The following is a 55,816-nucleotide window of genomic DNA, read 5'->3' as shown; positions in this document are numbered from 1 at the left end:
CGGCGCGCGCCGTCCATGCCGCCCTTGACGAAGATGCTGACCATGCCGCCGAAGCCGTGCATCTGGCGTTTGGCCAGTTCGTGCTGCGGGTGCGAAGTCAGGCCGGGGTAGATCACTTTCTCCACCGAGGGATGCGTCTGCAGCCACTCGGCCAGTGCCTGCGCGTTCTCGCAGTGTGCCTTCATGCGCAGGTGCAGGGTCTTGAGGCCCCGCAGCGCAAGGAAACTGTCGAACGGGCCCTGCACGCCGCCGACGGCGTTCTGCAGGAAGGTCATCTGCTCGGCGATGCCGGCGTCGTCGCCGACCACGACCATGCCGCCGACGATGTCGGAGTGGCCGTTGAGGTACTTGGTCGCCGAATGCATGACCAGGTGCGCGCCCAGTTCGAGCGGGCGCTGCAGGATCGGCGAGCTGAAGGTGTTGTCGACGACCACGATCAGGCCGCGCTTGCGCGCGATCTCGGCGATACGGGCGATGTCGACCAGCTTCAGCAGCGGGTTGGTCGGGGTTTCGATCCAGACCAGTTTGGTCTCGGGACGGATCGCGGCTTCGAACGCGGCCAGGTCGCTGAGGTCGACCCAGCTGAAGTCCAGGCCGGCCGAGCGGCGGCGCACGCGCTCGAACAGGCGATAGGTACCGCCGTAGACGTCGTCCATGGCGATCACGTGGCTGCCCGAGTCGAGCATTTCCAGGATCGTCGAGGTCGCGGCCAGGCCGGAAGCGAAGGCGTAGCCGTGGCTGCCGCCCTCCAGGCCGGCGACGCAGCGCTCGTAGGCGAAGCGAGTCGGATTATGGCTGCGCGAGTACTCGAAACCCTGGTGCATACCCGGGCTGCTCTGGGCGTAGGTCGAGGTGGCGTAGATTGGGGTCATCACCGCACCCGTGGTCGGGTCGGGCGACTGTCCCGCATGGATCGCGAGCGTACCCAGTCCGGGCTTGTGCGCCCCGCCATCCGGCTGTTGTTCAGTCATTGCGTCCTTCCGCTTCGGCTAGCATGCGCAAACGCGAATTCTAACATCGCCCATGAGTCCGACCCGGCGCTTGCCGCCCGACTTCAGTCACAGTGCAGCCTTTCCGTTGTTCGCTTTCGATGCGGCGACGGGACGCGGCTGGGTGCTGCATTTCGAGCCCCAGGATTACCGCCGCGCGAGCTTCCTGGATCAGCGCGCCCTGGACCACCGGAAGGTCAGCGGCTGGGAGCTTTCGATCGCCGAGATCGAGGCCGCGCTGGCGCCGCCGGAGCCGGGGCTGCCCCTGCACTGGATTTTCCATATCGGACACTGCGGCTCCAGTTTGGTCAGCAAATTTCTGGATATGCTAACCGGCGTGCTCGGCTTGCGCGAGCCCCTGCCCTTGCTGAGCCTCGCCCATGGCGTCGCCGATCCCGCCACGCAACGTTGGCAAGGCCCGGTGCTGCGCTTGCTGAACAGGGGGTTCGGCGACACCCAGGCCGTGGTGGTCAAGCCGACCAGCGCGGTGACCACCATCGCCGGACGGCTGCTGGCGCAGGCGCCGGGCCGGGCCTGCCTGCTCTGGATCGACCTGCGCAGCTGGTTGGCGACGATGCTGCGCGACGAGGGCCTACGCGACGACACCCTGGCCGGCGAGCCCCTGCGCCTGGCCGAATTCGGGCCCGAAGGCCTGCCGCCGGCCTCCGGCGACGGCGCCCGTCTGGCCCGGCTGTGGCTGGCCGAGCAGTTGCGCTGGCGCCGGCTGGTCGCCGATCCGGCCCTGGCCGGGCGCCTGATCGACCTGGATTTCGCCGCAGTGCTGGCCGACCCGGCCGGCCAGACCGCGCGCCTGGCCGTGCACTACGGCCTGACGGTGCCCGAAGACTGGGCGGCCCGGATCGCCGACTCGGGGCTGCTGCAGCGCTACGCCAAGGACCCGCGCCAGGCCTTCGACGCCGATGCGCGCGAGCGCGAACTGGCCGCGGCGGCGCAGGCGCATGCGGCGCAGATCGCGCAAGGATTGGACTGGGCTGGGGCGGCGCTGGAAACACTGGATGCGCAAGCGCTGCGGCCGCGACTGGGATTGCGTGGTTGAGTCCGTACGGTTGAGTCCGCGTCGGGCGAGGCGACGCGCAGGCGCTGCATCGCGGTAAGCCGCGTGTTCGCGGCGACTCGCGCTCAGGCAAGAAAGGTCGTCATCGCATAGCGCGTGCCGCGTCGCACCGGCAGCACTTCGTGCAGCAGCGAGCACGAGAACACCAGCGCCGATCCGGTCGCCGGCGAAAACAGATGCGGGCCGAACTCGGGATAGCGGAATTCGCCGCCCTCGTAACCGCCGGTATTGAGGTTCACCGACAGCGCGAAGCGGCGATAGGCGACGTCGGGAGTTTCGTTGTCGCGATGGGCGCGGAAATACCCCGCGTCCTCGGGATAGGCGAGCAGCTTGAAGGGATCGCGCCGGCCGACCTGGAACTGATAGACACGCGCGATCTCGGGCAGCGCGCGACGCAGCAGGCGTTCGTGCATGCGCGCCTCCAGCGCGGGATCGCGCGGGAAACTCTCGCGCCGCTGTTTCACGTTGGGGTCGAGCTGGAAGCGCTGTTCGCCGTCCTCCAGCACCAGGACGCCGGAGGCGTCGCCGCCGCCGCAATCGCTGTCCAAATGCCGGATCAGGTCCGCGCACAGCTCGGCTTCGAACACGTCGGGGATCTGCAGTACCGGTGCGATGCGCGCGGTCTGTGCGGGCATTAGCGCGGCTTCGCCGGTCGTGGGCGGCGGCGCCATGGCCGCCGGCAGGCGCGTCGCGGCCTGCAGGCGCAGATTGGCGTCGGCCAGCCACAGCGCATCCGCGCCCAGCCCGGCCAACCAGCGCGGCTCGGTCGCGTAGGCGCGCCAGCCCGTGGGCGGGCGGGCGTACGCGATGGGTCCCAGGCACAAGGCGACCGTGCCGGCCGGCGGCGCCGGCAGAGCGGCGGTCGCGGCTTCATCGGACGGCGTCGCCAGCCACAGCGGCGCGCCGGCGAACTCGGCGTGCAGGGTCTGGGCGACGCCGGCGGCATCGCGCAGGCGTACGTCGGGCAGGCGGTCGCCCGGCAGCCAGCGTTCGGCCGCCGCCGCGCTCACTGCACGCGCCGCCGCAGGAAGTTGAGCAGGTCGATGCGGGTGATCAGGCCGAGGAAGCGCTCGCCATCCATGACGATGGCGACATGGCCGCGATCGAACACCGGCAGCAGCGACTCGATCGGGTCGGCCACCGGGATCTTGTCGAGCTTGCTGACCATCGCGGTCGAGACCGGATCGCGGAATCGCGATTCGTCGCCGTAGACGTGCAGCAGCACGTCGCTCTCGTCGACGATGCCGACGATGTGCTCGCCGTCCATCACCGGCAGCTGCGACACGTCGTACAGCTTCATGCGCTGATACGCCGTGACCAGCAGGTCGTTGGGGCCGACCACCACGGTGTCGCGCTGCGAGTACGGGCGCAGGATCAGGTCGCGCAGATCGTTGTGGCTTTCGCGCTGGATGAAGCCGTTGTCGAGCATCCAGTAGTCGTTGTACATCTTCGACAGGTACTTGTTGCCGGTGTCGCAGACGAACACCAGCACGCGCTTGGGTTCGGTCTGTTCGCGGCAGTACTTCAGCGCCGCGGCCAGCAGGGTGCCGGTCGAGGAGCCGCCGAGGATGCCCTCCTTCTCCAGCAACTCGCGCGCGGTCAGGAAGCTTTCCTTGTCGCTGATCGCGTAGGCCTTCTTGACCCGGGTGAAGTCCGAGATCGGCGGCAGGAAGTCCTCGCCGATACCCTCGACCATCCAGCTCGCCGACTTGTCCGAGAGCGTGCCGCGGTTGATGTATTCCTCGAGGATCGAACCGACCGGGTCGGCCAGCACCAGTTCGGTGTCCGGCGACAGCTTGGCGAACGCGCGCGACAGGCCGGTCATGGTGCCGGAGCTGCCGCAACCGAACACGATCGCGTCGAGCTTGCCGTCCATCTGGGCCAGGATTTCCGGGCCGGTACCGAGCTCGTGCGCGGCCGGGTTGTCGGGGTTGCCGAACTGATTGATGAAGTAGGCGCCCGGGGTTTCGCGGGCGATGCGCTCGGCCAGGTCCTGGTAGTAGTCGGGATGGCCCTTGGCCACGTCCGAACGGGTCAGCACCACCTGCGCGCCCATCGCCTTGAGATTGAAGATCTTCTCGCGGCTCATCTTGTCCGGCACCACCAGCAGCAGCTTGTAGCCCTTCTGCTGGGCGACCAGGGCCAGGCCGATGCCGGTGTTGCCGGCGGTGCCTTCGACCAGGGTGTCGCCGGGCTTGATCCTGCCGGCCTTCTCGGCCGCTTCGATCATCGACAGGCCGATGCGGTCCTTGATCGAACCGCCGGGGTTCTGCGATTCGAGCTTGAGGTAGAGCTCGCACACGCCGGTGTCCAGGCGCTGGGCTTTGACGATCGGCGTCTGGCCGATCAGTTCGAGTACGGATTGGTGGATGGCCATGCGGTTACGCGGCTTCTGCGGGGCCGCATACGGCGCGGCGGGACCCGGCCATTCTAGCGGCGGTCCGCGCGCCGCGAAGCGCCCAAGCCGGCACGCGCTTATGCCGCCGTCGCAGCTCGGGCCTGCGTCGGCCGCGGGCGGACCGGTCGGGTTCGTCGGATTCGCTGGAAACTGAGGATCGGCGGGCCGGCGATGCTCACGGCCTGTCCGGTAGCCGCGGGCGGTGGCGGCCGACGAGGATGGCCGCCACCGCCCGCGCTGAAGAAGATTCAGTGGGTTTGCGTGTCGTACAACTGGGTCAATCGATCCTTCGCAGCCAGCTTCTCGCGCTTCATCTTCGCCAGGGTGACATCGTCGATCGGCAATACGCCGAGTTCCGCGTCCATCACCTTCTTATCGAGGTCCTTGTGGCGCTGGTAGAGCTGCTTGAACTCGGGGTTGCTCTTGATCAGCGCGTCGATTTCGGGCTGCGGTCGTTCTTCGAACATGAAAGCCTCCTTCAGCAGAAAAGCAAACGCCCCGGTCGATGACCAGGGCGTCGCGGGGGGTCCGTGAGGGGCGCCAGGCGGGGCGTACGGCCGGCCTCATACAGGCCGGCCACCGACTTGCTTGCGGTGGCGGGGTCCTGCAGAAGGTGGGCTTGCGTCATCGGCCTGGCTCTTCGCCAAGCGGAAATCCGGCCGCTTGGGTATTCGACCCTACTCCTCCTTTTCGGGACCGGCAAGGCCGAACGTCGCATTCGGCAGCTTCGGCATACAATCCGCGCCGGGGCGGTGCTCCCGGCGCGGACTTAAGCCACAAATAACTGATTTTTAAGATTATTTGTCGGAAACCACGACGTCGATGCGGTCGCCCTTGCCGCTGCGGCCGCTGCTCTGGATCTTGCTCTTGGCGACGCCGCCGGCGACCAGGGCATCGCGCACCGCGTCGGCGCGGCGCTGGGCGAGTTTGGCGTCGCCGGCCTGGGCTTCGACTTTGACCGTGCCCGAGGGGCCGGCCTGGACGTAGGCCGCCAGGGTCTTGACCTGACCGGCCGCAGCGCCGCCCAGGGCGGCCTTGCCGGCCGCGAAGGCGTCGCGGTTGAGGGCGAACACTTCGCCGCGCGCGTCGCGCTTGGACGCGGGCAGCTTGCCGCCGGCCATCAGTTCGGCTTCCTGGCGCGCCAGCGCCGCTTCGCGTTCGCGCGCGGCGTTGAGCTTGGCGGTCTGGGCGTCGCCGACGGTCGCCAGCGCGGCATCGGCGTCCTGGATGGTCAGGGCGTCGGCGGCGGCCTGGGCGCGCAGACGCTCGGCCTCCTCGGCCTGCATCTGCGCCTGCAGGCGCAGGCGTTCGGCTTCGGCGCGGGCGCGGTCGGCGTCGCGGCGGCTGGCTTCGACCAGCAGATCGCTGCGTTCGCGGTCGAGGCGGTCGACCTCGCGCTGCGCGGCCTGGCTGTGCGCGGCGATCTCGGCGATCTGGACCCGGCGCTCGGCGATGTAGAAGGCGCCGTCGCGGTCGCGGCGGTTGGCCTCGGCCAGGGCCTGCACGGCCTGGCGCGCCTGCAGGCGCTCGTAGGCGCCGAAGCTGTTGAGCGCGGGGTCCGCTTCGACGGCGGACAGGCGCCGCGACAGCCGCGCCACGTCGGGGTCCTCGGCCGCCCGCGCGGACGGCAGCGCCGCGCTCAGGGCCGCGGCCAGCAGGGTGCAGCAGATCGTGTGGCGCAGGCTCATCGGTCGTCTCCGGTCTGCAGGCGGCGGCGCAAATCGGCGATCTCGGCGCGGCGCTGGGTGAGTTCGGCGTTGATCACCGCGTCGCGGCTCTTGGCCGTAGCGAGGTCGGCGTCGACCGCGGCGGATGCGGCCAGGCGGCGCGCATCGTCCTCCCGGCCGCGCGACATCGCCCCCTGGGCCTGGCCCAGGGCGTTGCGCGCCGCGGCCAGTTCCTGCGGGGCGTACTGGTCGGCGTCGGCGCCGTCGGCGCGCGAGACCGCCTGCTGGGCGGCGGACAGCTCCGCGGTCGGCGGCGGCAGCGAGGCGCATGCGCTCAACGCCGAAGCGAGAACTAGTGCCAGCAGCGCGGAGCGCATCTGTGAGAAGCTGATTCGTGCGAAGCTTGCGGTCATAGGGGATGCCGTTGCGTAAGGAGTGCGCTCGGCCATTGTCGGAAGCCGGCGGCGTGCTTGCAACGGTACGTAGTCGTTAACAAGGGGTGTGTGCATGGACATCGGCTATTTCCTGAAGCTGATGACGGAAAAAAACGCGTCTGACATGTTCCTGACCACCGGGGCGCCGGTTTACATCAAGGTCGAGGGCAGACTGTACCCGCTTGGCAACACCGGTCTACCGCCGGGCATGGTCAAGAAGATCGCCTATTCGCTGATGGACGAGGGCCAGGTGCCCCAGTTCGAACGCGACCTGGAGCTGAACATGGCTCTGGCGCTGCCCGATGCCGGCCGCTTCCGCATCAACGTGTTCAAGCAACGCGGCGAAGTCGGCATGGTGATCCGCGCCATCCGCAGCATCATCCCCAGCATCGAAGAACTGCAGCTGCCGCAGGTGCTCAAGGAGATCATCATGGCCCCGCGCGGCCTGGTGCTGATCGTGGGCAGTACCGGCTCGGGCAAGTCGACGACGCTGGCGTCAATGATCGACCACCGCAACAGCAGCACCTCGGGCCACATCCTCACCATCGAGGATCCGATCGAGTACCTGCACAAGCACAAGAAGTCGATCGTCAACCAGCGCGAGGTCGGCCTGGACACGCACGCCTTCCACAACGCGCTCAAGAACGCGATGCGCGAAGCGCCGGACGTGATCCTGATCGGCGAAATCCTGGACGCGACCACGATGGAGGCGGCGATCGCCTTCGCCGAGACCGGTCACCTGTGCCTGGCGACGCTGCACTCCAACAACGCCGACCAGACCCTGGAACGCATCCTCAACTTCTTCAACGAGTCGGCGCACAAGAACGTGCTGATGAACCTGGCCTTGAACCTCAAGGCGGTGGTGTCGCAACGCCTGGTGGTCGGCACCGACGGCCGCCGCCTGCCCGCGGCCGAGATCCTGATCAACACCCCGCACGTGCGCGATCTGATGCGGCGCGGCCAGGTGCACGAGATCAAGCAGGCGATGGAAGAGTCGCTGGAAGAAGGCATGGAGTCGTTCGACCAGTGCCTGTTCCGGCTCTACAAGGAAGGCCGGATCGAGATGGAGGAGGCGCTCAAGGCCGCCGACTCGCGCGACGGCCTGGCGCTGAAGTTCCGCCTCTCCGAGGGCGGCGCCGAGCACGATCCTTACGCGGACATGTACGACGCCAACGCCGCGCATTGAGCGCGCCGCGGGTCTCGCGACAATGAAAAGCCGGGCGTCGCGAGACGTCCGGCTTTTTTGTCGGTCAACCAGCGGCTACGCACTCACTCCGGAGGCCGGTCCGGCTGGTTCTCCGGCCGCGCCGCGTCGAACGCGGGCAGCTCCAGGCAGGCCTGCTCGATCCGCACGATGGTCGGGAACTCGTCCAGCGGCACGCCGAAACGGCGCGCGTTGTAGACCTGCGGCACCAGGCAGCAGTCGGCCAGGGTCGGAGTGTCGCCCTCGCAATAGCGCCCGGTGGCCGGGTGGTCGATCAGGGTCGCCTCGACCGCTCTGAAGCCCTCGCGCACCCAGTGCTTGATCCAGTCCTCGCGCTCCGGGTGCGGCACGCTCCAGGTATGGTCGAAGTACTGCAGCACGCGCAGGTTGTTGAGCGGATGGATGTCGCAGGCGATGGTCTGGGCCAGCGCGCGCACGCGCTGGCGGTCGCGCGCGGTGGCCGGCAGCAGGGCCGGCTGCGGCCAGGTTTCGTCCAGGTATTCGAGGATCGCGATCGACTGCCGCATCTTGCGATTGCCGTGCTCCAGCACCGGCACCAGGCCGAGCGGATTGATCTCGCGATAGGCCTCGCTGTGCTGCTCGCCGCCGTTGCGGACCAGATGCACCGGCACGGTCTCGTACGCCAGGCCCTTGAGATTGAGGCCGATGCGCACCCGATAGGACGCGCTCGACCGCCAGTACGAATACAGCCTGAGTTGCTCGCCCACTGCCTGTCCCTGGATCTGCCGTCGTGCCGGATCGACCGTCACCTTAGCCGTTGGCCGGCGCGCCGGGGATACCTCTCGTCCGGTGCGCCGCTGCCGTCAGGCGGACGGCTGTTGTTCGATGCGCTGTTCGATCGCGCCGAAAATGCTGCGGCCGTCGGCGTCGAGCATCTCGATGCGCACGGTATCGCCGAACTTCATGAACGGGGTCAGCGGCTTGCCGTGCTCCAGGGTTTCGACCGTGCGGCGCTCGGCGAAGCAGGACGCGCCCAGCGAGGTGTCCTGGTTGGCGACCGTGCCCGAACCGACGATGGTGCCGGCCGACAGCGGACGGGTCTTGGCCGCATGCGCGACCAGCTGGGCGAAGTTGAACTGCATGTCGACGCCGGCCTCGGGCGCGCCGAACCATTCGCCGTTGACGTGGGTCAGCAGCGGGCGGTGGACCTTGCTGTCCTGCCAGGCGTCGCCGAGCTCGTCCGGGGTCACGAACACCGGGCTCAACGCCGAGCGCGGCTTGGACTGCAGGAAACCGAAGCCCTTGCCCAGCTCGTTCGGGATCAGGTTGCGCAGCGACACGTCGTTGACCAGGCCGACCAGTTGGATATGGGCGGCGGCCTGCTCGGGCGTGGCTGCCATCGGCACGTCGTCGGTCACGATCACGACTTCGGCTTCCAGGTCGATGCCGTAGTCCTCGCTGACCACGCGCACCGGATCGCGCGGGCCGTAGAAGCCGGCGCTGACCGCCTGGTACATCAGCGGATCGACGTAGAAGCTCTCCGGCACCTCGGCGCCGCGTGCGCGACGCACGCGCTCCACGTGCGGCAGGTAGGCGCTGCCGTCGACGAACTCGTAGGCGCGCGGCAGCGGCGAGGCCAGCGCGGCGCAGTCCAGATCGAACGCGCCTTCGGCGGTGCCGGCGTTGAGCGCGTCGGACAGCGCGTTAAGGCGCGGCGCGGCGTTGCTCCAGTCTTCCAGCGCGCGCTGCAGGGTCTCGGCAACCCCGGTAGCGCGCACGGCGCGGGTCAGATCGCGGGAGACGACGATCAGCGTGCCGTCGCGGCCGCCTTCCTTCAGGGAACCGAGCTTCATCCAGACCTCAAATCGCAGGGCGCCGCAGCGCAATGGTTTCAATTGTAACCGAATCGCCGCGGACCCAGACCCGCGAACCGGCCTACACCCTACGGGAAGCGGCGGTGACGGACGAGTCGTGCTGCGGTGCGCCGATGCGATTCGCCCCAGGCCCGACGCCTACTGCCGACGAGCACGACAGCGAACCCGCAGCCGCCGATCCGCGAGCATCCGGAGGCGGAACATACGGACGCGGAACATCCGGACGCGGAGCCCCAAAACAAAAAACCCGCCGGATGGCGGGTTTTTCGTTGCCGATCCGCGCCGTTGCCGGCGTGGATCGTCCTGGTTTGGCAGCCCCGGATGGATTCGAACCACCGAATGCCTGAGTCAGAGTCAGGTGCCTTACCGCTTGGCGACGGGGCTATAAAACAAATCTTAGCAAAAAACGCAGAATTGCTGCTGCGATTAACGCTTCGAGAACTGCGTGGCGCGACGTGCCTTGTGCAGGCCGACCTTCTTACGCTCGACTTCACGGGCGTCGCGGGTCATGAAGCCGGCCTTGCGCAGCTCGGACTTCAGCGTCTCGTCGTATTCGACCAGCGCGCGGGCGATGCCGAGGCGGATCGCACCGGCCTGGCCGGTGATGCCGCCGCCGGCGACCGTGACGTTGACGTCGAACTTGTCGCTGGACTGGGTCAGCTCGAGCGGCTGGCGCACGATCATGCGCGCCGTCTCGCGACCGAAGAACTCTTCGATCGAACGCTGGTTGATGGTGATCTTGCCGTCGCCCTTGCGCAGGTACACGCGAGCGGTGGAAGACTTGCGGCGGCCGGTGCCGTAGTTCTGCTGGATAGCCATGTGCGTGTCTTTACCTTAGATGTCCAACGGCTGCGGCTGCTGGGCAGCATGCGGATGCTCGGAGCCCTTGTAGACCTTGAGCTTGCGGTACATGGCACGACCGAGCGGATTCTTCGGCAGCATGCCCTTGACGGCGATCTCGATGACGCGCTCCGGGTGGCGCTCCAGCGCCTGGCCCAGGGTTTCGCTCTTCAGATTGCCGACGTAGCCGGTGAACCGGTAGTAGATCTTGTCCTGGAGCTTGTTGCCCGTGACAGCGATCTTTTCGGCGTTGATCACCACGAGGTAATCGCCGGTATCCACGTGAGGGGTGTAGACGGGCTTGTGCTTGCCGCGCAGACGACGCGCGATTTCGGAGCTCAAGCGGCCGAGCGTTTTGCCCGACGCGTCAACGACGTACCAGTCGCGCTGGACGGTCTCGTTTTTGGCGGTAAAAGTCTTCATGAAAGATCTGCTATGGGTACCTGGTCGGGCTGATTCCGCTTGCGTCCAGAATGGCCGCGGCGTCGGAATTTCGCCTCGCGTTGTGAATGTGGAACGAAAGAGGCGGAATGATAGCGGGGTCGGCCAGCCCCTGCAAGTCGGCCGGACCTGCGTGCTAGCATCGTCCTTTATGTCCGCCGCCCGCCTGCCCTCCGCCGACCCGCTGGTGGCGCTGGCCGACCGCTGCGTCCAGTGCGGGCTGTGCCTGCCGGCCTGTCCGACCTATGGCCACGACCGATCGGAAGCCGAATCCCCGCGTGGGCGCATCGCCGTGGCGCGGGCCTGGGCCCTGGACGCCATCGAGCCGACCACGGTCGCCGACACCCATCTCGACCACTGCCTGGGCTGCCGCAGCTGCGAAGCCGTGTGCCCGGCGGGCGTGCAGTATGGGGAATTGCTTACCCTGGCGCGCAACCGTCAGCGCGAGCGCCGTCCGCCCGCACGCCGGCAGCGCTGGATCGAAGCCTTGGCGGCCCGGCCGCGCGCCTTGGCGACCCTGCTGGGGCTGTATCGCCTCGCCTACCCGGTCCTGCCCACGGCCTGGCGGCCCCTGCCGCGCCCTCCAGGCCGGCGCGCTGGCCCCACCGTCCCCACCGAGCCCACCGATGACGGCCGGCGCGGCGAGCTGGCCCTGTTCGTCGGCTGTGTCGCCGGGCCTTATGAGACCGGATTGCGCGACGCGCTGACCCGGCTCTGCCGCAGCCTCGGCTACCGGGTCCGCGCGGTCCAGGACCAGACCTGCTGCGGCAGCCTGCACGCGCACGCCGGCGATCAGGCCCGTGCACAGGCCCTGGGCGCCCGCAACCGCGCCGCATTCGCCGGCGTCGACACCGTGCTGACCCTGACCAGCGGCTGCCACGAAGCGCTCGCCCAGGCCCTGCACGGCGGCCCGTGCACGCTCGATGCGATCGCCTTCCTCGACCGCCACGCCGACGCCCTGCGCCTGCGTCCGCAGCGCGAACGCGTCGCCCTGCACCTGCCCTGCACCCAGCGCAACGTGGTCGGTTCGGCGCCGGCCCTGCGGCGTCTGCTGGCGCGGGTGCCGGGGCTGGAGGTGATCGAACTGAACGCCGGTTACGGCTGTTGCGGCGCCGCCGGCACTCAGATGCTGACCGAGCCCGAGCGCGCCGCCGACTACCGCGCGCCGCTGCTGCGCCAATTCGCCGACAGCGGCGCTACCCGCCTGCTCAGCGCCAACATCGGCTGCCGCCTGCACCTGAGCGCGGCGCTCGCCGCACCGGTCGCGCATCCGCTGGAGTTCCTGGCCGGGCTGGCCGAGGCCGGCGCGGAAGGCACGCCCGATTCACTGCCGGCGAACCCCGCCGCAACGTAAACTCGCCGCATGAACACGATCCGCGAGCTGACTCCCCTGGACCGCCTGCTCAGCGATGCGCAGCGCGCCCTCGACACCGTCTTCGGCGCACCCCGCGCCGAGCGGCCCAACCCGGCCGCCGACACCGCACAGATCGAACTCGACGACGCCGAGCGCCGCCACGCCGCCGGCCTGATGCGCATCAATCACGTCGGCGAGGTCTGCGCGCAGGCGCTGTACTGCGGCCAGGCCGCGGTCGCGCGCGACGCGGCCACGCGCGAGCACCTGCTCGAAGCCGCGCAGGAAGAAACCGACCATCTGGCATGGTGCGCGCAGCGTCTGGACGAACTCGACAGCCGCCCCAGCCTGCTCAACCCGCTGTGGTACGCCGGCAGCTACGCGATCGGCGCGCTGGCCGGGCTGCGCGGCGACGGCTGGAACCTGGGTTTCGTGGTCGAAACCGAGCACCAGGTCGAAGCCCACATCGACGAACACCTGGAATCGCTGCCGCAAGCCGATGCGCGCAGCCGCGCGATCCTGCGCACCATGAAGGAAGACGAGGCCCGCCACGCCGCCAACGCCGAAGCCGCGGGCGCGCGCCTGCTGCCGCCGCCAATGCCCAGCCTGATGGCGGCCGCGTCGAAGCTGATGAAGACGGTGGCGTACCGGCTGTGAGCGCGCCCAGCGCCGCCCTGGGGTAGGAGCGGCGTAAGCCGCGACCGCGAAACTTCGGTGGCCGGCGTGGTCGCGGCTTACGCCGCTCCTACCCCGAAGCCCCTAGAAACGAAAAAGGCCGGCTTTCGCCGGCCTTTCGCTGCGCGCGGTTCCGATCAGTCGACCAGATTACGGCCGTGGAACAGCTCTTCGATCTCGCGCTTGAGCCGCGCTTCGATCTTCATGCGCTCCTTGAACGACAGATTCTTGGCCTTCTCCTCGAACAGGTAATTGTCGAGGTCGAATTCCTTCAGGTGCATCTTCGTGTGGAAGATGTTTTCCTGATAAACGTTGACGTCGAGCATCTCGTAGCGCGACTTCACGTTCTTGGCCAGGTAGTCCTGGATCGAGTTGATCTTGTGGTCGATGTAGTGCTTGCGGCCCTTCACGTCGCGGGTGAAGCCGCGCACGCGGTAGTCCATCACCACGATGTCGGACTCGAGGCTCTCGATCAGGTAGTTCAGGGCCTTCAGCGGCGAAATCACGCCGCAGGTCGCCACGTCGATGTCGGCGCGGAAGGTCGCTATGCCGTTGTCCGGGTGGGTCTCCGGATAGGTGTGCACGGTGATGTGCGACTTGTCCATGTGCGCGACCACGGCGTCGGAGATCACGCCCTTGGCAGCCGACTTGTCGATCACCGGCTCTTCCGAGATCAGGATCGTCACCGACGCGCCCTGCGGATCGTAGTCCTGGCGCGCGATGTTGAGGATGTTGGCGCCGATGATGTCCGCCACATCCGTGAGGATCTGGGTCAGGCGGTCGGCGTTGTAGGCCTCGTCGATGTACTCGATGTACCGCTGGCGCTGCTCTTCGGAGACCGCGTAGCAGACGTCGTAAATGTTGAACGAGAGGGCCTTGGTGAGGTTGTTGAAACCCTGCAACCTCAGGCGCGGCAACGGCTTGACCACGGTAGGGGGATTCCCGGTCGGACGGCGAAGACGCGGATTATGCGGCAAACGGCGGCGGGGGGAAACGCGCCCTGTCACCCCGCAGTCATACGCCGGGTGGCGACTGTCTGCTCGGGGGACTGCACATATCGGGCTGGGGTGACGTAGAGTGCCTTAGGTTGACGCTATTTGCCCAATCCCCCGGTTCGCCCTAAGCTCACTCGATAACCTAAGCCCAATCCCATGTCAGCCAACCCGGTAGCCCCCTTGACTGCCCTGCGTCGAACCAATAGCCCGTTGCTGCCCGACGGCGCAACGATCGAACGCTTCCTGGCGCACTGCCACCGCCGACGCTATCCGTCGCGGACCGACGTGTTCCGCCCGGGGGACCCCGCCAGCACCCTGTACTACGTCGTTTCCGGCTCGGTGAGCATCATCACCGAGGAAGAAGACGGCCGCGAACTGGTGCTCGGCTACTTCGGCCCCGGCGAATTCGTCGGCGAGCTCGGCCTGTTCATCGAAAGCGACCATCGCGAGGTGATCCTGCGCACGCGCAGCACCTGCGAGCTCGCCGAGATCGGCCACGAGCGCCTCTACGACCTGCTGCTGACCCGGCTGTCGCTGGACGCGCCCAAGCTGCTGTACGCGATCGGCGCGCAGATTTCGCGGCGCCTGCTCGATACCAGCCGCAAGGCCGGCCGTCTGGCCTTCCTCGACGTCACCGACCGCATCGTGCGCGCCCTGCACGACCTGGCCAAGGAACCCCCGAGGCCATGAGCCACCCGCAGGGCACCCAGTTGCGGGTGTCGCGCCAGGAGCTGTCGCGCCTGGTCGGCTGCTCGCGCGAAATGGCCGGCCGCGTGCTCAAGAAGCTGCAGGCCGACAACAAGCTCCACGCCCGCGGCAAGACCGTCGTCCTGTACGGGACGCGCTGAGCCGCCGACGATGGGCCGCGCCGCCACCTCCGCCGAGACCGCACCCCGGGTGCGTCCGGCGGAATTGGGCGATGCCCACGATGTCGCCCGCCTGCTCGGCGACCTCGGCTATCCCTGCAACCGCGACGAGGCCGCCGAACGCATCGCGGTGGTCCGTCACGATCCGCGCCAGCACCTGCTGCTGGCCGAGATCGACGGCGAAGCCTGCGGCCTGGTCTCGCTCTACACCCTCTATTCGGTCGTCCACGGCAACGAATTGGCGCGGATCACCGCGCTGGTGGTATCGCCGACCTGCCAGCGCCAGGGCATCGGCCGGCGCCTGCTGCGCGAGGTCGAGCTGATTTCGCGCCGCACCGGCGTGTCGCGGATCGAGGTCACCAGCAACCTGCGCCGCAGCGAGGCGCATGCGTTCTACCGCGATTGCGGCTACAGCGATGGTTCGCTGCGGTTTGTTAAGGCGCTGGGCGACTGAGGGCCTGAGTGTTCCGCCGACGGCGGAATGCTGCTATCCGATGGGGAATGAACGGCTGCGCCGGAAGGACTGCGGGCCTTGGGGGTGCGTGGTCGCGGCTTACGCCGCTCCTACCCCAGAGCGATGGTGAGTGCGGCGAGCGCCGCAGCCTTCTTCGGCACTGCGCCGGCGCGCGAATTCACGCGAATCGCGGCTTACGCCGCTCCCACAGCGGGTCGTACTTGCCTTCTGTGGGAGCGGCGTAAGCCGCGATCGCGACACCCCGCAAGCCGACGCAGGCCCAATCCCAATCCCAATCCCAATTCCGATCCCTAGCCCGCCGCCGAGGCCACCGCGTCGCCGCCGCGCCCGGGGCAACCCCAATTGAGGATCGGCGTGCCCGGGGGCAGCACCTGCCGGAACATCTCGATCCGGCGCGGTTTCGGGTTGACCACGACCGGCCGGCGCGCGGCCTTGAGCAGCGGCAGGTCGGCGCTGCTGTCGGAATAGGCGACCTCGACCGGCGCGGTATAGCCCGCCTCGCGCAGCATGGTCATCTTCATTTCGGAGTGGCAGTGGCGCAGCGCGCCGACCGCGCCCAGGCGCGGACCGACCAGGGTGCCGACCACCGGCACGTCCTCGTGGGCGACGAAGGCCAGGATCGCGCGCGCCAGCTCCGGCGGCGCGCCGGTGGCGATCACCACCCGGTCGCCGCGCTCGCGGTGGTGATGCAGCACGTCCAGCGCCACCGGCAGCAGCCGGCGCCGGATCTCGTCGGTGTGCGCGGCGACGTAGCGGTCGATGGCGGCGTCGAACTCGCGGCGTCCGCCCATGCCGACCGAACCGACCCAGACGAATCCGGAAATACCGACCCGCCGGGTCGGCAGGAACGCGATCATCGGCCCGAACACCGGCGCGATCAGCAGCGCCAGCAGCTGCCGCCACCATGAGCGCCGGATCAGCCAGGCGAACAGGTGACTGCCGGAATCGCCGTCGTAGAGGGTGTGGTCGAAGTCGAACACCACCAGCGGCGCGTCCTCGCGCGCGGGCGGGAAGCGCCCCTCCGCGCTCATGCCGCGAACAGCCGCTGCAGGGCCGCGCCCGGGTCGCGTTCGCGCATGAAGCTTTCGCCGATCAGGAAGGTCTCGATGCCGGCCGCGCGCATCTTGGCCACGTCGGCGCCGGTGGCGATGCCGCTCTCGGTGACCAGGGTGCGGTCGCGCGGCACGGCGTCGCGCAGGGCGATGCTGGTGTCCAGCGAGACCTCGAAGGTGCGCAGGTTGCGGTTGTTGACGCCGATCAGCTCGCAATCGGTCTGCAGCGCGCGCTCGAGCTCGTCGATGTCGTGGACCTCGACCAGCACGTCCATGCCCAGCTCCATCGCCAGCCCGGCCATCTCGATCATCGGCCCGTCCTCGAGCGCGGCCACGATCAGCAGGATCGCGTCGGCGCCGATCACCCGGGCCTCATAGACCTGGTAGGGGTCGATGGTGAAGTCCTTGCGCAGCACCGGCAGCGAGCAGGCCGCGCGCGCCTCGCCCAGGTACAGGTTGCTGCCCTGGAAGAAATCGACGTCGGTCAGCACCGACAGGCAGGCCGCGCCGCCGGCCTCGTAGCTGCGCGCGATCTGCGCGGGCTGAAAATCGGCGCGGATCAGGCCCTTGGACGGACTGGCCTTCTTGACCTCGGCGATCACCGCGGCCTCGCCGGCGGCGTGCTTGCGCTTGATCGCGTCGACGAAGCCGCGCGTGGGCGCCTGCTGCGCCGCGCGCACGCGCAGGTCGTCCAGCGAGCGCACCCGGCTGCGCTGTTCGATCTCCTCGGCCTTGCGGGCCAGGATCGTGCGCAGGACATCGGTCATTCCATCATCTCCACTTCGCCCGTCAGGGGCCGGCCGGGGCGCCATTGTCCCAGTTGCAGCCGATCGAGCAAGACGACGACCGCCTCGCGGGCCTGGCTGTTGTGGATCGGCAGCACCAGCACGTCGCCCGGCCCGGCCCAGCGAAGCAGCCGCGTGGCGGCCTCGACCTCCTGCAGGCACACCTCCAGCGCGTCCTCGGGCAGGCCGTGGCGCAGCAGTTCGTCGCGCAGGATCCCCGCGACTTCGCCCTCGGCGCGGCCGCGCAGGTAGCCTTCCATGTCCTTGAGCACGACCCGATCGGGGCGGAAACCCGCCGCGACCGCGGCGAGTTCGCGGATGTCGCGGTCCTCGCGGTTGCCGGCCTGCCCCAGCAGCAGGCCGAGCCGGTGCCCGGGCCGGGCCGCGACTTCGAGCAGCTTGCCCAGGCCGTCGGGGTTGTGGGCGTAGTCCAGGTAGACCTCGCTGTCGCCGTAGGACCAGCGCTGCAGGCGCCCGGGGTTGTCGCCGGGTGCGGCGCCGAAACGCGCCAGCACCTGGGCGATGCGCTCCGGTGCGACGCCCAGCGCGGCCGCGGCCAGCGCCGCGCCGGCCAGGTTGGCGAGGTTGTAGGCGACGCGGCCGCCGAGGGTCAGCGGCATCGCGGCGACTTCGCCCAGGTCGTGATCGCGGCCGTCGTAATGCAGGCGCAGCCGGCCGTCGCGCACGCCGCAAGTCGCGCCGCCCTGCTCCCGGTGCGCACGCAGGCGCGGATGCGATTCGTCGAGCGCGAACCAGCCGATCCGCTGCGGCAACGCCGCGCTGTGCCGGACCAGCAGCTCGTCGTCGGCGTTGAGCACCAGCAGGCCGTCCTCGGCCAGGCTGCGCGCGACGGTGAGCTTCACTTGCGCCAGGTCGTCGAGGTTGTGGATGCCGTACTCGCCGAAATGATCGGGGCTGATATTGGTGACCAGGGCCACGCGCGCGCCCTGCGGGGTGAGGCCACGGCGCAGCAGGCCGCCGCGCGCGGTTTCCAGGATCGCCGCTTCGACATCGGTCCGGCGCAGCAGGGTGCGCGCGCCGACCGGGCCGGAATAGTCGCCGCCGTCGATGCATTCGCCGCCGACGTAGAGGCCATCGGTACTGCTGTGCGCGGTGTTCCAACCCTGCGCGCGCGCCATCGCCGCGAGCAGGCGCACGCTGGTGGTCTTGCCGTTGGAGCCGGTAACGACAGCCTTGGGGATCGTGCGCAGGTCCTGCCAGGGCACTTCGTCGCCCGACGGAAGATCGTCGAGGCTCCAGGTCCGACTGGTCGCGCCCTCGCCCAGGGACAGCGCCTCGTCGTCGCTGTAGGCGAGCACGCCCTGCGCCCGCGCCTGCTCGATCAAGACGAGCAAATCGGAACGCGCTTCGGCACGCGCCAGCGCATGCAGCGTGCGCAAGGCGTCGTCGCGATCCCAGTACGCGGCATGCCCGGGCGCATGCGGCGGCAACGCGTCCTGCGGAACCAGCCCGACGACTTCGGCCCAGGCCCATTCGTTGATTTCGGTGGCGGCGTACAGGCGGTCGAGCGGTGCGACGAAGGCCAAGGAAGCGCCGCTGGCGTGCTCACGCACGACGATATCGTCCTGCTGCGACCACTGCAGCAGCTCGCGCGCGCCGGCGATGTTGGTCCGCCAACGCGCGAGCGCCTGCGCCGGCGGCCGCGCGCCGCGTGTTTCCAGCACGACGCCAGGCCGGTCGAAATACAGATTCGCACCGGTCAGCCGGCGCGAATCCTCGAACGGAAACTCGAACTCCGGTGCCGCGACGTCGCCTTGGGAATCCGCCGTCACTCAATCGCTCTCTTCGCGTTCGAAACGCAGCCCGCGCTCGTCGCGGACCACGCCTTCCATGGCCGCGACCACGGCCTCGTCCAGGGTCTGTTCCAGCGGCGGCAATTCGATCCGTGCCGTCGCCGCGGCCACCGCGCCCTCGGGCTGGAAGTGGATGATCTGCTTCCACGACCGCGCCAGGGCATCGGCGAACACCAGCAGCAGATCGCCGAATTGGGCCATGCGCAGGGCGCCGTCGATCGCGGCTTGTTCGTCGGGGATGATCGTGATCGCTTCGGCGCTCACGCCACGCGCCTGCAGGGCCTTGGCGATGATGCGCGGCACCTCGTCGCCGTCGCGCCCGCGCAGGCCGTCGTCGCGGCGGCAGACGTAGTGGTCGAACTTGCCGGCCACGGCCTCGGCGATCGCGTGCAGGTCTTCGTCGCGACGGTCGCCGGGACCGGCGACCACGACCAGGCGGCGCCCGGCCACGTCCAGGCGCTGGGCCAGGTCGGCCATGACCCCGACCGCGTGCGCGTTGTGGCCGTAGTCCATGAGCACCTTGAATGGATGCTCGTTGTAGACGTTCATGCGCCCCGGCGCCTGGAAGAACGTGGTGTCGAAGGTGCGCAGGCCGTGGCGGATCGCATCGAGCTTGATCCCCATCGAGAACGCCATGGCCGCGGCGACCATCGCGTTCTGCACGTTGTGCAGGGCGCGGCCTTCCATCGTCGCCGGGATCAGGTGGGTCCACAGCAGCGGAATATGGCTGCCCTTGTCGTACAGGGTGATCATGTGGCCGTTGACGCCGGCCTCGAGCGCGCAGGCGCGGCCGCCGGCGCGTATGTGCTCGCGCACCAGCGCGTGGGCCGGGTTCATGGTGACGTAACAGATCACCTTGGCGTCGGTGTAGGCCGACATCTTCAGCACGTTGGGGTCGTCGGCGTTGAGCACCGCGCAGTCCTTGGCGACCTCGACCACCACGCGCTTGACCTCGGCCAGCTGCTCCAGGGTGTCGATGCCCTTCAGGCCGAGATGGTCGGACTGGATGTTGATGACCGCGCCGACGTTGACCTCGGACACGCCCATGCCGGCGCGCAGCAGGCCGCCGCGGGCGGTTTCGAGCACCGCCAAGTCGATCTGCGGATCCGACAGCACCATGCGCGCCGACACCGGCCCGGTCATGTCGCCTTCGACCGTGCGCTGGCCGTCGATGTAGACGCCGTCGGTGGTGGTCAGGCCGGGGGTGTAGCCGCCCATCTTGGCGATGTGGGCGAGCATGCGCGCGGTGGTGGTCTTGCCGTTGGTGCCGGTGACCGCGGCGATCGGCACCCGCGACGGCGCGCCGGGCGGGAACAGCATGTCGATCACCGGACCGGCCGCATCGCGCGGCGTGCCTTCGCTGGGCGCGACGTGCATGCGGAAGCCGGGGGCGGCGTTGATCTCGCAGATGCCGCCGCCGGCGTTCTTGTAGCTCTCGGCGATATTGGGCGAGATGAAGTCGACGCCGCCCACGTCCAGGCCGATCGCGCGCACCGCGCGCACCGCCATGTCGCGGTTGTCGGGATGGATGATGTCGGTGACGTCGGTGGCGGTGCCGCCGGTGGACAGGTTGGCGGTGGAGCGCAGGTAGACGACCTCGTCGTCGGCCGGCACCGATTCGGCGGTGTAGCCCACGCGCTCCATCATCAGCGCGGCCTGGGCGTCGAGCTCCAGCCGGGTCAGCACTTTCTCGTGGCCGACGCCGCGGCGCGGGTCCTGGTTCACCGCTTCGACCAGTTCGGCGATCGTGCGCTTGCCGTCGCCGACCACATGGCCGGGAGTACGCCGGGTCGCGGCGATGAGTTCGCCGTTGACCACCAGCAGGCGATGGTCGTCGCCGCCGACGTAGGTCTCGACGATCACCGAGCGCGAATGCTCGCGCGCGGCTTCGAAGCCGGCGCGGATCTCGTCCTCGGCGGAAATGTTGATGGTGATGCCGCGGCCGTGGTTGCCGTTGTAGGGCTTGGTCACCACCGCGCCGCCGAGCTTGCGCGCCGCGCGCACCGCGCCGCTGGCGTCGGTGACCAGTTCCTGGCGCGGCACCGGCAGGCCCAGCGAGGCCAGGATCTTGTTGGTTTCTTCCTTGTCGCTGGCCAGTTCGACCGCGATATGCGGGGTGCGGCCGGTGATCGTGGCCTGGATGCGCTGCTGGTACTTGCCGTGGCCGAACTGGATCAGCGACTGGGTGTTCAGGCGCAGCCACGGAATCCCGCGCTCCTCGGCCGCCCGCACCAGCGAGGCGGTCGACGGGCCCAGCGCGCGGCGCTGGGCGTAGCGGATGAAGTCGTCGCGCGCCGATTCCCAATCCCAATCCTCGGGCACGCTGCCGGCCGGACGCAGTTCGGCCGGCAGCAGCGAGCACAGCAGCTTCAGGCCGAGTTCGCCGGCGGCGATGCCCTCCTCGCGCTGCGCGTACTCGTAGACCACCGAGTACACGCCGGGACGCTCGTCGCCGACGCTGCGGGTCTTGCCGAAGGTGACGTTCTCGCCGGCGACGTTCTGCAGCTCGATCGCGACGTGTTCGAGCACGTGGCCCAGCCAGGTGCCCTCGTCCTCGCGCAGGCGCCGCACGAAGCCGCCGGCCTCGCGATAGGAACAGCCGTGTTCGCCCAGCCCGGGCAGCGCGGCGAGCAGACCGTCGACGAAGGCCGGCCCCAGGCGCGCGGTCGGCCAGGCTTCCAGCGCCTGCAGGTCCAGCTCCAGCCGTATGACCGGAAAATGCGCATACAGCGAAGGGCCGACGTAGACGGTGCGTTCGAGTATGCGCATGTGAACCTCACTTCATGTCTTGGGTGGCGCCAGCGAACCGGCGGATGCTTTGCGGGTGTTGAGATTGAACGTGGCGCCCTTGGTGAGTATGTGCACGCCCAGGCCGAGCAGGCACACCGGCTCGTTCTCGCCGACCAGGTGCATGGACGAGAACTGCAGACCGTCGGCGTCGACCACGGTGACCGAACCGCTGCCCTCGACCTCGATCGTATTGTCGGGACCGATGAACGCCGCCGTGTCCTCGTCCAGACCGATGCCGACCGCGAACGGGTTGTAGGCCAGCGACGCCACCAGACGGCCGAGACGGTCGCGCTGGCGGAAGTGCTGGTCGATCACCACGCGGTTGGTCAGACCCAGGCCCGGCGCGAGCCGGACGCTGTTGGCGCGCGGCGACGCCCCTTCGACACCGTAAGCGATCATGTGCTCGCTGAGAATACTGGCGCCGGCGCTGGTCCCGCCGACGGTCACGCCCTGAGCATTGCGCGCACGGATCGCTTGCGCAACCGGCGTGCCGCCCAGCATGGTCGAAATCCGGATCTGATTGCCGCCGGTAAAGAAAATGCCGCTGGCGCGCTCGATCCGCCGCACCCGGCCCGGTTCGTGGCAGTCGCGGCGCGTGTCGAAGTCCATCACCTCGACTTGCGCCGCGCCGAGCTCGGTGAACAGCTTCTCGTAGCGATCGCCGGTGTCGGCCAGACGGCTGGCGGTCGGGATCACCACGATGTCGGCGGCGCTGCCGCCGCTGACCTTGAGAAAACGCCGCAGGATGGCGGTGTCGTTCTCCTTGTCTTCCGCTCCGCCGATCGGAACGATCCAACCCCGCTGTTCGCCATCGGGGATTTTGCTGGGTGCCATCCTACGTACTCGCTTCTACTAACTATTCGGAATGCTGCGACGGGGTTTCGAACTGACCATGGCGCAGCACCGCGCCATCGCGCAGGTGCGGCCGTCCGCCGATGAAGACATCATGCGCCGCGCCGCGGCCGTCCAGGGACACCAGATCGGCATCGCAGCCGACCTCGATCCGGCCCTTGCCGTCCAGGCGCAGCAACTGCGCGGGGTTGCGGGTGAAGGCCGGCAGCGCGCGCTCCAGGGCGACGCCGCGCGCCAGTACCGCGTTCAGGCACTGCAGCAGCGCGCCCGACTCGCCCACGTCCATGCCGCAGACGCGGCCATGGGCGTCGAAACAGGGCAGACAGCCGCCCGCGTCGGAACTGACCGTCACCCGCTCCGGCGGCGCGCCGCTGTCGAGATAGCGGATCAGGGCCTCGTCGGCGCTCCAGGCGTCCTCGCCGTCCTCGACCGGAAACGCGGTCAGGTCGATCCAGCAACCGCGCCGCGCCAGCTCCAGCGCTTCCTCGAACAAGGCCTTGCGCCGATTGACGTGGGTCGGGTTGAACACGCGCGCCGGCAGTTCGCTGCGCTCCAGCGCCTGACGCACGAACTCCAGCCCGCGCGGACCGTCGCCCAGATGCAGATGGACGATGCCGGCCTTGCCGGTCATCAGCCCGGCGACGTGCGCATCCGAGGCCAACCGCAGCAATTCGTCCAGGGTCGGCTGGCTGGAACGGTGGTCGCTGATCGCGACCTCGCCCACGCCGATCAGCGGTTCGACGAAAACCACGTCGCCGCGCACGCTGCCGGTCAGCGTGGTCGGCGGCAGGTGGTAGCCGCCGCAATAGCCCCAGGCGTTCAGGCCTTCTTCGCGCAAGGCGTAAATCGCCGCGACCAGCTCGCGCGTGCTGCGCGCGAGGTCGTCGGTGCCGAGCAGCCCGACCACGCTGGTCACGCCGGCGCGGGTGTAGCGCGACAGCATCGGCGCCGGCACGCGGGTGCGGAAGCCGGCTTCGCCGCCGCCGCCGGTGACGTGGACGTGGCCGTCGATCAGGCCCGGGATCAGGCGCCGGCCTTCCAGGTCGATGCTCTCGACCGACAGTTCGGCCGGCAGGGACGGCGCATCGGCGCCCATCCACAGGATCTTGCCGCCGCCCAGCAGCAGATGCTGCCGGCCCAGCGGTTGCGGCGCATAGACTTCGGCGTTGCGCAGCAAGCGCAATCCGGCCTGCGGCGCGGCGTCATTCATCCTGTGGCCCCTTGGTCCAGCCGTAAGCGCGCTCGACCTTGGCCACGCGCAATTCGTAGCGACCATACCAGTGTTTGCGGCCGCGCTCGCGGGTCGCGGCGTGTTCGAGATTGCGTTTCCAGGCCACGATCGAGGCCTCGTCCGTCCAGTAACTGACGGTGATGCCGAAGCCGTCGGCGCCGCGCGTGGACTCGACCCCGAGGTAGCCGGGCTGCTGCGCGGCCAGTTCGACCATGCGGTCGGCGGCCTCGCCGTAGCCGGCATCGTCCTGGTCGCTGCGTTGCGAGCTGAAGATCACCGCGTAGTACGGCGGCGCGGGCAATTTGGCGAAAGGATCGCTCATGGACGGACTCGCTGGCTAAGGCTGGCGAAAGGAATCAGGACGCGAGCCGACGGGTCGCGGCGACGAACTCGTCCAGCTTGGCCCGCGCGGCGCCCGAAGCGAGCGCGGCGCGGGCGCGGACGATGCCGTCGGCGATGCTCTCGGCGGCGTTGGCCACGTACAGCGCGGCGCCGGCGTTGAGCGCGACGATCTCGCGCGGCAGGCCGTCGCGGTTCTCCAGCGCCTGCAGCACCATCGCCTTGGACTCGCCCGCATCGGCCACGCGCAGATTGCGGCTGGCGGCCATGGCGATGCCGAAATCCTCCGGGTGCACTTCGTACTCGCGCACCACGCCGTCGCGCAGCTCGCCGACCAGCGAACCGGCGCCCAGCGACAACTCGTCCATGCCGTCGCGGCCCCAGACCACCAGCGCGCGCTGCGCGCCGAGTTCCTGCAGCACGCGCACCTGGATGCCGACCAGGTCGGGGTGGAACACGCCCATCAGGATGCTGGGCGCGCCGGCCGGATTGGTCAGCGGCCCGAGGATGTTGAACAAGGTGCGCACGCCCATCTCGCGGCGCACCGGCGCGACCACCTTCATCGCCGGGTGGTGCACCGGCGCGAACATGAAGCCGATGCCGGTGTCGTCGATGCATTGCGCGACCTGCTCGGGCTGCAGCTCGATCGCCGCGCCCAGCGCTTCCAGCACGTCGGCGCTGCCCGACTTCGAGGACACGCTGCGGTTGCCGTGCTTGGCGACCTTGGCACCCGCCGCGGCCACCACGAACATGCTGGCGGTGGAAATGTTGAACGTATGGGCGCCGTCGCCGCCGGTACCGACGATGTCGACCAGGCCGCTGCGGTTGGCGACCTCGACCGGGCGCGCGAATTCGCGCAGCACCGTGGCCGCGCCGGCGATCTCGCCGATGGTTTCCTTCTTCACCCGCAGGCCGGTAAGAATGGCCGCGGTCATGGTCGGCGAGACTTCCCCGCGCATGATCATGCGCATCAGATCGACCATCTCGTCGTGGAAGATCTCGCGGTGCTCGATCGTGCGCTGCAGGGCTTCTTGCGGAGTCAGGGGCATGATGCGGTCCGGGTCAGAGCGAGGCGTGCTCGAGGATTTCCTGGCCCATCAGGACGCAGTCGTTGCCGAGGCGGTAGTACTCCAGGCGCATCCGGTACTGGCCCTTGTAGACGTAGCCCCAGACTTCGAGCACGTCGAAGCGCTGCTTGGCGTTGGCCGGATTGACGATGGACGGCAACGGCTTGGCCGGCCCGGACACCCGGGCGCGCTCGTCGTCGTCGGTGTGGAAGGCCAGCAGCTTCTGGGCCTGGATCAGGGCGTCGGCGGCGCAGGCATGGCTGGACGGCTTGGTGGCCGCGGACGCGTGGCCAGCCAGTCCGGCCAGCAGGACGGCGGCGGCGAGGGCTCGGTGGGTACGGGTCATTCAACGCTCCAGGAAGTTCTTGAGCAGGGCGTGGCCGTGCTCGGTCAGGATCGACTCGGGGTGGAACTGCACGCCTTCGACCGGATGCTCGCGGTGGCGCAGGCCCATGATCTCCTCGAAGCTGCCGTCCTCGTTCTCGGTCCAGGCGGTGATCTCCAGGCACTCGGGCAGCGTCTCGCGCGACACCACCAGCGAGTGGTAGCGCGTGGCCTCGTAGCGATCGGGCAATCCGGCGAACACGCCCTGCCCTTCGTGGCGGATGCGCGAGGTCTTGCCGTGCATGATGGTCTTGGCCCGCACCACGTCGCCGCCGTAGGCCTGGCCCAGGCTCTGGTGGCCGAGGCAGACGCCCAGGATCGGCACGCGCGCGCCGAGCTCGCGGATCAGTTCCAGCGACACGCCTGCCTCGTTGGGCGTGCACGGACCGGGCGAGATCACGATCCGCTCCGGCTGCAGCGCCTCGATCTGCGCCACCGACAGGTCGTCGTTGCGGATCACCTTCACCTCCGCCCCCAACGCCTGCAGGTACTGCACGAGGTTGTAGGTGAAGCTGTCGTAGTTGTCGATCATCAGAACGGACATGACGCGTCTCGGATTCGGGGGAGGCCGGGTGGGCAACGGCGGATGCGGGTGCCGGACCACGACCCGTCGCGCGCGCACGCGCCCTGCGGCCATGGGGCCGGGGTCGCCGGCCCGCGATTATCCGGCCGCGGACGGTCCGCGGGAAATAACGATCGGAGAGGTGGGGCGGCGGTCGGCGCGGGGACGCGCGCGCGGCGTTCAGCGGTCGCTGCGCAGCGGACGGCGTGGTGCTGGATCGAAGGCGGATAGATCACGCAGGGTTTCCCGGAAGGACGGCGGAACGCAGACGGAGGCAGCACGCCACCATCGCCAGCCCGGAGCGGCCTTGGACGGGAATTGCGGGTTCGCGCGAACGGTCATGGCCCTACTGTAGCCGCTCCGCCGCCGCGACGCGACGGCGCCCTGCCCTCGCGGCCGGCCGCGTCGAGGCCGAAGCGCGGCCGGGCGGATCAGGCAGGGCGGATCAGGCCGGGCAAGATCAGGCCGGGCCGGGTTCGGCCGGCGTCAGTGCGATCCGCACCTCCAGCCCGGGCGCGTTGTCGCCCAGGCTGACGTGGCCGCCGTGGCGGTGCGCGATCGCGCGCACCAGGCTCATGCCCAAACCGGTGCCGGGCGAGCCGCGGTGCGCCTCCAGGCGCTGGAAACGGTCGAACACCCGCTCGCGGTCGGCGACCGGGATGCCCGGGCCGCGATCGCCGATGCGCAGCACCACCGCGCCGCGCTCGCGGCGCAGGCCCACGCCGACCTCGGTGCCGGCCGGCGCGTACTTGACCGCGTTGTCGAGCAGGTTGACCAGCATCTGGAACAACTGGTCGGCGTCGCCGCGCACCGTCGCCGGCGCTTCGTCGGCGCGCGGCAGTTCGGTGCGCAGGACGATGCCGCGCTCGGCCGCGCTCGGCGTGTACAGCTCGACCGCGTCGCGCGCGAGTTCGGCCAGGTCCAGCACCGGCTCGTCGTGCACCGGCGGCTGCGCCTCGATCCGCGCCAGCCGCAGCAAGGCGCCGAAGGAATGCAGCAGCTGGTCGGTTTCGGCGATCGCCGCGTCCAGTTCGGCGTCGCGACCGGCATCGTCCGGGCGATCGCGCAGTTCTTCGAGACGGTTGCGCAGGCGGGTCAACGGCGTACGCAGGTCGTGGGCGATGTGATCGGTGGCGTGGCGCACGCCGCCCAGCAGTTCGCCGATGCGGTCGAGCATGCCGTTGAAGCGCCGCGCGAGCCGGTCGAAGGCGTCGTCGCTGCCGTCCAGGGCCACGCGCAAGGCCAGCTCGCCGGCGCCGACCCGTTCGGCGGTGTCGTCCAGGTTGCGCAGGCGCCGCGACACCCAGCGCGAGGTCAACCAGCCGACCAGCGCGCCCAGGGTCGTCGCGACCAGCAGCGCCGCCAGGGCGGTGCGCAGCATCAGTGCCAGAAAGCGACCCTGCGAGCGCAGGCGCACGCCGGTCAGCAAAGTGTCGCCGCCGGACAGGCGCTGCAACTGCGCGACCACGCGCAGGCGTTCGTCGCCGTCGCGCTCGACGAATTCGGTCCAGCGCAGCTTGCTCGCGTGCGCGAGCGGACGCCCGCCGTAGCGGCCGGCAAGTACGCGCCCATCGGCCGTCATCAGGGCATAGACCGCGTCGGCGTCGTCCTGCGCGGCGATGCGCTCGCGCAGTTCGGACTGCAGCGCGTCGCGGCCGCCTTCGCGGTACAGCTCGACCAGGCCGGCGGCGTCGGCGCGCACGACCTCGCGCGCGTCCTCGACCAGCAGCGCCGATACCGCGTAATGCACGCCCGCGCCGAGCAGCACGAACGCGAGCAGGAACGAGGCCGTGACGGCCAGCGCCAGGCGCGCGCTGGTCGAGCGCAGGGTCGGGCTCATCCGCCTAACCGGTAGCCCGCGCCGCGCACCGTGTGCAACAGCGGCTTCGGATGGCCCAGGTCGATCTTCTGCCGCAGGCGGCTGATGTGGACGTCGATGACGTTGGTCTGCGGATCGAAGTGATAGTCCCAGACCGCCTCCAGCAGCATGGTCCGGGTGACCACGCGTTCGGCCTGGCGCATCAGGTATTCGAGCAGGCGGAACTCGCGCGGCTGCAGTTCGATGCGCTTGCCGCCGCGGTGCGCCTCGCGGCTGAGCAGGTCGAGTTCGAGATCGGCCACGCGCAGCCGGGTCGGCTCGCTGCCGCCGGCGCTGCCGCGGCGCAGGATGCTGTCCAGGCGCGCGCTGAGTTCGGCGTAGGCGAAGGGCTTGACCAGATAATCGTCGGCGCCGGCACGCAGGCCTTCGACCCGGTGATCGACCTCGCCCAGCGCGGTCAGCAGCAGCACCGGCGTGCGATTGCCGGCGCCGCGCAGGGTCTGCAGCAGGATCAGGCCGTCCAGTGCGGGCAGCATGCGGTCGAGCACGATCGCGTCGTAGCTCTCGGTGGTGGCCAGGAACAGGCCGTCCTTGCCGTTGTCGGCATGATCGACGGCGTGCCCGTCCTCGCGCAGGCCCTTGGCGATGAAACCCGCTGTGTGGGGATCGTCTTCGATCAACAGGACGCGCATGCCGACTCCCGGTCTCGCAAAAAGAATACCCCGCCGGGAGGAAGCCGGCGGGGCAGCCACCTGGGGTCGAGGTGGGCTTCGGGGACGTAATGGAGAACGGTGGAACGTAGGAGGGAACCGCAGACGCAGGCTTACGCGGTGGATCAGCTCTTCTTGGCTTCCGGCGCGCCGGCCTTGGTGTCGGCCTTGGCCTTGTGGACCTTGTGCTTGACCGTGGCGGTCTTGGCCGGGGCGGCGGCGCCCGGGGCGGGGGCCGGGGCGGCGGCGAAAGCCGAACCGGCGACGGCGGTCAGGGCGAGCGCGAACAGGGCATTGCGGACGTTCATGATGGGGCTCCTGGACACTGTATGGATGGGTTCATTGCCGGTGGGGTCGGGCCCCATCGCAGGTACAGATTGCGCGCCGCGGGCTGGCGGCGAGCTTTCCGGCACATGAACTATCCGTAATGTTCGGCGCGGGCCGTCGCGGCCCGCGCATGCAGGGTTCGGAGCCGCGCCGGCGTCAGTCGGCGAGCAGGAAGACGGTGTAGATCTTGTCCTGGAAGTCGATGTAGCCGGCCTGGAAGGACGGGGCCGCGCCGGCGCGCAGACGGCTGCCGCTGACCACGACGCGCTCCAGGTTGCCGCTGCCGGCGGCATAGCCGTAGGTGTTCCAGTCGTAAGCCGTCGGCCACGAGCCTTCCTGCACGCCGTACTGAAACTGCGGCGCAACATCGGACACGCTGTAGACGCCGCCGAGCTTCGCGCCGTACGCGCGGGCGATGACCTCGGCTTTTTCGCGCGAGGACTCGATACTCTTCTGACGCAGCTGACGGCGCAGTTCGGCTTCGCTGGCCAGTTCGGCGGTGACGCCGGAGATCGACAACTCCTTGGACGTCCGTACCGTCGCCAGGAACCGCTCCAGCGCTTGCTTCTGACCGAAGCGCGCGGTGAGCGTGCGGCGCACGCCGGTGCCGAGAAACACCTGTTCGCGCGATTCGCTGTCGTAACGCTGGCGGGCATCGATCTGCAGCGAAGTGGCGACGATCTCATGCTCGGCCACGCCGACGGCCTTGAGCTTGCCGATGACGTCCTGCACCTGGGTTTCGACACGTTCGCGCGCCGCCGCCGGATCGGCATCGACCGCGTCGAACTGCATCGCGATCTTGTACCGGTCCGGCACCGCCCGCGCCTGCGCGTCGCCGTAGACCAGGATGTGCCGTGTCGGCGGCAGGGCGTTGACCTGCGCCTGCGCGACGTTGGATAGCAAAGCCAGCCCGAGCAGGCCGAGGGTACGGAACAGCATGTCGCCTCCTTGATGACGATCGTCGTGTCGATGCGAGTTCGCGGGCCCGTCGCGGGCCGCGCCTACTCATCGCAACGGGCGTGGCGGCGGCATGGGGTTATCGAACATCGCCCGAGGCAGGCGCAAGCCGCTTTGGGGTAGGAGCGACGTGAGTCGCGACCACGACAGTCGACGTACCGCGCCAGCCCGGAATCGCATCGCAAACGCATGCTGCGGTCGCGGCTCACGCCGCTCCTACCCCACGGCGAACCGCCGGCGCCGCGGCATGTGTAGGAGCGACGTAAGTCGCGACCACGGCAATCGGCGTACCGCGCCGGCCCGGAATCGCATCGCGAACACATGCTGCGGGGTCGCGGCTTACGCCGCTCCTACCCCACGGCGAACAGCCGGCGCCGCGGCACGGCGGCGCCGGAGCGACGCGATTACAAGCCGCGCGCCGCCTGGGCCACGGCGCGGAACAACGCGCGGCCCTTGTTCATCGTCTCTTCCCATTCCTTCTGCGGATCGGAGTCGTAGACGATGCCGGCACCGGCCTGGATGGTCAGGCGGCCGTCCTGGATCACCGCGGTACGGATCGCGATGGCGGTATCGGCGTCGCCGTGCCAGCCGATGTAGCCGACCGCGCCGGAGTAGACGTTGCGCTTGATCGGTTCGAGCTCGCGGATGACTTCCAGCGCGCGGATCTTGGGCGCGCCGCTGACCGTGCCGGCCGGGAAGGTCGCGCGCAGCACTTCGGCGTAGCTCAAGCCCGGCTTGAGACGGCCGGTCACCTCGCTGACGATGTGCATCACGTGGCTATAGCGTTCGATCACGAACTGCTCGCCGACCTGCACCGTGCCCGGCTCGGCGACCCGGCCGACATCGTTGCGGCCCAGGTCGATCAGCATCAGGTGCTCGGCGCGCTCCTTGGGATCGGCCAGCAGTTCGGCCTCGAGCGCGTTGTCCTCTTCGACGGTCTTGCCGCGCGGGCGGGTGCCGGCGATCGGGCGCACCGTGATCTCGCCGTCCTGCAGGCGCACCAGGATTTCCGGCGACGAACCCACGACCTGGGTCTCGCCGACGTCGAGGAAGTACATGTACGGCGACGGATTGAGCGCGCGCAGGGCGCGGTACACGTCGACCGGGCGCGCCTTGAACGGCACGCTCAGGCGCTGCGACAGCACCACCTGGAAGATGTCGCCGGCGCGGATCAGCTCCTTGGATTTCTCGACCGCGGCGATGAAGCCCTCGCGGGTGAAACCCGAGACGAAGTCATCTTCTTCCAGCCCGACCGAGTCCAGGGTTTCCGGATAGCCGGCGCCGGCGTGACGCAGGCGGTGGGTGAGCTGATCGAGGCGGCGGTTGGCGCGCGCGTAGGCCTGCGGCTCGCTGGGATCGGCGTGCACGATCAGGTACAGCCGGCCCTTGAGGTTGTCGAACACCGCGACTTCCTCGCTCTGCATCAGCAGGATGTCGGGCGTGCCGAGTTCGTCGGGCTTGGAGCTGCCGTCGGCCTGCGGACCGGCCAGGCGCGGCTCGATGTACTGGATGCATTCGAAACCGAACCAGCCGACCAGGCCGCCGGTGTAGCCCGGCAGGCCTTCGATGCGCGGCACCGAATGCGCGGCGCGCAGGCGTTCGACTTCGGCGAACGGATCCTCGACGGTGCGGGTTTCGATCAGCTCGCCCAGTTCGGTCACGAACAGGGTGTGGCCGGCGAAGGCGTACACGCGCTTGGCCGGCAGGCCGATGATCGAATAGCGGCCGAAGCGTTCGCCGCCCTCGACCGATTCGAACAGGTAGGTGTGCGGGCCGTCGGCGAGCTTGAGGTAGACCGACAGCGGCGTGTCGAGGTCGGACAGGACCTCGCGCACGACGGGGATGCGGGTGTAGCCGTTAGCGGCCTGTTGCTGGAAGAGTTCGGGCGAAATCACGCGGCGGTTCCTTCATGGGCGAGTGGGCAGGAGCGACGATGGCCGACGGCCACCATCGCCAACCCACGTCGGCGCAAAAGGAATGCGGGTTCGCCCAGGCTTTCATGGCCGACACTCTAACGGCTTCGCCGGGCCGGCGCGACGGGGCCCGGCCGCTCAGGCGGACCGGAGCTGCGCCGCGACCGAGGCCGCGAGCAGCGGACAGCCCTCGGGCAGGTGCATGCGCACGCGCGCGGGCACGCAATCGATGCGGAAATGGCGCGAACTCACCGGCTCGCCGTCCAGGTTGAGGGTGAGTTCCGACTCGGCATCGATCTCGACGCTGCGCAGCCGCGCGCGCACCGCGACCCGCTCCAGCGCGGCGTGCTGGCCCTGGGTCAGCAAGGTCCTGACGGTGGCGCCGACCTCGCCGGAGAGCTCGGGCACCACGCTCAGATCGAGCAGGCCGTCGTCGATCAGCGCGTCCGGACACAGGGCCTGGCCGCCGCCGGCCTGGCGGCCGTTGCCTATGCCCAGGGCGATGAAGTCGCCTCGCCAATCGAAGCCTTCGCCGCTCAGATGCGCGCGGATCGGGTCGATGCGGCCGAGCTTGGAGATGCCGGTGATCAGATAGGCCAGGCCGCCGAGCATCTTCTTGAGGCCTTCGTCGGTTTCCACCGTGACCTGGGTGCCGAAGCCGCCGCTGGCGAGGTTGGCGGCCCAGTGCAGGCCGTCGGCGGCCTGCAGGCGCAGCAGATCGATCGGCTGTGCCCGGCGCGAGCGGATCAGCCGCAAGGCCTCGCAAGCGTTGTCGGGCAGGCCGGCGGCGGTGGCGAAGTCGTTGGCGGTGCCCAGCGGCACCAGCCCCAGCGAGGGCAGCGCGTCGGCGTTTTCGTCGCGGTGCGCCAGCGTCGTGGCGACCTCGCTGAGGGTGCCGTCGCCGCCGGCCGCGACGATGGTATCGGCGCCGTCGGCGATCGCCTCGGCGACGTAGCGTTCGGCGTCGCCGCTTTCCCAGGTCACGCGCACGTCGAGGGCGACGCCATCGGCACGGATCGCGGCGACGGCCTCGCGCAGGGCATCGTCGCCGGCGGATTTGCCGTTGAGGATCAGACGCCAATGCGGCATCGGCATCAGGCGGGTTCTCGCGCGGAAGGATCGGCGAGGCTAGCAGCGCGGCGCTAAGTCTCAGTGAACGCTGCAGGCCACGGTCGCACTGCTGTCATCGTCGCGTCATCGCCGGCCCGGAGTATCGAAGGCCATATCAGGGACGACGGGCGGAGGCTGGATTGCCTCCAATATTTCGGACGGGTGCCGCGGCGCCCGTCCAGGACGCCGGGCAGGACGCCTGGCGTGGCTAAAAAGCGGGAATCAGCGGAGGACGGCGTCGGACAGGACGACGCCGTCCTCGTCGGCGCACAGCCAGTCGCCCGGCCGCACCACCACACCGCCGATTTCCACCGCCACGTCGCGCACGCCGCGGTCGTGCTTGTCGGTCTTGCGCGGGCAGGTGCCCAGCGCCTTCACACCCAGCTCCAGGGTGCCGATCGCGGCGCTGTCGCGGATCGCGCCGATCACGACCACCCCGGCCCAGCCGTTCTCCACCGCCTTGGCCGCGAGCAGGTCGCCGAGCATCGCCCGCCGCATCGAGCCGCCGCCGTCGATCACCAGCACCCGGCCCTGGCCGGGCTCGGCCACCGCCTCGCGCACGCGCGAGTTGTCCTCGTGCGCCTGCACCGTGCTGACCAGGCCGTCGAACGCGAGGCGTCCGCCGTAGTCGCGCAGCGGCAGGTCGATCACGCGCACGCGATCGCCGTGCAGGTCGCACAGGTCGCAGGTGTTCATCCGCGCGCGCCCTGCACCGCGGCTTTCATGCGCTCGACCACGTCCGCGTAGGCCTGCTGGTTCGCGCCCGGAGCGTTGAAGATCGCCGAGCCGGCGACGAAGGTGTCGGCGCCGGCCGCGGCGATCTCGGCGATGTTGTCGGCCTTGACCCCACCGTCGATCTCCAGCCGGATCGGCTTGCCGCTGCGGTCGATGCGCTCGCGCACGCGGCGCAGTTTGTCCAGCGCCGAGGGAATGAAGCTCTGGCCGCCGAAACCGGGGTTGACCGACATCAGCAGCACCAGGTCGAGGTCTTCGAGCACCCAGTCCAGCACCTCGATCGGGGTGGCCGGGTTCAGCACCAGGCCGGCCTGGCAGCCGTGCGACTTGATCAGCTGGACCGTGCGGTGCACGTGCGCGCTGGCTTCGGGATGGAAGCTGATGATGCTGGCGCCGGCCTTGGCGAAGTCGGGGACGATGCGGTCGACCGGCTCGACCATCAGGTGCACGTCGATCGGCGCGGTCACGCCGTGCTTGCGCAGCGCCTCGCAGACCAGCGGGCCGATGGTCAGGTTGGGCACGTAATGGTTGTCCATCACGTCGAAGTGGACCCAGTCGGCGCCGGCCGCGAGCACGGCGTCGACCTCCTCGCCGAGCTTGGCGAAGTTCGCCGAGAGGATGGACGGGGCGATCACGGTGGGCTGCATGGGCGGGGCTCGGGCGGACAGGCGGCCATTGTCGCCCCGCTGCCCCCCCGGGCCAAGGAGCAGGAACCCGTGGCCGGGAATTTGGAACCAGTAACAGCGGAACCCGCCTCCAGTCCCTAATTCCTGGCCACTATTTCCTAGCTCTAAGGGTCTTGATGCGGTCGTAGGCGCCGTTGATGTCGCGCGCCTTGCCCTCGGCCTGCTGGCGCAGCTCCGGCGCAGCGCCGTTGAGGCGGTCGGGGTGGTACTGCGAGATCAGCCGGCGGTAGGCCTGGTCGACCTCGGCGTCGCTGGCGTCGGCGGTCAGGCCGAGCACCGCGTAGGGGTTGTCGCGGCTCAGCCGGAACCAGTCGCTATCGAAGGCGTGGCCGATCAGCAGCCCGATCAGCGCCCCCAGGAACGGGTTGGCGCGCATCAGCGCCGCACCGGCGAAAAAGCCCAGCAACTTGCCGTACCAGCGTTTCGTCGCCATCGCCGCCGCAACCGCCTGCCCAGAACCGGCCGCCAGTCTACCTGCACGCGACGCCCGGCCGGCGTACACTGCCCGGCCCCGTCGCGACCGCGCGCGCGGCACGGCGACGGGGATTCCGCCCGCCGCCATGGGGACTACACGTTGTCGAACACTCTGCGATCCGCCCTTTCCGAATCCAACCTGCCCGGCCTGCCGTTGCGTCATCGCGGCAAGGTCCGCGACGTATTCGACCTGCCGCTCGAGCGCCTGCCGCCGGGCACGCCGGCCGGCGACTATCTGCTGATCGTCGCCACCGACCGCCTCAGCGCCTTCGATGTGGTCCTGCCCGACCCGATTCCGGGCAAGGGCGAGATGCTGTGCCAGATCAGCAACTTCTGGTTCGGCAAGACCTCCCACATCGTCGCCAACCACCTCACCGGCATCGACGTCGCCGCGGTCCTGCCCGGGGGCACCGACCCGGCGCCGTACGCCAAGCGCGCGGTGGTGACCAAACGCCTGAAACCGGTGGCGATCGAGTGCATCGCGCGCGGCTACGTGATCGGCAGCGGCTGGAAGGACTACCAGCGCACCGGCCGGATCAGCGGCATCGCCCTGCCCGACGGCCTGCGCCAGGCGGAAAAACTCGCCGAGCCGATCTTCACGCCTTCGACCAAGGCCGCGGTCGGCGACCACGACGAGAACATCGATTTCGACACCGCGGTGCGCACCGTCGGCGCCGAACTGGCCGAAGCCGTGCGCGACGCCACCCTGCGCCTGTACCGCTACGCCGCCGACTATGCGGCGCAGCGCGGCATCCTGCTGGCCGACACCAAATTCGAGTTCGGCACCGACGCCGACGGCCGCCTGTACGTGATGGACGAGATGCTCACGCCCGACTCCTCGCGCTATTGGCCCGCCGACGAGTACCAGGTCGGCACCAGCCCGCCCAGCTACGACAAGCAGTACGTGCGCGACTATCTGGAAGCGCTGGGCTGGGACAAGACCCCGCCGGGCCCGCCGCTGCCCGGCGACGTGATCGAACGCACCCGCGCCAAGTACGCCGAGGCGCTGCAGAAGCTGGCGGGGATTTCGGTCGACTGAGGTCGGCCGGGTGACGCTGACCGCGATGCTGGCCGCGATGCGGCGCAGGATGCGGCGAGCCCTGGGCGAACCGCATCGCCTCGAACGCAGATGCGGCGATGCGGTTGTCAACGCACACAGCAACGTCCGCGGGATGCGGTGAGCCGAACCGCATCGAACCCGACGCCGGTGCGGTTATCACCGCACCCTACGACTGCCCCCGTAGGATGCGGTGAGCCGCAGGCGACGCATCGTCGCGTACGGCCGCACCCGACGCCGGTGCGGTCGTCACCGCACCCTACTCCGCGCACCGCACTGCCATCGGAGCCACCGTCATGCCCATGGGCCTGCTCTACCTCGCCGTCGCGATCCTGGCCGAAGTGGTGGCGACCAGCGCGCTCAAGGCCTCCGAGGGCTTCACCCGGCTCGGCCCTTCGCTGATCGTCGCGACCGGTTATGCGATCGCGTTCTACTTCCTGTCGCTGGTGCTCAAGACCGTCCCGGTGGGCGTGGCCTATGCGATCTGGTCCGGGGTCGGCGTGGTCCTGATCGCCCTGATCGGCTGGCTGGTGCTGAAACAGCCGCTGGATCTGGCCGGAATGATCGGAATCGCCCTGATCGTGGCCGGGGTGACGGTAATCCAGCTATTCTCCCGTACTGGGGCGCATTGAACCGCCCCGTCCGCCGCCGCGCGCACGCCTGACCAGCCGGGAGCCCGTCATGAGCACTGTCGCCGAGTCTTCGCAACACCCGACGCAACGTCCGATCGACCGCTATTTCGCCAACTATTCCGGCGATCACCAGAACCACGCCAATCAGCTGATCCATGTGATCTGCGTGCCGGCGATCGCCTGGAGCGTGATCGCCCTGCTGTGGTGCATCCCCTCGCCGGGCACCTGGTTCCGCGCCGGCTTCTGGGCCGGCCTGGCGATGTTCGCGGCCTGGATGTTCTATTACCGCGCCTCGCGCCGGCTCGGCCTGGGCATGCTGGTCCTGTTCGTGCTGTCCGGCTGGCTGACCCAATGGCTGTACCTGCGCCTGGGGCCGACGCAGTTGCTCTACCTGGGCATCGGCGTGTTCGTGATCGCCTGGATCGGCCAGTTCGTCGGCCACAGCAAGCTGTTCGAAGGCAAGCGCCCGAGCTTCTTCACCGACCTGCGCTACCTGCTGATCGGTCCGGCCTGGGTGCTGGCCAAGCTCTACCGCAAGCTCGGCTGGTCGTACTGAGGCGAGCGCGTCTCAGGCGTCCAGCGCGGCGCCGCCGTCCACGCGCAGCTCGTGCACCGTGATGCGGCGTGCGCGGCCGGACGGCAGGGGCGCGAGTTGCGGCTTTCGCTCGGCAACCTGTTCCGACCCGCCCGTCACCGGCTAACGGAAATCCTCGTTCCACGATTGCGGACCGCGGCCGGCGCAGGATCGGCGACACTGGGCCGATGCTGCCCGTCCGCGACATCGTCCTGCTCCTGCTGATCGTCCTGGCCTGGGCCGGCAACTTCCTGACCTCGGCCTTCGCGCTGCGCGAAATTCCGCCGTTCCTGTTCACCGGCCTGCGCTTCGCGGCCCTGGCGCTGCCGCTGATGTTCTTCGTCAAGCGGCCCGCGCCCGGGCAATGGCCGCGTCTGATCGCGGTCTGCCTGTGCATCGGCGTGCTGCATTTCGGCCTGAGCTTTACCGCGCTCAAGCTCGCCGGCGACCTGTCCTCGCCGGCCATCGTGATGCAGAGCTATGTGCCGATGACCGCGCTGCTGGCCTGGCTGATCCTGGGCGAGCGCTTCGCCTGGCGCACCGGCGTCGCGATCGCGGTGAGTTTCGCCGGCGTGCTGGTGCTGGGCTTCGATCCGCTGGTGCTGGACAAGCCGATGTCGCTGGTGCTGATGCTGATCTCGGCCGCATTCCTCGCCGCAGGCACGGTGCTGATGAAAGGCCTGCGCGGGCTCGACGCCTACAGCCAGCAAGGTTGGACCGCGCTGTTCAGCGTGCTGCCGCTGCTGGCGATCAGCGCGACGCTCGAACCCGGCGGGATCGCCGCACTGGGTTCGGTCAGCTGGGTCGGCTGGTTCGGCGTGGTCTACGCCGCGTTCGTGTCCTCGCTGCTCGGCCACGGCCTGTACTACGTGCTGGTGCAGCGCCATCCGGTCGCGCAGGTCACGCCGTGGCTGCTGCTGGTGCCGGTGTTCGCGATCGGCCTGGGCGTCGCGTTCTGGGGCGACCGGCCCGGCCCGCGCCTGTTGCTGGGCGGCGCTATGGTCCTGGGGGGCGTGCTGATCATCGCCTTGCGCGCGCTGGCCAAGTCGCGCCCGATTCCGGCTTCCGAAACGCCCTGAATGCGGTATCCGCGCACGGCCGCGGCGCGGTTGTGTCCGTTCGCGCGCCGTTGTGCCGTTGATCGTCCTTGTCAGCCGCACCTCCACGCCCACCGACAAGGACGCCCTGCCATGACGATACGGACTTCCACCGCGGCCCTGTCGCTGCTGCTCCTGTCCGCTGCGCTGATCGGCGGCTGCCGCCTCGAGCGCAGCGCGCTGAACGGCATGGGCCAGGTGACGCCGATGCAGTACTGCCCGGGCGATACCGCCACCGCCTCCTACGATCTGCTGCGCGAGGAGACCTGCCCCGCGGACGTCGACTGCGCGATGCATTTCCCGACCATGAACATCACCAGCGCGCCCGAGGTCTTTCCGCCGCGCACGGTGCGCGCCTTCGCCGACAGCTTCACCTTCTCGCCCACCGGCGACAGCGTCGCGGTGACCTTCGACATCGACCGCGACGCGGTGACCATTCCGACTGCGCGCTTCGACGGCAGCACGCGCATCTTCGTCCAGCGCACCAACCTGCGCGACCACACCCACACCATGACCCGCTACACCGGCTCGGACCACGAACTGCTGCACGACGGCATGTGCGCGGGCTCCACGCCGGTCAATGCGCCTGCCGAGATCCCGGGCCCGCCGCAGCTTTCGCCGAGCGTGCGCCTGGTCGAGCTGTGCAACATCAACGGCGTGCCGGTGTCGGTGGAAATGTCGAGCACGTCCGGCAGCTTCAGCGCGACCCTCACGCCCGGCCAATGCCTGGCGCCGGGCGCGGGCGGCGTTCCTGCCGGCATCGACAGCGCGCGCGTGGTCAACGTGCGCTCCCTGATTCCGGACCCGGCCGCGCACTGCAGCGCCCTCGACGGCGCGATACCGCCGGCGGCCCTGCGCACGCGCGTGCGGCTGGCCTGCCGCTGATCCGGCCGCCCGACCCCGCATCCCTCTCCTGCCCCGGACCCATCGCCATGAAACTGCACCTGCGCCTCGCCGCCAGCGTCGGCCTCGCCTGTCTGTTGCCGATCGGCCTGCACGCCGCCACTTCGCCCAGCGCCCTGCTGCAGTCGCTCGACAAGAGTTCCTACAGCGGCCAGGCCACGATCCTGCTCACCCGCTACGCCGCGCCGGAGAAAGGCAAGACCAGCTATCCCGCGCCCGTCTTGGACAGCGCCGAATTGTTGTTCGAACGTCCGGACCGCTTCCGTCTGACTCTGCGCCCGGGCCGCAAGGACGAACTCACGTTCGTCGCCCAGGCCGGGATCGCGCGTTGGCGCGACAAGGCCACCGGCGCGACCGGCAAGGCCCCGACCGCGGACGTCGCCGATTCGCTGTCGCTGATCGCCCTGGGCACCGTCGGCGAACTCAAGCGCTACGCCGACCTGAGCGATCTGCCGGAAGCCAAGCAGTCGCCGCTGCGCGCTGCGCGCCTGGACCCGCGCAGCTTCGGCACCGATGTGGCCCGCGCCACCGCCTATTACAGCAACGACCAGCTCAGCGGCTGCGGCTTCGACATGAGCGACGGCAGCCGCGTGTTCGTGGCGATTCTGACGTACAAGCCCAACGTGCAGACCAAACCCGGCGATTTCGAACTCTGAGCGCGGCGCTTCAGCGCGGGTCGAACATCGCGCGCTCGGGCACGAAGCGGCGCGGCGCGTAACCGAAGTCGCGCTGCGCGGGCGCCAGGTCGAACACGAGATCGCTGCGCATGCGCCGCACCGCCGCTTCGCCCAGGCCGGTGGCATGGCCGCTGGCCTGGGCGGCCAACAGCGCCAGGTTGAACACCGGCGACGGCAGCTCGATCAGCCGCGGCGGCGGCTCCAGCACGGCCAGCACGCGCGCGATCATTTCGCGATAGCTCAAAGTTTCGCCGCCCGGCAAGGCGTAGCCGCGGCCGTGGCTGGCCGGCGCCGACACGCAGGCGAACGCGGCTGCGGCGAGATCGTCCACGTGCACCGGCTGACGCAGCCCGGTGGCGTTGCGCGGCAAGGGGAAGCAGCCCCAGCGCTGCGCGATCGCGGCGATCCGGGTCAGGGTGGCGTCGCGGCCCGCGCCGTAGATCAGGGTCGGACGCAGCATGGTCGCGGCCGCGGCGCGTTCGCTGGCTTCAGCGAACAAGCTCGCTTCGCCCTCGCGCAGTCGCGCAGCGACGTCGCGTTCGTCGGGATCGGCCGAACCGCGCTTGGTCTCGACGCTGGTCGAGCCGAACGCCACCACGCGCGGCGCTTCGATGCGCGTAGCCGCGTACCAGCGCGCGAAGCCGTCGAGCGGACCGCAACTGAAGATCGCATCGACCCGGCGCGGCAGCTCGTCCAAGCGGGAGAAATCGCCGCGCAGCCAGTGCAGGCCCGGCTCGTCGTGATGGTCCTGGCGCGATACCGCGCTGACCCGCCAGCCGTCGCGCCGCAGCGCGCCCAACAGTGGCAGGCCGATCTGGCCGCTGGCCCCGAACACCAAGGCATGGCGCATGCCTCAGCTCCGCTGCGCCTGCGACGGCAGCACCATACGCAACCACAGATAGCCGATCACGGCCGAGATCACCGATGCGGCCAGCACGCCCAGCACCGCTTCCTCGTAATGCAGCGGGTTCTGGTAGGCCAGCGAGGCGATGAACAGGCTCATGGTGAAACCGATGCCGCACATCAGGCCCAAGCCGACCATCGCCCGCCGGTCCATGCCGGCGGGCAGCTTGACCCACCCCAGCGCGCGCAGCAGCAGGGCGATGCCGACGATGCCGATCGGCTTGCCGATCACCAGGCCCAGCATGATGCCCAGCGGCAACGCGGCCATGGCGTCGCCCAGACTCAAGCCACCCAGTACCAGGCCGGCATTGGCGAACGCGAACACCGGCAGGATCGCGTACGCGACCCAGGGATGCAGCGCGTGTTCCAGGGTTTCCAGCGGCGAATGCTCGTGCGCATCGTCGATCTGATTGGTCTTGTCGACGTGCGGAATCATCAGGCCGGTGGCGACGCCGGCCAGGGTCGCGTGCACGCCGGACTTGAGCACGCACACCCACAGCACCACGCCCAGCAACAGGTAGGGCGCCAGCGCGGTCACTCCGCGCCGGTTCAACAGCCACATCCCGGCCAGGGCCACGCCGGCCCAGATCAGCGCGGTCATCGACAGGCCGTGCGAGTAGAACAGCGCGATGATCAGGATCGCGATCAGGTCGTCGATCACCGCGATCGTCGACAGCAGCAGTTTCATCGCCGCCGGCACGCGCGAACCCAGCAAGGCCAGCACGCCCAGAGCGAAGGCGATGTCGGTCGCGGTCGGCACCGCCCAGCCGCGCATGGCGTCGGCGTCGCCTCGGTTCATGGCGTAGAACAACAGCGCCGGCACCGCCACGCCCGCGCTCGCGCAGGCCAGCGGCAGGATCAGCTGGGCACGGCCGGCGAGCTGGCCGCTGAGCATCTCGCGCTTGATCTCCAGCGCCACCAGCAGGAAGAAGATCGCCATCAGCCCGTCGTTGATCCACAACAGCGCCGGCTTGGCGATGTCGAGCGCGCCGATCCGCACCTGCACCGGCAATTGCCGGAACGATTCGTAGGCCTCCTGCAGCGGCGAGTTGGCGGCGATCAGGGCCAGCGCGGCGGCGGCGATCAGGACCAAACCGCCCGCGGCCTCCAGGCGGAAGAATTCGCTCAGGGCGCGCAGGGCGCGGGTCGATACCGGGCGCGCTGGCGAAGGAGTGACGGGTGTATTCATGCCCGCAGTATATCGACCCGATGTATCCAGCCGGTTGGCATCAACGGTGCAGCATCGCCAGTTCGAAGCCGACCCAGGCCAGCAGTGCGATCAGCAGGATCGCGCCCTCGCCCTTGCTCACGCGCAGATCGCCGCGCAGCATCGGATACAGCATCAGCGCGAACGCGATCGCCGCCGGCAGCTCGAAGCGCACGAACGACGCCGGCAGCGCCACCGCGTTCCAGGCCGCCATGCCGCCGACCACGATCAGCAGATTGAACAGGCTGGAGCCGATCACGTGGCCGACCACGATGTCGCCCTGGCCGCGGCGCGCGGCGGCGATGGCCGCGGCGGCCTCGGGCAGCGCGGTGCCGATCGCGACCGGCAGCAGGCCGGTGAGCAGCGGGGTGAGGCCCAGCGAGGCGCCCAGCCGCGGCGCCGCGCCGACCACGAACTTGGAGCCGAAGTACAGCAGCACCGCGGCGATGACGAAGCGCAGCAGATTGAGGCCGAGGTCGGTGCGGGTGCGCGCGAACGCGGCGATCGCGTCCTGCAACTCCGGCGCCTCATGCCGGGTGCGCGCCATCGCGTAGGCGACCACGGCGACGAAGGCAACCACCAGGCCGGTGCCCTCGGCGCGGCTGAGCACGCCGTCCAGGCCGAGCACGATCACCGCCGCCGTGCCCAGAATCAGCACCAACAGCAGCGGCGCCAGCGAACGCCAGCGCACCAGCAGCGGCGCGGCGAAGGCGGCCAGGCCCAGGGTCAGGCCGAAGTTGACGATATTGCTGCCGACCGCGTTGCCCAGGGCCAGGCCCTGCTCGCCGCGCACGACCGCCTGCAGATTGACCGCCAGCTCCGGCAGCGAGGTGCCGAACGCGACCAGCGCCAGCCCGGCCATGAACGGCGACGCGCCGAAACGCTGCGCCAGCCCGGACGCGCCCTTGACGATGGAATCGCCGCCCAGCGCCAGCAGCACCAATCCCAGCACGAACAAGCCGATGGCTTCGAGCATGGCGTCATTCCCCTTGCGGTTAAGCCCCGATTCTATGCCGAGTGCGGGGCGCCGCGTCCATGGCCGGCCGCTCTGCGCGCCGGCAGCGACCCGCAGGCTGCGGTGAGCGCAGCCAACCGCACCGTCGCCATGCCCCGGCGCACTCGCCTCGGCACCATCAGCGCACCTTGCCGGTCCCTGCTGGAATCAGGAGCAGCCTTCGACGTAGTCGACCTGCGGCGCCAGGCCGACGCGCCAGGCGGTGACCTTGCCGCCGACGACCTCGAACAGCAGCACGCCGGCCCCGCCGGCAACGTCCTTGATCCGCCAGTACTGGCCGTCGTCGACGTACTTGTGCGGCTGCTGTTCGATCCGCCCCGGATAGAGGGCGCGGATCTCGTCCGCGCTCATGCCGATCTTGCCGCCGCCGGGCGCGCTCAGGCCGGCATCGCTGTGGTTTTCGTAGCGGACCAGCTTCTCGCCTTCGATCATGAAGGCGGGCGTTTGAGCCTTCGAGCCCGGCTCCAGGTAGTAGCAGCCGCCGGCCTCATCGGCCTTGCCGGCCGCCTCGGGTCCGAGCTTCTTCCGTGCCTCGTCGGCGCCCATGCCCAGACGCAGGTCGCCGTAGCCGTCCATGCGCGCCAGCGCGTCGGCGGCCGGCGTCAGCGGCGTGGGCGCGGTGGCCGGCGGCACGTCTTCGGCCGGCTGATCGTTCGCCGCAGGCGGCGCCGCGGCTGATGTCGTGGCTTCGTCGGCAGCGCGATCGCCGCAGGCGGACAGGGCCAGGCTCAACACCAGTGCGCTCGCGCACGGCCACGGCAGGATCGAACGGCGCTTCATCGACACGGCCCCCGCTGCAAAGCAGCGCATGAAAGACGCGCGCAGCCTAGCGGCCGCATGTGAACGGCGCGCGAAGCGCCACACGCCACATCACGCCGTATGCGGCGGTTCGAAATTCCGACGCAGGCCGGCCCAGCAGGCCTGGTACTCGCGCTGACGGTGCGGCGCCTCGACGGCCTGCGCGGTCGGGCGGATCACCGCGCGGGTCTCGAACATGAAAGCCATGGTGCCGCCGATCACGTCGGGCTTGCTCAGGTCGGCGCGGCTGGCCTTGTCGAACGTGGCCGCATCCGGGCCGTGCCCGCTCATGCAGTTGTGCAGCGAGGCGCCGCCGGGCACGAAGCCTTCGGCCTTGGCGTCGTAAGCGCCGCGGATCAGGCCCATGAATTCGCTGGCGACGTTGCGGTGGAACCACGGCGGGCGGAAGGTGTGCTGCGCGACCAGCCAACGCGGCGGGAAGATCACGAAATCCAGGTTGGCCGTGCCGGGCGTGTCGCTGGGCGAAGTCAGCACGGTGAAGATCGACGGGTCCGGATGGTCGAAGCTGATCGAACCGATGGCGTTGAAGCAGCGCAGGTCGTACTTGTACGGCGCGTAATTCCCGTGCCAGCCGACCACGTCCAGCGGCGAGTGCCCGAGGTCGGCACGCCACAAATGGCCCTGGAACTTGGCGATCAGCTCGAACTCGCCGTCGACGTCTTCGTAAGCTGCGTTCGGGGTCAGGAAGTCGCGCGGATTGGCCAGGCCGTTGGCGCCGATCGGGCCCAGGTCGGGCAAACGCATCAAGGCGCCGAAGTTCTCGCAGACGTAGCCGCGGGCGACGCCGTCGGGCAGCTCGACCCGGAAGCGCACGCCGCGCGGGATCACCGCGATTTCCTGCGGCTCGACGTCGAGCACGCCCAGCTCGGTCGCCAGCACCAGGCGGCCGTGCTGCGGCACGATCAGCAGTTCGCCGTCGGCGTCGTAGAAGAAGCGTCCGTCCATCGAGCGATTGGCCGCGTACACATGCACGCCGACGCCGTGCTGGGACAGCGGCGAGCCGTTGCCGGCCATGGTGTAGAGGCCGTCGACGAAATCGACCGGCGTGTCCGGCATCGGCAGCGGATCCCAACGCAGCTGGTCGGGCGAGACCGGGCCGTGTTCGAAATCGTTGTGCAGCTGCGCCTGCGGGTACGCAGCGAACGTGCCGTGCATGGCCGAGGGGCGGATCCGGTACAGCCAGCTGCGCCGGTTCTCGCCGCGCGGGGCGGTGAAAGCGGTGCCCGACAGCTGCTCGGCGTAGAGCCCGTAGGCGACCTGCTGCGGCGAGTTCTGGCCCTGCGGCAGCACGCCGGTGTAGACCTCGGTCGCGAACTCGTTGCCGAAGCCGCTCATGTAGCCGCGCGCGGCCACCCGTTGCGCATCGCGCTCGGGCATCGAAATCACGTTGTCGCTGTCGTTGGCGGCGGTGTTCATACGGGCTCGCTGGGCTATTGGGTGCGCGGCTGAAATCTTCGGGCGATCAGGCCAGATTACGCTGGGTCGCCCGCTCGATGATCAGCGCCAACTCGGTCGCGAGCTCCAATATCTGCGCCGTGTCCGCGCGCAGCACCGCAATCGCGTGCAGCTCTTCGCTGTAATGCTGACCGAGCAGCAGCAGCTCGTAGCCGCCGTTGTCTTTGGCACGCTGGATCAACTGCTGATCCAGCCAGACGAAATACTCGTCCGGCAGGAAATAGCGACCACCTTCGTGCAAGGGATAGTCCGGCAGCGGATCGGCGAAGAAATCGCTGATCCGCTCATGCACTTCGTCGATCTTGTCGCCGACCGCGGTGAAATCGTTGAGCTTGAATATGATCGCGGTCTGCATCAATTCTTCGGACGTGGGCTCATACAGCCAGTCCAGGTCCGGATCGTCCGCCGCGTCATCGATGGCGGCGACGGTCGATTCCAGCTCCTCCGGCTCGAGCTCGCGGGACGTCAGCAGATCGACGAGTTCCTTCAGCATGGCGATTCCTTCGCGGCGCTCGCCTATTACAGCACGCCGCGGCGCATCTGGTCGCGCTCGATGCTCTCGAACAGGGCCTGGAAGTTGCCTTCGCCGAAACCTTCGTTGCCCTTGCGCTGGATGATCTCGAAGAAGATCGGGCCGATCGCGTTCTGGGTGAAGATCTGCAGCAGCTTGCGCTGGTGGGTTTCCGGGTCGGCGTCGATCAGGATCTTGTTCCTGGCCAGGCGCGGCACGTCCTCGCCGTGGTTGGGCACTCGCTGGTCGATCACGTCGAAGTAGGTGTCCGGCGTGTCCAGGAACGCGACGCCCTGCGCGCGCATCGCTTCGACCGTCTCGTAGATGTTGTCGGTGAAGCAGGCGATGTGCTGGATGCCTTCGCCGTGGTAGGCGTCGAGGTATTCGTTGATCTGCGACTTGGGATCGCTGGACTCGTTGAGCGGAATGCGCACCACGCCGTCCGGCGCGGTCATCGCCTTGGACACCAGGCCGGTCTTGGCGCCCTTGATGTCGAAGTAGCGAATCTCGCGGAAGTTGAACAGACGCTCGTAGTAGTCCGACCACTTCTGCATGTTGCCGAAGTAGAGGTTGTGGGTGAGGTGGTCGATGAAGGTCAGGCCGAACCCGGCCGGGTTCTGCGGCGCGCCCTGCACCGGCAGGTAGTCCTCGTACATGCTGCCCTTGTCGCCGTAGCGGTCGATCAGGTACAGCATGCAGTCGCCGATGCCCTTGACCACCGGCGCGTCGACCGCGCGGCTGTCGGCCTTGTCGACGATCGCTTCGCCGCCGTTGCCGAGCACGGCCTCCAGCACGCTCGCGCCGGGCTGCTTGAAGCGGATCGCGAAGCCGCAGGCGCAGGGGCCGTGGGCCTTGGCGAAGTCGGCGGCGAAGCTGTCCGGGTCCTCGTTGACCAGGAAGTTCACCCCGCCCTGGCGGTAGACCGTGATCGGACGGTTCTTGTGGTGCAGCACGGCGCTGAAGCCGAGCTTGCGGAAATAGTCGTGCAGCATCTCGCCCTGGCCGGCCGGGGCGGCGAACTCGACGAACTCGAAGCCGTCGATGCCCAGGGGATTTTCGAACGTGGTGACCTGCATGCCGAGGTTGGGCTGCGCATTCATGGCATTGTTCTCAGGTAGCGGCCGGATCCGCGAGGGCCGGCCTGGTGCGAAGAGCGTTTATAGTTTCACATGAAACCATATGCAAGCAAGGTACAGCGCAGCATGAACAAGCCCCGCCCCCGCCATGCCGAACTCGACCTCGAGCATTTCCTGCCCTACCGGCTTTCGGTGCTGTCCAACCGGGTCAGCAGCGCGATCGCCCGGGTCTACTCGGAACGCTTCGCCCTGAGCGTGACCGAGTGGCGGGTAATGGCCGTGCTGGGCCGCTATCCGGGGCTGTCGGCGAACGAGGTCGCCCAGCGCACGGCCATGGACAAGGTCGCGGTCAGCCGCGCCGTGGCCCGCCTGACCGAGGCCGGCCGCCTGGCCCGCGAAACCCACGACGACGACCGCCGGCGCTCGGTGCTGCAGCTGTCGCCGGACGGCTACAAGATCTACGACGAGGTCGCGCCGCTGGCGCTGGCCTTCGAGCGCAAGCTGCTCGGGGATATGGACGCGGCCGAGCGCGAGTTGCTGTTCCGGCTGCTGGATCGGCTGGACGAGCTGGAGATACGGGCCGAAGCGGAGCTACCGGTCGCGAACTGAGCGCTCGCCGGCTTTGGGGTAGGAGCGGCGTAAGCCGCGACCGCGCGACTTCGGCCGTGACGCGGTCGCGGCTTACGCCGCTCCTACCCCAAGCCAAACCCAACCCCAGGACCCAGGACGCACGAACCTGGCGCCCCGACCGGCGCTTACTCCCCGCAGCGCCGGTACTCGAACGGGATGCGCTGCGGCTTGCCGTCGCGCCCCGGCCCGGCGATCTCGGCGTGCAGGCGCTCGCCGTCGCGGCGGTATTCGATGCTTTGCGGGAAATCGTGCGCGGGATTCTCGAAGCGGACCCGGTTGGCGCCGCCGTCGCTGCGTGCGAACGCGGTCGCCGGGCCGCCGCCAGGCTGGGCCAGGTACGTCGCCACGCCGTCCACCGGTTCGATACGCAGGAACTCGAAGCTGGTGACCTCGCCGGCGCGGACCGTGCGCGACACGCCGTAGAGACGGCCTTGCGCGGCCGGCAACCAGGTTTCGTCGATGCGCTCGCCGCCGGCCTCGCTGCACCAGTGGCCGGCCATCCAGCCCAGGCCGGGGTCGGCCGCCTCACTGGCCGGCGCCGGCGACCCGGCCAGCAGCAGCGCCGGGGCCATCAGGTGTATGGCGATCTTCATGGGCACCCTTCTCTGTGATCGGCTGGCTGGTGGAAACACTTAAGCTCGGGCTCGATGGTGGCACGGACTGCGCCCGAACGCGCCGCGCGCCAGCTCCGCCCAAACGCGAACGGCGGCCGTAGCCGCCGTTCGTACTGCAGCCGATCCGCCGCTTACTTCACGCCATGCATCAGCTTGTTGATGAAGGGTGCGAACAGCAGGAAGGCCACGCCCATGCCGAAGCCGGCGTAGGCGATGTGGGTGTAGGTGGCCGAGTACTGCGCCAGGCCGCCCAGATCGCCGCCCGAGGCCACCGCCGCGACCAGGCCGGCGACGTAGTTGCCGATCGCCGAGCACAGGAACCAGGCGCCCATGGCCATGCCGGTGTCCTTGGGCGCGGCCAGCTTGGACACCATCGACAGGCCGATCGGCGACAGGCACAGCTCGCCCATGGTGTTGAACAGGTAGGCCAGCACCAGCATTTCCCAGGGAATGCGTCCGTTGCCGTCGGCCATGTAGGAAATGCCGGCGATCAGCACGGTGAAGCCCACCGCCACCAGCAGCAGCGCCAGCGCGAACTTGCGCGGCACCGACGGGTTCCAGTTGCGCTGGTCCAGACGCGGCCAGGCCCAGGCGAACAGCGGCGCCAGCGCGATGATGAACACCGAGTTCGCCGACTGGAACAAGGTGAAGTCGAACGGCGCGTCGACGTGGTCCTTGGCGAAGAAGTTGAGCGAGGTGCCGGCCTGCTCGAACATGCCCCAGAACAGGATCTTGGCCAGGAACAGCAGCAGCATGGCGATGTAGCGGTGCATCTGCACCTTGTCGCCGCTGCGCAGGCTGCCGCCGACGAAGTAGATGCTCAGGCCGACCATCATCGCCAGCAGGATGTAGCCGACGATCTGGGTCCGGCTGAGCATCAGGTAGATCACCGGCACCGAGGCGATGCAGCCCAGCAGCACCTTGAACACGCGTGCGCGATTGTGCTGCGGCGCCGGCGATTCGCCGATGTGGCCGAGCTGGCCGCGCAGCCAATGGAACATCATCAGGCCGAAGATCATGCCCACGCCGGCGGTGAAGAAACCCCAGCGGTAGCCGTAGTACTTGCCGATGATCGCGCCGCACACGATCGGCGCGAGCATGCCGCCGACGTTGATGCCCATGTAGAAGATGGTGAAGCCCGAATCGCGGCGCGCGTCGTCGGGCGCGTACAGGCGCCCGACCATGGCCGAGATGTTCGGCTTGAACAGGCCGTTGCCGACCACGATCACCGCCAGGCCCAGCAGGAACCAGGTCAGCTGCGGAATCATCAGCAGGAACAGGCCCACCGCCATGATCGTGCCGCCGAGCACGATCGACGGCCGGTAGCCGAGATAACGGTCGGCGACGAAACCGCCGAACAGGCCGGTGGCGTAGATCAGCGCGGTGTAGGCGCCGTAGGTCAGGCTGGCCTGGGCGCGCGCCTCGCCTTCCGGCAACAGGCTGAAGAACGTGGTGGCGACGTACACGGCCAGCAGCGCGCGCATGCCGTAGTAGGCGAAGCGCTCCCACATTTCGGCGCCGAACAGCATCCACAACGCGCGCGGGTGGCCGACCAGCTCGCCGGGCGGCGGCGCGAGGAATTCCGGTGGGTTCCGGTTGACGGTATTCATTCGGTGTCTCGACTCCAGATGCAGCGACGCCACGGCCGGGGACTACCGGCCGTGGCGCGCATGGGCTTGCTCTCGGCGGCTGCGCTTACTTGACGCCGTGCATCAACCGGTTGATCAGCGGCGCGATCAGGAACAGCAGCACGCCCGCGCCGGCCAGGATGTAGAAGCCGGTGGTGTAGGCGGTCAGCGCCGAGGCCGTGGTCATGCCGGTCTCGCCGCTGGCCTGGCCGGCGAAGATGCCGGCGAGGTTGTTGCCGATGGAGATTGACAGGAACCAGGCGCCCATGGCGAAACCGGTCAGGCGCGCCGGGGCCAGCTTGGTCACCATCGACAGGCCGATCGGCGACAGGCACAGCTCGCCGATCGACTGGATCCAGTACACCGCGAACAGGGTCCAGAACGGGATCTTGCCGGTGTCCGGCGCGATCAGGTTGACCAGCGCGAACATCAGCAGCAGGAAGGCCAGGCCATTGAAGATCAGGCCCAGGCCGAACTTGCGCGGGATCGACGGATTGGCGCGGCCCATCCGCACCCAGATCCAGGCGATCACCGGCGCCAGGGTGATGATGGCCACCGAGTTCACGCTCTGGAACCACGACACCGGGAATTGCTTGTCGCCGGCCAGCGCCATGAACAGGCTCTCGAAGCCGATGCTGCGATCGACGATCTTCTCGGCCAGGAAGTTGAACGAGCTGCCGGCCTGCTCGAAGAAGCACCAGAAGAACACGTTGAAGGTCAGGATGATCAGCATCGCGATCACCTTGTCGCGCGGGACCTTGCCCTCGCGGATGCCTTCCACCACCAGCATGATGGCCGGCACGATCAGCAGCGCTATCAGAACGTATTGCAGCACCATCGCGTTGATGGTGAGCAGGAAGTAGAACACCGGAATCGCGATCAGCACGGCGCCGGCCAGAACCAGCAGGCTGCGGGTAACGCTGGTCTTGTCGGCCGGCGGCCGGCCGATGCCCTTGAGCTGGGCGCGGCCGAACCAGAACCACACCAGGCTGAACAGCATGCCGACGCCCGATGCGATGAACACCACCTTGTAGGCCGGCATGCCGTTGACGCCGAACACCTTCTGAGCCAGGTACTGGGTCAGCAACGGGGCCAGGAACGCGCCCAGGTTGATGCCCATGTAGAAGATGGTGAAGCCCGAATCGCGGCGCTCGTCGCCCTGCAGATAGAGCTTGCCGACCATGGTCGAGATGATCGGCTTGAACAGGCCGTTGCCGACGATGATCGTGGCCAGGCCGAGCTTGAACATCGCTTCGGTCGGCGAGGCCAGCAGGAACAGGCCGGTCGCCATGATCGTCGCGCCGAGCAGGATCGAGCGCTGGTAGCCGATCAGCTTGTCGGCGATGTAGCCGCCGAAGATCGCCGAGGCGTAGACCAGCGCCAGGTAGGCGCCGTAGAGCTCGTTGGCGGGCTTTTCGAAGCCGGCGTCGCCGCCGTGGAACTGCGCGACGATGTACAGCACCATCGCCCAGCGGATGCCGTAGAACGCGAAGCGCTCCCAGAATTCCGACATGAACAGCATCCACAGGGGCTTGGGATGCCCGAGGACCTGCTTGAATTCCGGAATGGGCACTTCGCCCGGCGTCGTTGCGGCTCCGCTCATGCGGTGTCCCCCGTGTGTCGAAACTGAATGAGATTGCCCTTGCCGGCGGCACGGGATCGGGGAGATTTACCGGCTGTCGCCGGTCCCGTCAAACCTTTGTGAAGGCGCGCGAGTATTGCTGCAGCGCAGCAACACACTCCTGGTGCCACGCGCAAATGCGTGAATAGGCCCCGGTTTTGCCCAATCCCTCCGCTGGGCTTGCCGGTCGGTGGCGGCAAGGGCGCTCGGAGTCGACCGGCGACTTGGCAACGCCCGCTAACCGGCCTGCCTGGAGCCCGGCCCGGGGAATGCCCGCGAACCCGCCGTTGCGCCGGAATCGTCCGCCCAAGCTCCCAAACGAATCAGGCCGGCGCCGCGGCCAGAGCCTCGCCCAGCAGACGCTCGAACGCGGGATGGGCCGCGCCGAGGCAGCGCACGGCCTCGTCGCGTTCGCACCAGCGCACCTCGTCGTGTTCGTCGGTCTGGCGGTTGTGCGGTTCGCCCTGCCAGGCGGTGACCACGTACAGGTGCAGCCGCCACGGCGCCGGTTGCGCGCCTTCGATGGTCTCCAGGCGCCGCAGGCGGGTCGGACGGATGCCCACTTCCTCGTCCAGTTCGCGGGTGAGCGCGTCCAGTTCGCTCTCGCCGGCCTCGACGTGGCCGCCGAACACGTCCCAGGCCCCGGCCAGCAGTTCGCGATCGGCGGTGCGCCGGCCCAGCAGCACGCGGCCGCCGCAGACCAGGAATGCGCCGACGCACTCGTGCACCCGCGCGCTCACGGCGGGGTCGATGCGCCGCTGGGGCCGATGCTGGTACGCACTTCGAACAGCTCCGGAAAGAAGGTCAGTTCCAGGGCCTGCTTGAGGAAGCCCACGCCGCTGGAACCGCCGGTGCCGCGCTTGAAGCCGATGATGCGCAGCACCGTGCGCATGTGGCGGAAGCGCCACAGCTGGAACTGGGTCTCGACGTCGACCAGGTCCTCGCACAGCGCGTACTCGCGCCAGTACACGTCGGTGTTTTCGTAGATGCGCTCGAACACCGGCTGCAGCGCCGGATCGGCGACATGCGGCTGGCGCCAGTCGCGTTGCAGGTGCGAGGCCGGAATCGCATGGCCGAAGCGCGCCAGGTACATCAGGAATTCGTCGTACAGGCTGGGCGCGGACAGCGCGCGCTCGAGTTCGGCCTGGGCATTGGGGTCGTGCGCGAACACCCGCAGCATGCCTTCGTTCTTGTTGCCCAGCATGAACTCGATGGTGCGGTACTGCAGCGACTGGAAGCCCGACGACGGCCCCAGGGTGTCGCGGAAGCCCATGTATTCCGACGGCGTCAGCGTCTCCAGCACCGACCACTGCTCGGTCAGCTGACGCAGCACCTGCTTGCAGCGCGCGAGCACCTTCTGGCACTGCCAGACCTGATCGTTGCGCAGGTGTTCCAGCGCCGCGCTGAGCTCGTGGATGATCAGCTTCATCCACAGCTCCGAGACCTGGTGCTGGATGATGAACAGCAATTCGTCGTGATGCGGCGGGTCGGCACGGCCGTGCTGCGCCGACAGCAGCCGGTCCAGCTGCAGGTAGCCCGCATAGGTGATCCGTCCCTGCAGATCGGTGTGGATCCCGGTCTCCAGTTCGCGCTGGTTCTTTTCGACGGTCATCGCGGTTCTCGCTTGGGGGCGCAAAGCGTACCGCAGGGCACGCCATCCGGACGGTCAACCCCCATCACCGTATGGTATGCCGTCATGCGCTTGAAATGCCGATTTGTGACGATTGAGGCACAATCTTGCCTGCCCGCGTCAGGGGAGCACTCCTGGGGAATCTTTGGGCGGGCGGTATCCAACGGGGAAAAACATGGACAAGTTCTTAGGCCGCTGCGCGGCCGTGGCTTTAGCGTTCCTGATTTCCGGCGGCGCCCAGGCGCAGGTCGTGATCAGTCAGGTCTACGGCGGGGGCGGCAATTCCGGCGCCACGCTGAAAAGCGACTTCATCGAATTGCGCAACAACGGCGCCACGCCGGTCGATCTGAGCGGATGGAGCGTGCAATACGCATCCTCCGCCGGCACCAGCTGGGCGCGCACCGCGCTGACCGGCACGATTCCCGCCGGCGGCTACTACCTGATCAAGCAGGCCGACGGCGCCGGCGGCACCGTCGATCTGCCCACGCCCGACGCGACCGGCACGCTGGCGATGGCCGGCACCGCCGGCAAGGTCGCGCTGGTCAACAACAACATCTCGCTGAGCGGCGCCTGCCCGGTCGGCGGCGCCACCGTGATCGACTTCGTCGGTTACGGCACCGCCGCCACCTGCTCGGAAACCGCGCCGACCGCGACGCTGACCAATAGCACCGCGGCGCTGCGCAAGAACGACGGCGCCACCGACACCGGCAACAACAGCGCCGACTTCAGCACCGGTGCGCCGACGCCGCGCAACACCGGTACCGCGCCGCCGGAACCGCCGGAGCCGCCGGTCGCGCTGACCATCGCCCAGATCCAGGGCGACGGCCTGCTGTCGCCGCATGACGACAAGCTCGTGGTCACCGAGGGCATCGTCACCGCGCGCAAGTTCAACAACGGCTTCTTCCTGCAAAGCGCCAACGACGACGGCAACCCGGCCACCTCCGAAGCGGTGTTCGTGTTCACCGGCGCCGCGCCGCCGGCCAGCGCCGCCGTGGGCAACCGCGTGCGCGTGACCGCCAAGGTCGACGAGTTCACCCCGCCGTCCAACCCGAACCAGCTCAGCATCACCGAACTGGTCTCGCCGACGGTGGAGTTGCTGGAAACCGGTGTCGCCGTGCCCGCCGCGGTCGAACTGACCTCGGCCGAGCTCGGCGCCAACGCCACTCCCGGCACGCTCGAACGCCTGGAAGCGATGCGGGTGAGCGTGGCCCAGTCGGTCGCAGTCTCCGGCAGCGACGGCAGCATCGACGAGGACGACGCCAACTCCTTCAGCGACGGCGTGTTCTACGTGCGTCTGCCGGAAGTGGCGGTGCCGTTCCGCGAGCCCGGCATCGGCATCATGGACACGATCCCGATCCCGCCCGGCAAGAACCCGCCGCGCTTCGATACCAACCCCGAGCGCCTGATGGTGCGCAGCCGCGGCCAGATCGGCGCCCTGCCGCTGTCGGTCGACGGCCAGGCCGCCATCTCCGGCCTGGTGGGCGTGCTCGACTACTTCGCCGGCACCTGGGCGCTGCTGCCCGACACCGCGACCCCGCCGACTTCCGCCGGCGGCAAGCAGCCCGAAGCGGTGGCCGACGCCGGTTACGAAGACATCACCATCGGCGGCTTCAACCTGCTGCGCTTCTTCGACGAAATCGCCGAGAGCAACGGCGCGCCGACCCTGAAGCCCGAAGCGGTGGAGAAGCGCCTGGGCAAGACCTCGGCCGCGATCTGCCAGTACCTGAAGACGCCGGACATCCTCGGCGTGGTCGAGGTCGAGAACGTCAGCATCCTCGGCCGCCTCGCCGACCGCATCAACGCCAACTGCCCCAGCGCTCCGGGCTACGTGCCCTACCTGGTGTCGGGCAACGATCCGGGCGGCATCAACGTCGGCTTCCTGGTCGCCGCGCGCGACAACGGCGCCGGCCAGCCGCGCGTCGAGGTCGTCGAAGTGGTGCAGTACGGCAAGGACGCGACCTTCGCCAACCCGAACGGCAGCACCGCCCTGCTCAACGACCGCCCGCCGCTGCTGCTGCGCGCGATCGTGCACCAGGACAACGGCGCGTCCTACCCGATCACGGTGATCGCCAACCATCTGCGCTCGCTCAACGGCATCGACGATGTCGCCTCCGGCGGCAACGGCTGGTCCAGCGAGGGCGCGCGCGTGCGCGCCAAGCGCGGTGCGCAGGCGGCCTACCTGGCCGGCCTGATCGAGCAGCTGCAGCAGACCAACCCGAACGAGAAGATCGTGCTGGTCGGCGACTTCAACGCGTTCGAGTTCAACGACGGCTACACCGATGTCCTGGGCATCATCAAGGGCGAGGAAGCCGCCGAAGACCAGGTCCTGACCTACGTCGACAGCCCGCTGACATCGATCTTCGTCGACGGCTCGCAGCTGATCGCCGATCCGGCCCAGCGCTACTCGTACGTGTTCGAAGGCAACGCGCAGACCCTGGACCACGTGCTGGTCAACGAAGCGCTGGTGATGGACAACGTCGGCCTGTCGGTCGACCACGCCCGCATCAACGCCGACTTCGGCGTGTTCCGCTTCGGCGACGCCAGCCAGCCGCTGCGCGTGTCCGACCACGACCCGGTGCGCCTGGTCCTGAGCGTGCCCGGCTTCCGCAGCGCCGATCTGGCGGTGACCGCCGCCGCCAGCCCGGCCAGCGTCCGCGCCGGCCAGACCGCGACCTACACCGCCAGCGTGTTCAACGCCGGTCCGAACGCCGCCGACGCCGCCGCCGTGGCCTTCGTGTTCGACGCCCTGGTGGCGCCGGTCGCGACCGCACCGGCCGGCTGGACCTGCGCCGCGCCGGTGCAGGATGCGACCACCACCACCGTCACCTGCACCACCGCCAGCCTGGCTTCGCAGGCTTCGGCCTCGTTCTCGCTGAACGTGGTCGTCCCGGCCCTGCCCAGCGGCACCCCGCTGC

56 protein-coding genes, 1 tRNA gene and 1 pseudogene (2 of these 58 running past the window's edge) are annotated in these 55,816 nt (G+C 69.0%); 14 read left to right on the top strand and 44 right to left on the bottom strand.

Going from position 1 to position 55,816, the window contains the following annotated elements; all coding sequences use genetic code 11:
• Positions 1-971, bottom strand: partial view of a cystathionine gamma-synthase gene (locus ASE10_RS11385; RefSeq protein WP_056304928.1) — the 5' portion only. 208 nt of this gene lie to the left of the window's left edge; the window shows 971 of its 1,179 coding nt (coding positions 1-971); it begins with the start codon at positions 969-971; the stop codon falls past the left edge of the window.
• A 52-nt stretch (positions 972-1,023) separates the two neighbouring features.
• Between ASE10_RS11385 and ASE10_RS11380 the strand changes: the two genes are divergently transcribed.
• Entirely contained in the window at positions 1,024-2,046 is a 1,023-nt protein-coding gene (locus ASE10_RS11380) for a hypothetical protein (RefSeq protein WP_157480852.1), read from the top strand.
• A gap of 83 nt (positions 2,047-2,129) precedes the next feature.
• On the opposite strand, the gene ASE10_RS11375 is transcribed toward ASE10_RS11380, so the two are convergent.
• The 5 genes from ASE10_RS11375 to ASE10_RS11355 form a co-directional block, all read right to left on the bottom strand.
• Positions 2,130-3,074 carry a 2OG-Fe(II) oxygenase gene (locus ASE10_RS11375; RefSeq protein ID WP_056304924.1) on the bottom strand — a complete coding sequence of 315 codons (945 nt, stop codon included), beginning with the start codon at positions 3,072-3,074 and terminating at the stop codon, positions 2,130-2,132.
• Entirely contained in the window at positions 3,071-4,441 is a 1,371-nt protein-coding gene (locus ASE10_RS11370) for a pyridoxal-phosphate dependent enzyme (protein WP_056098653.1), read from the bottom strand. The genes ASE10_RS11375 and ASE10_RS11370 overlap by 4 nt, the downstream gene beginning before the upstream one ends.
• Before the next feature lie 269 nt (positions 4,442-4,710).
• Positions 4,711-4,929 carry a YdcH family protein gene (locus tag ASE10_RS11365; RefSeq protein WP_055908858.1) on the bottom strand — a complete coding sequence of 73 codons (219 nt, stop codon included), beginning with the start codon at positions 4,927-4,929 and terminating at the stop codon, positions 4,711-4,713.
• A 330-nt stretch (positions 4,930-5,259) separates the two neighbouring features.
• Complete coding sequence (locus ASE10_RS11360; protein WP_055908861.1) at positions 5,260-6,150, bottom strand: OmpA family protein; 891 nt, start codon at positions 6,148-6,150, stop codon at positions 5,260-5,262.
• Positions 6,147-6,467: a DUF4398 domain-containing protein gene (locus ASE10_RS11355; protein WP_235567555.1), complete on the bottom strand. Its 321-nt coding sequence runs from the start codon at positions 6,465-6,467 to the stop codon at positions 6,147-6,149. The genes ASE10_RS11360 and ASE10_RS11355 overlap by 4 nt, the downstream gene beginning before the upstream one ends.
• Positions 6,468-6,636: 169 nt before the next feature.
• On the opposite strand from ASE10_RS11355, the gene ASE10_RS11350 reads away from it, so the two are divergent.
• Complete coding sequence (locus tag ASE10_RS11350; RefSeq protein WP_055908868.1) at positions 6,637-7,749, top strand: PilT/PilU family type 4a pilus ATPase; 1,113 nt, start codon at positions 6,637-6,639, stop codon at positions 7,747-7,749.
• Between the two features lie 83 nt (positions 7,750-7,832).
• Here the strand turns inward: ASE10_RS11350 and maiA are convergent, their stop codons facing one another.
• The 5 genes from maiA to rplM all read right to left on the bottom strand — a co-directional run bounded on the left by maiA (position 7,833) and on the right by rplM (position 10,865).
• A complete protein-coding gene (maiA, locus tag ASE10_RS11345) occupies positions 7,833-8,495 on the bottom strand; it encodes a maleylacetoacetate isomerase (protein WP_056098649.1) in 663 nt (220 codons plus the stop codon).
• Between the two features lie 96 nt (positions 8,496-8,591).
• Entirely contained in the window at positions 8,592-9,581 is a 990-nt protein-coding gene (locus ASE10_RS11340) for a fumarylacetoacetate hydrolase family protein (RefSeq protein WP_056304920.1), read from the bottom strand.
• A gap of 330 nt (positions 9,582-9,911) precedes the next feature.
• A tRNA-Gln gene (locus ASE10_RS11335) sits at positions 9,912-9,986 on the bottom strand.
• Positions 9,987-10,028: 42 nt separating this feature from the next.
• A complete protein-coding gene (gene rpsI, locus ASE10_RS11330; RefSeq protein ID WP_055908877.1) occupies positions 10,029-10,421 on the bottom strand; it encodes a 30S ribosomal protein S9 in 393 nt (130 codons plus the stop codon).
• A gap of 15 nt (positions 10,422-10,436) precedes the next feature.
• Positions 10,437-10,865, bottom strand: a complete 429-nt coding sequence (gene rplM, locus ASE10_RS11325; RefSeq protein WP_055908880.1) for a 50S ribosomal protein L13 — start codon at positions 10,863-10,865, stop codon at positions 10,437-10,439.
• Positions 10,866-11,034: 169 nt separating this feature from the next.
• On the opposite strand from rplM, the gene ASE10_RS11320 reads away from it, so the two are divergent.
• Entirely contained in the window at positions 11,035-12,237 is a 1,203-nt protein-coding gene (locus tag ASE10_RS11320) for a (Fe-S)-binding protein (protein ID WP_055908883.1), read from the top strand.
• Between the two features lie 9 nt (positions 12,238-12,246).
• The gene (coq7, locus tag ASE10_RS11315) at positions 12,247-12,891 is read left to right on the top strand and encodes a 2-polyprenyl-3-methyl-6-methoxy-1,4-benzoquinone monooxygenase (RefSeq protein WP_055908886.1); all 645 of its coding nucleotides are present in this window, start codon (positions 12,247-12,249) and stop codon (positions 12,889-12,891) included.
• Between the two features lie 155 nt (positions 12,892-13,046).
• On the opposite strand, the gene speD is transcribed toward coq7, so the two are convergent.
• A complete protein-coding gene (gene speD / locus ASE10_RS11310; protein WP_055908890.1) occupies positions 13,047-13,838 on the bottom strand; it encodes an adenosylmethionine decarboxylase in 792 nt (263 codons plus the stop codon).
• 222 nt (positions 13,839-14,060) lie between these two features.
• Here speD and crp point away from each other — a divergent pair.
• Positions 14,061-14,752 (top strand): annotated as a pseudogene (gene crp / locus ASE10_RS11305) (cAMP-activated global transcriptional regulator CRP).
• A 10-nt stretch (positions 14,753-14,762) separates the two neighbouring features.
• Positions 14,763-15,224, top strand: coding sequence for a GNAT family N-acetyltransferase (locus ASE10_RS11300; RefSeq protein ID WP_056304919.1), 462 nt, complete (start codon positions 14,763-14,765; stop codon positions 15,222-15,224).
• Positions 15,225-15,535: 311 nt separating this feature from the next.
• On the opposite strand, the gene ASE10_RS11295 is transcribed toward ASE10_RS11300, so the two are convergent.
• The 19 genes from ASE10_RS11295 to ASE10_RS11205 all read right to left on the bottom strand — a co-directional run bounded on the left by ASE10_RS11295 (position 15,536) and on the right by ASE10_RS11205 (position 34,811).
• On the bottom strand, positions 15,536-16,276 hold the full coding sequence (locus ASE10_RS11295) for a haloacid dehalogenase-like hydrolase (protein ID WP_055908898.1): 741 nt from the start codon (positions 16,274-16,276) through the stop codon (positions 15,536-15,538).
• The gene (gene trpC, locus ASE10_RS11290; protein WP_055908901.1) at positions 16,273-17,064 is read right to left on the bottom strand and encodes an indole-3-glycerol phosphate synthase TrpC; all 792 of its coding nucleotides are present in this window, start codon (positions 17,062-17,064) and stop codon (positions 16,273-16,275) included. Before trpC ends, ASE10_RS11295 begins: the two co-directional genes overlap by 4 nt.
• Positions 17,061-18,875: a Mur ligase family protein gene (locus ASE10_RS11285; RefSeq protein ID WP_055908904.1), complete on the bottom strand. Its 1,815-nt coding sequence runs from the start codon at positions 18,873-18,875 to the stop codon at positions 17,061-17,063. Before ASE10_RS11285 ends, trpC begins: the two co-directional genes overlap by 4 nt.
• On the bottom strand, positions 18,876-21,665 hold the full coding sequence (cphA, locus tag ASE10_RS11280) for a cyanophycin synthetase (RefSeq protein ID WP_055908907.1): 2,790 nt from the start codon (positions 21,663-21,665) through the stop codon (positions 18,876-18,878). It abuts the gene before it with no gap.
• A 12-nt stretch (positions 21,666-21,677) separates the two neighbouring features.
• Positions 21,678-22,520: a cyanophycinase gene (locus ASE10_RS11275; protein ID WP_055908910.1), complete on the bottom strand. Its 843-nt coding sequence runs from the start codon at positions 22,518-22,520 to the stop codon at positions 21,678-21,680.
• 22 nt (positions 22,521-22,542) lie between these two features.
• Positions 22,543-23,748, bottom strand: a complete 1,206-nt coding sequence (iadA, locus tag ASE10_RS11270) for a beta-aspartyl-peptidase (protein ID WP_056304917.1) — start codon at positions 23,746-23,748, stop codon at positions 22,543-22,545.
• Entirely contained in the window at positions 23,741-24,091 is a 351-nt protein-coding gene (locus ASE10_RS11265) for an antibiotic biosynthesis monooxygenase (protein WP_055908916.1), read from the bottom strand. The genes iadA and ASE10_RS11265 overlap by 8 nt, the downstream gene beginning before the upstream one ends.
• Before the next feature lie 34 nt (positions 24,092-24,125).
• Positions 24,126-25,157, bottom strand: a complete 1,032-nt coding sequence (trpD, locus tag ASE10_RS11260; RefSeq protein WP_055908919.1) for an anthranilate phosphoribosyltransferase — start codon at positions 25,155-25,157, stop codon at positions 24,126-24,128.
• A gap of 13 nt (positions 25,158-25,170) precedes the next feature.
• Positions 25,171-25,521 carry a hypothetical protein gene (locus ASE10_RS11255; protein WP_055908922.1) on the bottom strand — a complete coding sequence of 117 codons (351 nt, stop codon included), beginning with the start codon at positions 25,519-25,521 and terminating at the stop codon, positions 25,171-25,173.
• On the bottom strand, positions 25,522-26,103 hold the full coding sequence (locus ASE10_RS11250) for an aminodeoxychorismate/anthranilate synthase component II (RefSeq protein WP_055908925.1): 582 nt from the start codon (positions 26,101-26,103) through the stop codon (positions 25,522-25,524).
• 478 nt (positions 26,104-26,581) lie between these two features.
• Positions 26,582-27,961, bottom strand: coding sequence for an ATP-binding protein (locus tag ASE10_RS11245; RefSeq protein ID WP_055908928.1), 1,380 nt, complete (start codon positions 27,959-27,961; stop codon positions 26,582-26,584).
• Complete coding sequence (locus ASE10_RS11240) at positions 27,958-28,632, bottom strand: response regulator transcription factor (protein ID WP_055908931.1); 675 nt, start codon at positions 28,630-28,632, stop codon at positions 27,958-27,960. The genes ASE10_RS11245 and ASE10_RS11240 overlap by 4 nt, the downstream gene beginning before the upstream one ends.
• A gap of 143 nt (positions 28,633-28,775) precedes the next feature.
• Positions 28,776-28,958 (bottom strand): hypothetical protein, encoded by a 183-nt coding sequence (locus tag ASE10_RS11235; RefSeq protein WP_055908934.1) that lies wholly within the window; start codon positions 28,956-28,958, stop codon positions 28,776-28,778.
• Between the two features lie 175 nt (positions 28,959-29,133).
• Positions 29,134-29,916, bottom strand: a complete 783-nt coding sequence (locus tag ASE10_RS11230; RefSeq protein ID WP_055908937.1) for an SIMPL domain-containing protein — start codon at positions 29,914-29,916, stop codon at positions 29,134-29,136.
• Between the two features lie 422 nt (positions 29,917-30,338).
• Positions 30,339-31,829 (bottom strand): anthranilate synthase component I, encoded by a 1,491-nt coding sequence (gene trpE / locus ASE10_RS11225; protein WP_055908940.1) that lies wholly within the window; start codon positions 31,827-31,829, stop codon positions 30,339-30,341.
• A 156-nt stretch (positions 31,830-31,985) separates the two neighbouring features.
• Complete coding sequence (gene yegS / locus ASE10_RS11220; RefSeq protein ID WP_055908943.1) at positions 31,986-32,942, bottom strand: lipid kinase YegS; 957 nt, start codon at positions 32,940-32,942, stop codon at positions 31,986-31,988.
• Positions 32,943-33,179: 237 nt separating this feature from the next.
• Positions 33,180-33,653 (bottom strand): ribonuclease E activity regulator RraA, encoded by a 474-nt coding sequence (gene rraA / locus ASE10_RS11215; protein ID WP_055908946.1) that lies wholly within the window; start codon positions 33,651-33,653, stop codon positions 33,180-33,182.
• Positions 33,650-34,339, bottom strand: a complete 690-nt coding sequence (rpe, locus tag ASE10_RS11210) for a ribulose-phosphate 3-epimerase (RefSeq protein WP_055908949.1) — start codon at positions 34,337-34,339, stop codon at positions 33,650-33,652. Before rpe ends, rraA begins: the two co-directional genes overlap by 4 nt.
• 130 nt (positions 34,340-34,469) lie before the next feature.
• Complete coding sequence (locus ASE10_RS11205; protein WP_055908952.1) at positions 34,470-34,811, bottom strand: DnaJ domain-containing protein; 342 nt, start codon at positions 34,809-34,811, stop codon at positions 34,470-34,472.
• Between the two features lie 153 nt (positions 34,812-34,964).
• Between ASE10_RS11205 and ASE10_RS11200 the strand changes: the two genes are divergently transcribed.
• The 3 genes from ASE10_RS11200 to ASE10_RS11190 all read left to right on the top strand — a co-directional run bounded on the left by ASE10_RS11200 (position 34,965) and on the right by ASE10_RS11190 (position 37,097).
• A complete protein-coding gene (locus ASE10_RS11200) occupies positions 34,965-35,891 on the top strand; it encodes a phosphoribosylaminoimidazolesuccinocarboxamide synthase (RefSeq protein ID WP_055909398.1) in 927 nt (308 codons plus the stop codon).
• A gap of 320 nt (positions 35,892-36,211) precedes the next feature.
• Complete coding sequence (locus ASE10_RS11195) at positions 36,212-36,541, top strand: multidrug efflux SMR transporter (protein WP_055908955.1); 330 nt, start codon at positions 36,212-36,214, stop codon at positions 36,539-36,541.
• A 49-nt stretch (positions 36,542-36,590) separates the two neighbouring features.
• Positions 36,591-37,097, top strand: a complete 507-nt coding sequence (locus ASE10_RS11190) for an Mpo1-like protein (RefSeq protein WP_055908958.1) — start codon at positions 36,591-36,593, stop codon at positions 37,095-37,097.
• A 12-nt stretch (positions 37,098-37,109) separates the two neighbouring features.
• Here ASE10_RS11190 and ASE10_RS21300 read toward each other — a convergent pair whose 3' ends face one another.
• Entirely contained in the window at positions 37,110-37,235 is a 126-nt protein-coding gene (locus ASE10_RS21300) for a hypothetical protein (RefSeq protein WP_255355374.1), read from the bottom strand.
• Positions 37,236-37,303: 68 nt separating this feature from the next.
• Here ASE10_RS21300 and ASE10_RS11185 point away from each other — a divergent pair, with 68 nt between their 5' ends.
• The 3 genes from ASE10_RS11185 (at position 37,304) to ASE10_RS11175 (ending at position 39,771) form a co-directional block, all read left to right on the top strand.
• On the top strand, positions 37,304-38,194 hold the full coding sequence (locus ASE10_RS11185; RefSeq protein ID WP_055908960.1) for an EamA family transporter: 891 nt from the start codon (positions 37,304-37,306) through the stop codon (positions 38,192-38,194).
• Between the two features lie 111 nt (positions 38,195-38,305).
• Complete coding sequence (locus ASE10_RS11180) at positions 38,306-39,097, top strand: hypothetical protein (protein WP_055908962.1); 792 nt, start codon at positions 38,306-38,308, stop codon at positions 39,095-39,097.
• 47 nt (positions 39,098-39,144) lie between these two features.
• Positions 39,145-39,771: a hypothetical protein gene (locus ASE10_RS11175; protein WP_055908965.1), complete on the top strand. Its 627-nt coding sequence runs from the start codon at positions 39,145-39,147 to the stop codon at positions 39,769-39,771.
• A 10-nt stretch (positions 39,772-39,781) separates the two neighbouring features.
• Here ASE10_RS11175 and ASE10_RS11170 read toward each other — a convergent pair whose 3' ends face one another.
• From ASE10_RS11170 to hppD, 7 genes are all read right to left on the bottom strand, one after another.
• On the bottom strand, positions 39,782-40,642 hold the full coding sequence (locus ASE10_RS11170; protein WP_055908971.1) for a nucleoside-diphosphate sugar epimerase: 861 nt from the start codon (positions 40,640-40,642) through the stop codon (positions 39,782-39,784).
• Positions 40,643-40,645: 3 nt separating this feature from the next.
• Positions 40,646-41,884: a Na+/H+ antiporter NhaA gene (nhaA, locus tag ASE10_RS11165; protein ID WP_055908975.1), complete on the bottom strand. Its 1,239-nt coding sequence runs from the start codon at positions 41,882-41,884 to the stop codon at positions 40,646-40,648.
• Positions 41,885-41,924: 40 nt separating this feature from the next.
• The gene (locus tag ASE10_RS11160; RefSeq protein WP_055908977.1) at positions 41,925-42,878 is read right to left on the bottom strand and encodes a sodium:calcium antiporter; all 954 of its coding nucleotides are present in this window, start codon (positions 42,876-42,878) and stop codon (positions 41,925-41,927) included.
• 186 nt (positions 42,879-43,064) lie between these two features.
• The gene (locus tag ASE10_RS11155; protein ID WP_157480851.1) at positions 43,065-43,697 is read right to left on the bottom strand and encodes a lectin; all 633 of its coding nucleotides are present in this window, start codon (positions 43,695-43,697) and stop codon (positions 43,065-43,067) included.
• A gap of 90 nt (positions 43,698-43,787) precedes the next feature.
• The gene (hmgA, locus tag ASE10_RS11150; protein WP_055909405.1) at positions 43,788-45,113 is read right to left on the bottom strand and encodes a homogentisate 1,2-dioxygenase; all 1,326 of its coding nucleotides are present in this window, start codon (positions 45,111-45,113) and stop codon (positions 43,788-43,790) included.
• Positions 45,114-45,198: 85 nt separating this feature from the next.
• Complete coding sequence (locus ASE10_RS11145; protein ID WP_055908980.1) at positions 45,199-45,684, bottom strand: hypothetical protein; 486 nt, start codon at positions 45,682-45,684, stop codon at positions 45,199-45,201.
• A gap of 26 nt (positions 45,685-45,710) precedes the next feature.
• Positions 45,711-46,802, bottom strand: coding sequence for a 4-hydroxyphenylpyruvate dioxygenase (gene hppD / locus ASE10_RS11140; protein WP_055908984.1), 1,092 nt, complete (start codon positions 46,800-46,802; stop codon positions 45,711-45,713).
• 102 nt (positions 46,803-46,904) lie between these two features.
• On the opposite strand from hppD, the gene ASE10_RS11135 reads away from it, so the two are divergent.
• The gene (locus tag ASE10_RS11135; RefSeq protein ID WP_055908987.1) at positions 46,905-47,387 is read left to right on the top strand and encodes a MarR family transcriptional regulator; all 483 of its coding nucleotides are present in this window, start codon (positions 46,905-46,907) and stop codon (positions 47,385-47,387) included.
• A 146-nt stretch (positions 47,388-47,533) separates the two neighbouring features.
• On the opposite strand, the gene ASE10_RS11130 is transcribed toward ASE10_RS11135, so the two are convergent.
• The 5 genes from ASE10_RS11130 to ASE10_RS11110 form a co-directional block, all read right to left on the bottom strand.
• Positions 47,534-48,001, bottom strand: coding sequence for a DUF6265 family protein (locus ASE10_RS11130; protein ID WP_055908990.1), 468 nt, complete (start codon positions 47,999-48,001; stop codon positions 47,534-47,536).
• A gap of 152 nt (positions 48,002-48,153) precedes the next feature.
• Complete coding sequence (locus ASE10_RS11125; protein WP_055908992.1) at positions 48,154-49,632, bottom strand: peptide MFS transporter; 1,479 nt, start codon at positions 49,630-49,632, stop codon at positions 48,154-48,156.
• Between the two features lie 85 nt (positions 49,633-49,717).
• The gene (locus tag ASE10_RS11120; protein ID WP_055909005.1) at positions 49,718-51,253 is read right to left on the bottom strand and encodes an oligopeptide:H+ symporter; all 1,536 of its coding nucleotides are present in this window, start codon (positions 51,251-51,253) and stop codon (positions 49,718-49,720) included.
• A gap of 341 nt (positions 51,254-51,594) precedes the next feature.
• Positions 51,595-52,011 (bottom strand): NUDIX domain-containing protein, encoded by a 417-nt coding sequence (locus tag ASE10_RS11115; protein ID WP_055909007.1) that lies wholly within the window; start codon positions 52,009-52,011, stop codon positions 51,595-51,597.
• Positions 52,008-52,883, bottom strand: coding sequence for a tryptophan 2,3-dioxygenase family protein (locus ASE10_RS11110; RefSeq protein ID WP_055909012.1), 876 nt, complete (start codon positions 52,881-52,883; stop codon positions 52,008-52,010). Before ASE10_RS11110 ends, ASE10_RS11115 begins: the two co-directional genes overlap by 4 nt.
• A gap of 193 nt (positions 52,884-53,076) precedes the next feature.
• On the opposite strand from ASE10_RS11110, the gene ASE10_RS11105 reads away from it, so the two are divergent.
• A protein-coding gene (locus tag ASE10_RS11105) for a lamin tail domain-containing protein (protein WP_055909016.1) crosses the window boundary here: on the top strand, positions 53,077-55,816 show its 5' portion. 479 nt of this gene lie beyond the right edge of the window; the window shows 2,740 of its 3,219 coding nt (coding positions 1-2,740); its start codon is at positions 53,077-53,079; its stop codon lies beyond the right edge, outside the window.

Source organism: Lysobacter sp. Root76 (genome assembly GCF_001428685.1).
Taxonomy (GTDB): domain Bacteria; phylum Pseudomonadota; class Gammaproteobacteria; order Xanthomonadales; family Xanthomonadaceae; genus Lysobacter.
Note: the sequence above shows the minus strand (reverse complement) of the source record. Positions and strands in the feature narration are given on the sequence as shown.

Coding starts and splice junctions, on each gene's coding strand:
- ASE10_RS11380 (WP_157480852.1), top strand. CDS start 1,024: ATGAGTCCGACCCGGCGCTTGCCGCCCGACTTCAGTCACAGTGCAGCC.
- ASE10_RS11370 (WP_056098653.1), bottom strand. CDS start 4,441: ATGGCCATCCACCAATCCGTACTCGAACTGATCGGCCAGACGCCGATC.
- ASE10_RS11365 (WP_055908858.1), bottom strand. CDS start 4,929: ATGTTCGAAGAACGACCGCAGCCCGAAATCGACGCGCTGATCAAGAGC.
- ASE10_RS11360 (WP_055908861.1), bottom strand. CDS start 6,150: ATGAGCCTGCGCCACACGATCTGCTGCACCCTGCTGGCCGCGGCCCTG.
- ASE10_RS11350 (WP_055908868.1), top strand. CDS start 6,637: ATGGACATCGGCTATTTCCTGAAGCTGATGACGGAAAAAAACGCGTCT.
- ASE10_RS11340 (WP_056304920.1), bottom strand. CDS start 9,581: ATGAAGCTCGGTTCCCTGAAGGAAGGCGGCCGCGACGGCACGCTGATC.
- rpsI (WP_055908877.1), bottom strand. CDS start 10,421: ATGGCTATCCAGCAGAACTACGGCACCGGCCGCCGCAAGTCTTCCACC.
- rplM (WP_055908880.1), bottom strand. CDS start 10,865: ATGAAGACTTTTACCGCCAAAAACGAGACCGTCCAGCGCGACTGGTAC.
- ASE10_RS11320 (WP_055908883.1), top strand. CDS start 11,035: ATGTCCGCCGCCCGCCTGCCCTCCGCCGACCCGCTGGTGGCGCTGGCC.
- coq7 (WP_055908886.1), top strand. CDS start 12,247: ATGAACACGATCCGCGAGCTGACTCCCCTGGACCGCCTGCTCAGCGAT.
- ASE10_RS11300 (WP_056304919.1), top strand. CDS start 14,763: ATGGGCCGCGCCGCCACCTCCGCCGAGACCGCACCCCGGGTGCGTCCG.
- ASE10_RS11295 (WP_055908898.1), bottom strand. CDS start 16,276: ATGAGCGCGGAGGGGCGCTTCCCGCCCGCGCGCGAGGACGCGCCGCTG.
- trpC (WP_055908901.1), bottom strand. CDS start 17,064: ATGACCGATGTCCTGCGCACGATCCTGGCCCGCAAGGCCGAGGAGATC.
- cphA (WP_055908907.1), bottom strand. CDS start 21,665: ATGCGCATACTCGAACGCACCGTCTACGTCGGCCCTTCGCTGTATGCG.
- ASE10_RS11275 (WP_055908910.1), bottom strand. CDS start 22,520: ATGGCACCCAGCAAAATCCCCGATGGCGAACAGCGGGGTTGGATCGTT.
- iadA (WP_056304917.1), bottom strand. CDS start 23,748: ATGAATGACGCCGCGCCGCAGGCCGGATTGCGCTTGCTGCGCAACGCC.
- ASE10_RS11265 (WP_055908916.1), bottom strand. CDS start 24,091: ATGAGCGATCCTTTCGCCAAATTGCCCGCGCCGCCGTACTACGCGGTG.
- trpD (WP_055908919.1), bottom strand. CDS start 25,157: ATGCCCCTGACTCCGCAAGAAGCCCTGCAGCGCACGATCGAGCACCGC.
- ASE10_RS11255 (WP_055908922.1), bottom strand. CDS start 25,521: ATGACCCGTACCCACCGAGCCCTCGCCGCCGCCGTCCTGCTGGCCGGA.
- ASE10_RS11250 (WP_055908925.1), bottom strand. CDS start 26,103: ATGTCCGTTCTGATGATCGACAACTACGACAGCTTCACCTACAACCTC.
- ASE10_RS11245 (WP_055908928.1), bottom strand. CDS start 27,961: ATGAGCCCGACCCTGCGCTCGACCAGCGCGCGCCTGGCGCTGGCCGTC.
- ASE10_RS11240 (WP_055908931.1), bottom strand. CDS start 28,632: ATGCGCGTCCTGTTGATCGAAGACGATCCCCACACAGCGGGTTTCATC.
- ASE10_RS11235 (WP_055908934.1), bottom strand. CDS start 28,958: ATGAACGTCCGCAATGCCCTGTTCGCGCTCGCCCTGACCGCCGTCGCC.
- ASE10_RS11230 (WP_055908937.1), bottom strand. CDS start 29,916: ATGCTGTTCCGTACCCTCGGCCTGCTCGGGCTGGCTTTGCTATCCAAC.
- yegS (WP_055908943.1), bottom strand. CDS start 32,942: ATGCCGATGCCGCATTGGCGTCTGATCCTCAACGGCAAATCCGCCGGC.
- rraA (WP_055908946.1), bottom strand. CDS start 33,653: ATGAACACCTGCGACCTGTGCGACCTGCACGGCGATCGCGTGCGCGTG.
- rpe (WP_055908949.1), bottom strand. CDS start 34,339: ATGCAGCCCACCGTGATCGCCCCGTCCATCCTCTCGGCGAACTTCGCC.
- ASE10_RS11205 (WP_055908952.1), bottom strand. CDS start 34,811: ATGGCGACGAAACGCTGGTACGGCAAGTTGCTGGGCTTTTTCGCCGGT.
- ASE10_RS11195 (WP_055908955.1), top strand. CDS start 36,212: ATGGGCCTGCTCTACCTCGCCGTCGCGATCCTGGCCGAAGTGGTGGCG.
- ASE10_RS11190 (WP_055908958.1), top strand. CDS start 36,591: ATGAGCACTGTCGCCGAGTCTTCGCAACACCCGACGCAACGTCCGATC.
- ASE10_RS11185 (WP_055908960.1), top strand. CDS start 37,304: ATGCTGCCCGTCCGCGACATCGTCCTGCTCCTGCTGATCGTCCTGGCC.
- ASE10_RS11180 (WP_055908962.1), top strand. CDS start 38,306: ATGACGATACGGACTTCCACCGCGGCCCTGTCGCTGCTGCTCCTGTCC.
- ASE10_RS11175 (WP_055908965.1), top strand. CDS start 39,145: ATGAAACTGCACCTGCGCCTCGCCGCCAGCGTCGGCCTCGCCTGTCTG.
- ASE10_RS11170 (WP_055908971.1), bottom strand. CDS start 40,642: ATGCGCCATGCCTTGGTGTTCGGGGCCAGCGGCCAGATCGGCCTGCCA.
- nhaA (WP_055908975.1), bottom strand. CDS start 41,884: ATGAATACACCCGTCACTCCTTCGCCAGCGCGCCCGGTATCGACCCGC.
- ASE10_RS11160 (WP_055908977.1), bottom strand. CDS start 42,878: ATGCTCGAAGCCATCGGCTTGTTCGTGCTGGGATTGGTGCTGCTGGCG.
- ASE10_RS11155 (WP_157480851.1), bottom strand. CDS start 43,697: ATGAAGCGCCGTTCGATCCTGCCGTGGCCGTGCGCGAGCGCACTGGTG.
- hmgA (WP_055909405.1), bottom strand. CDS start 45,113: ATGCCCGAGCGCGATGCGCAACGGGTGGCCGCGCGCGGCTACATGAGC.
- ASE10_RS11145 (WP_055908980.1), bottom strand. CDS start 45,684: ATGCTGAAGGAACTCGTCGATCTGCTGACGTCCCGCGAGCTCGAGCCG.
- hppD (WP_055908984.1), bottom strand. CDS start 46,802: ATGAATGCGCAGCCCAACCTCGGCATGCAGGTCACCACGTTCGAAAAT.
- ASE10_RS11135 (WP_055908987.1), top strand. CDS start 46,905: ATGAACAAGCCCCGCCCCCGCCATGCCGAACTCGACCTCGAGCATTTC.
- ASE10_RS11130 (WP_055908990.1), bottom strand. CDS start 48,001: ATGAAGATCGCCATACACCTGATGGCCCCGGCGCTGCTGCTGGCCGGG.
- ASE10_RS11125 (WP_055908992.1), bottom strand. CDS start 49,632: ATGAATACCGTCAACCGGAACCCACCGGAATTCCTCGCGCCGCCGCCC.
- ASE10_RS11120 (WP_055909005.1), bottom strand. CDS start 51,253: ATGAGCGGAGCCGCAACGACGCCGGGCGAAGTGCCCATTCCGGAATTC.
- ASE10_RS11110 (WP_055909012.1), bottom strand. CDS start 52,883: ATGACCGTCGAAAAGAACCAGCGCGAACTGGAGACCGGGATCCACACC.